Source organism: Paenibacillus kribbensis, assembly GCF_002240415.1.
In the GTDB taxonomy this organism is placed as follows: domain Bacteria; phylum Bacillota; class Bacilli; order Paenibacillales; family Paenibacillaceae; genus Paenibacillus; species Paenibacillus kribbensis.
In genome coordinates this window covers 5,133,031-5,190,000 of sequence record NZ_CP020028.1, presented here as the reverse complement: position 1 = coordinate 5,190,000, position 56,970 = coordinate 5,133,031, and the positions used below count along the sequence as shown (strand labels likewise).

At 47.6% G+C, this 56,970-nt stretch carries 43 protein-coding genes, 2 rRNA genes, 3 pseudogenes and 4 riboswitches (2 of these 52 cut by a window edge); of the genes and pseudogenes, 23 read left to right on the top strand and 25 right to left on the bottom strand.

Features of this window, described 5'->3' with window-relative positions; genetic code table 11:
- Positions 1 to 820: ribosomal RNA gene (locus B4V02_RS23110) — 23S ribosomal RNA — on the top strand; it begins 2,106 nt to the left of the window's first position.
- Positions 821 to 972: 152 nt separating this feature from the next.
- Positions 973 to 1,089 (top strand): 5S ribosomal RNA (gene rrf / locus B4V02_RS23105).
- Between the two features lie 181 nt (positions 1,090 to 1,270).
- Here the strand turns inward: rrf and B4V02_RS26215 are convergent.
- Complete coding sequence (locus tag B4V02_RS26215; protein WP_167383779.1) at positions 1,271 to 1,429, bottom strand: hypothetical protein; 159 nt, start codon at positions 1,427 to 1,429, stop codon at positions 1,271 to 1,273.
- 496 nt (positions 1,430 to 1,925) lie between these two features.
- On the opposite strand from B4V02_RS26215, the pseudogene B4V02_RS26870 reads away from it, so the two are divergent.
- The 4 genes and pseudogenes from B4V02_RS26870 to B4V02_RS23085 all read left to right on the top strand — a co-directional run.
- Positions 1,926 to 2,151: pseudogene (locus tag B4V02_RS26870) on the top strand (carbohydrate ABC transporter permease); the annotation flags it as partial.
- 75 nt (positions 2,152 to 2,226) lie between these two features.
- Positions 2,227 to 2,968: pseudogene (locus B4V02_RS23095) on the top strand (carbohydrate ABC transporter permease).
- A 29-nt stretch (positions 2,969 to 2,997) separates the two neighbouring features.
- Positions 2,998 to 4,489 (top strand): annotated as a pseudogene (locus tag B4V02_RS27260) (sensor histidine kinase).
- Positions 4,470 to 5,654, top strand: a complete 1,185-nt coding sequence (locus tag B4V02_RS23085; RefSeq protein ID WP_094156583.1) for a response regulator — start codon at positions 4,470 to 4,472, stop codon at positions 5,652 to 5,654. The pseudogene B4V02_RS27260 and the gene B4V02_RS23085 overlap by 20 nt, the downstream one beginning before the upstream one ends.
- A 35-nt stretch (positions 5,655 to 5,689) precedes the next feature.
- On the opposite strand, the gene B4V02_RS23080 is transcribed toward B4V02_RS23085, so the two are convergent.
- Positions 5,690 to 6,637, bottom strand: coding sequence for a LysR family transcriptional regulator (locus B4V02_RS23080; RefSeq protein ID WP_094156582.1), 948 nt, complete (start codon positions 6,635 to 6,637; stop codon positions 5,690 to 5,692).
- A 186-nt stretch (positions 6,638 to 6,823) separates the two neighbouring features.
- Between B4V02_RS23080 and B4V02_RS23075 the strand changes: the two genes are divergently transcribed.
- The 6 genes from B4V02_RS23075 (at position 6,824) to B4V02_RS23050 (ending at position 13,403) form a co-directional block, all read left to right on the top strand.
- On the top strand, positions 6,824 to 7,414 hold the full coding sequence (locus B4V02_RS23075) for a UbiX family flavin prenyltransferase (RefSeq protein WP_094156581.1): 591 nt from the start codon (positions 6,824 to 6,826) through the stop codon (positions 7,412 to 7,414).
- 20 nt (positions 7,415 to 7,434) lie between these two features.
- Positions 7,435 to 8,853, top strand: coding sequence for a non-oxidative hydroxyarylic acid decarboxylases subunit C (locus B4V02_RS23070; protein ID WP_094156580.1), 1,419 nt, complete (start codon positions 7,435 to 7,437; stop codon positions 8,851 to 8,853).
- A gap of 41 nt (positions 8,854 to 8,894) precedes the next feature.
- Positions 8,895 to 9,131 carry a non-oxidative hydroxyarylic acid decarboxylases subunit D gene (locus tag B4V02_RS23065; RefSeq protein WP_007428428.1) on the top strand — a complete coding sequence of 79 codons (237 nt, stop codon included), beginning with the start codon at positions 8,895 to 8,897 and terminating at the stop codon, positions 9,129 to 9,131.
- Between the two features lie 59 nt (positions 9,132 to 9,190).
- Positions 9,191 to 9,652: a hypothetical protein gene (locus B4V02_RS23060; RefSeq protein ID WP_094156579.1), complete on the top strand. Its 462-nt coding sequence runs from the start codon at positions 9,191 to 9,193 to the stop codon at positions 9,650 to 9,652.
- Positions 9,653 to 9,740: 88 nt separating this feature from the next.
- Complete coding sequence (locus B4V02_RS23055; protein WP_094156578.1) at positions 9,741 to 10,901, top strand: serine hydrolase domain-containing protein; 1,161 nt, start codon at positions 9,741 to 9,743, stop codon at positions 10,899 to 10,901.
- Between the two features lie 165 nt (positions 10,902 to 11,066).
- The gene (locus B4V02_RS23050; RefSeq protein ID WP_094156577.1) at positions 11,067 to 13,403 is read left to right on the top strand and encodes an Ig-like domain-containing protein; all 2,337 of its coding nucleotides are present in this window, start codon (positions 11,067 to 11,069) and stop codon (positions 13,401 to 13,403) included.
- A gap of 96 nt (positions 13,404 to 13,499) precedes the next feature.
- Here the strand turns inward: B4V02_RS23050 and sdaAA are convergent, their stop codons facing one another.
- Together sdaAA and sdaAB are read right to left on the bottom strand one after the other, a co-directional pair.
- The gene (gene sdaAA, locus B4V02_RS23045) at positions 13,500 to 14,399 is read right to left on the bottom strand and encodes an L-serine ammonia-lyase, iron-sulfur-dependent, subunit alpha (RefSeq protein WP_007428432.1); all 900 of its coding nucleotides are present in this window, start codon (positions 14,397 to 14,399) and stop codon (positions 13,500 to 13,502) included.
- Positions 14,377 to 15,078, bottom strand: coding sequence for an L-serine ammonia-lyase, iron-sulfur-dependent subunit beta (sdaAB, locus tag B4V02_RS23040; protein ID WP_094156576.1), 702 nt, complete (start codon positions 15,076 to 15,078; stop codon positions 14,377 to 14,379). The genes sdaAA and sdaAB overlap by 23 nt, the downstream gene beginning before the upstream one ends.
- Positions 15,079 to 15,289: 211 nt before the next feature.
- Positions 15,290 to 15,405: riboswitch (glycine riboswitch) on the bottom strand.
- A 213-nt stretch (positions 15,406 to 15,618) separates the two neighbouring features.
- Here sdaAB and B4V02_RS26855 point away from each other — a divergent pair.
- Positions 15,619 to 17,223, top strand: a complete 1,605-nt coding sequence (locus tag B4V02_RS26855) for a DUF6359 domain-containing protein (protein ID WP_094156575.1) — start codon at positions 15,619 to 15,621, stop codon at positions 17,221 to 17,223.
- A gap of 421 nt (positions 17,224 to 17,644) precedes the next feature.
- Here the strand turns inward: B4V02_RS26855 and B4V02_RS23030 are convergent, their stop codons facing one another.
- The 4 genes from B4V02_RS23030 to B4V02_RS23015 form a co-directional block, all read right to left on the bottom strand.
- Positions 17,645 to 18,295 carry an amino acid ABC transporter permease gene (locus B4V02_RS23030; RefSeq protein ID WP_094156574.1) on the bottom strand — a complete coding sequence of 217 codons (651 nt, stop codon included), beginning with the start codon at positions 18,293 to 18,295 and terminating at the stop codon, positions 17,645 to 17,647.
- Between the two features lie 14 nt (positions 18,296 to 18,309).
- The gene (locus tag B4V02_RS23025; protein ID WP_094156573.1) at positions 18,310 to 18,969 is read right to left on the bottom strand and encodes an amino acid ABC transporter permease; all 660 of its coding nucleotides are present in this window, start codon (positions 18,967 to 18,969) and stop codon (positions 18,310 to 18,312) included.
- 124 nt (positions 18,970 to 19,093) lie between these two features.
- Positions 19,094 to 19,924, bottom strand: a complete 831-nt coding sequence (locus B4V02_RS23020) for a transporter substrate-binding domain-containing protein (RefSeq protein ID WP_094156572.1) — start codon at positions 19,922 to 19,924, stop codon at positions 19,094 to 19,096.
- Positions 19,925 to 19,966: 42 nt separating this feature from the next.
- Positions 19,967 to 20,704 (bottom strand): amino acid ABC transporter ATP-binding protein, encoded by a 738-nt coding sequence (locus B4V02_RS23015; protein WP_043890702.1) that lies wholly within the window; start codon positions 20,702 to 20,704, stop codon positions 19,967 to 19,969.
- Positions 20,705 to 21,023: 319 nt separating this feature from the next.
- Between B4V02_RS23015 and B4V02_RS23010 the strand changes: the two genes are divergently transcribed.
- Positions 21,024 to 21,488 (top strand): cupin domain-containing protein, encoded by a 465-nt coding sequence (locus B4V02_RS23010; protein ID WP_094156571.1) that lies wholly within the window; start codon positions 21,024 to 21,026, stop codon positions 21,486 to 21,488.
- Between the two features lie 80 nt (positions 21,489 to 21,568).
- Here B4V02_RS23010 and B4V02_RS23005 read toward each other — a convergent pair whose 3' ends face one another.
- The 5 genes from B4V02_RS23005 to B4V02_RS22985 form a co-directional block, all read right to left on the bottom strand.
- Positions 21,569 to 22,279: a GGDEF domain-containing protein gene (locus tag B4V02_RS23005; RefSeq protein ID WP_244188569.1), complete on the bottom strand. Its 711-nt coding sequence runs from the start codon at positions 22,277 to 22,279 to the stop codon at positions 21,569 to 21,571.
- Positions 22,280 to 22,322: 43 nt separating this feature from the next.
- Positions 22,323 to 22,973 (bottom strand): class D sortase, encoded by a 651-nt coding sequence (locus B4V02_RS23000; RefSeq protein ID WP_244188393.1) that lies wholly within the window; start codon positions 22,971 to 22,973, stop codon positions 22,323 to 22,325.
- A 104-nt stretch (positions 22,974 to 23,077) separates the two neighbouring features.
- Positions 23,078 to 26,680 carry an LPXTG cell wall anchor domain-containing protein gene (locus tag B4V02_RS22995; protein ID WP_094156569.1) on the bottom strand — a complete coding sequence of 1,201 codons (3,603 nt, stop codon included), beginning with the start codon at positions 26,678 to 26,680 and terminating at the stop codon, positions 23,078 to 23,080.
- A 365-nt stretch (positions 26,681 to 27,045) separates the two neighbouring features.
- Positions 27,046 to 27,861, bottom strand: coding sequence for a transglutaminase-like domain-containing protein (locus B4V02_RS22990; protein WP_094156568.1), 816 nt, complete (start codon positions 27,859 to 27,861; stop codon positions 27,046 to 27,048).
- Positions 27,862 to 27,873: 12 nt separating this feature from the next.
- Positions 27,874 to 27,954: riboswitch (cyclic di-GMP riboswitch) on the bottom strand.
- A 39-nt stretch (positions 27,955 to 27,993) separates the two neighbouring features.
- Positions 27,994 to 28,072: riboswitch (cyclic di-GMP riboswitch) on the bottom strand.
- Positions 28,073 to 28,178: 106 nt separating this feature from the next.
- A complete protein-coding gene (locus B4V02_RS22985; protein ID WP_094156567.1) occupies positions 28,179 to 29,054 on the bottom strand; it encodes an AraC family transcriptional regulator in 876 nt (291 codons plus the stop codon).
- Between the two features lie 531 nt (positions 29,055 to 29,585).
- Between B4V02_RS22985 and B4V02_RS22980 the strand changes: the two genes are divergently transcribed.
- Positions 29,586 to 30,851 (top strand): DUF445 domain-containing protein, encoded by a 1,266-nt coding sequence (locus tag B4V02_RS22980; protein WP_094156566.1) that lies wholly within the window; start codon positions 29,586 to 29,588, stop codon positions 30,849 to 30,851.
- The gene (locus tag B4V02_RS22975; RefSeq protein WP_094156565.1) at positions 30,848 to 33,919 is read left to right on the top strand and encodes a hybrid sensor histidine kinase/response regulator; all 3,072 of its coding nucleotides are present in this window, start codon (positions 30,848 to 30,850) and stop codon (positions 33,917 to 33,919) included. The genes B4V02_RS22980 and B4V02_RS22975 overlap by 4 nt, the downstream gene beginning before the upstream one ends.
- A gap of 97 nt (positions 33,920 to 34,016) precedes the next feature.
- Here B4V02_RS22975 and B4V02_RS27040 read toward each other — a convergent pair whose 3' ends face one another.
- Both B4V02_RS27040 and B4V02_RS22965 read right to left on the bottom strand, forming a co-directional pair.
- The gene (locus B4V02_RS27040; protein WP_094156564.1) at positions 34,017 to 35,168 is read right to left on the bottom strand and encodes a response regulator; all 1,152 of its coding nucleotides are present in this window, start codon (positions 35,166 to 35,168) and stop codon (positions 34,017 to 34,019) included.
- Between the two features lie 203 nt (positions 35,169 to 35,371).
- Entirely contained in the window at positions 35,372 to 36,046 is a 675-nt protein-coding gene (locus B4V02_RS22965; protein ID WP_094156563.1) for an NAD(P)H-dependent oxidoreductase, read from the bottom strand.
- A gap of 184 nt (positions 36,047 to 36,230) precedes the next feature.
- Here B4V02_RS22965 and B4V02_RS22960 point away from each other — a divergent pair, with 184 nt between their 5' ends.
- Positions 36,231 to 36,614 carry a winged helix-turn-helix transcriptional regulator gene (locus B4V02_RS22960; protein WP_094156562.1) on the top strand — a complete coding sequence of 128 codons (384 nt, stop codon included), beginning with the start codon at positions 36,231 to 36,233 and terminating at the stop codon, positions 36,612 to 36,614.
- 98 nt (positions 36,615 to 36,712) lie between these two features.
- On the opposite strand, the gene B4V02_RS22955 is transcribed toward B4V02_RS22960, so the two are convergent.
- The 5 genes from B4V02_RS22955 to B4V02_RS22930 form a co-directional block, all read right to left on the bottom strand.
- Positions 36,713 to 37,960 carry a stalk domain-containing protein gene (locus B4V02_RS22955; RefSeq protein WP_094156561.1) on the bottom strand — a complete coding sequence of 416 codons (1,248 nt, stop codon included), beginning with the start codon at positions 37,958 to 37,960 and terminating at the stop codon, positions 36,713 to 36,715.
- Positions 37,961 to 38,496: 536 nt separating this feature from the next.
- Positions 38,497 to 39,252, bottom strand: coding sequence for a YcnI family copper-binding membrane protein (locus B4V02_RS22945; RefSeq protein WP_094156559.1), 756 nt, complete (start codon positions 39,250 to 39,252; stop codon positions 38,497 to 38,499).
- A 58-nt stretch (positions 39,253 to 39,310) separates the two neighbouring features.
- A complete protein-coding gene (locus B4V02_RS22940) occupies positions 39,311 to 41,032 on the bottom strand; it encodes a copper resistance CopC/CopD family protein (protein ID WP_094156558.1) in 1,722 nt (573 codons plus the stop codon).
- A 260-nt stretch (positions 41,033 to 41,292) separates the two neighbouring features.
- Positions 41,293 to 43,143, bottom strand: coding sequence for a bifunctional diguanylate cyclase/phosphohydrolase (locus tag B4V02_RS22935; RefSeq protein ID WP_094156557.1), 1,851 nt, complete (start codon positions 43,141 to 43,143; stop codon positions 41,293 to 41,295).
- 282 nt (positions 43,144 to 43,425) lie between these two features.
- Positions 43,426 to 44,019 carry a DUF5317 domain-containing protein gene (locus B4V02_RS22930; RefSeq protein ID WP_007428458.1) on the bottom strand — a complete coding sequence of 198 codons (594 nt, stop codon included), beginning with the start codon at positions 44,017 to 44,019 and terminating at the stop codon, positions 43,426 to 43,428.
- A gap of 214 nt (positions 44,020 to 44,233) precedes the next feature.
- Between B4V02_RS22930 and B4V02_RS22925 the strand changes: the two genes are divergently transcribed.
- From B4V02_RS22925 to nfsA, 5 genes are all read left to right on the top strand, one after another.
- Positions 44,234 to 45,463 (top strand): multidrug effflux MFS transporter, encoded by a 1,230-nt coding sequence (locus tag B4V02_RS22925; RefSeq protein WP_094156556.1) that lies wholly within the window; start codon positions 44,234 to 44,236, stop codon positions 45,461 to 45,463.
- Between the two features lie 127 nt (positions 45,464 to 45,590).
- The gene (locus B4V02_RS22920; RefSeq protein WP_007428460.1) at positions 45,591 to 45,941 is read left to right on the top strand and encodes a metal-sensitive transcriptional regulator; all 351 of its coding nucleotides are present in this window, start codon (positions 45,591 to 45,593) and stop codon (positions 45,939 to 45,941) included.
- 57 nt (positions 45,942 to 45,998) lie between these two features.
- Complete coding sequence (locus tag B4V02_RS22915) at positions 45,999 to 46,199, top strand: copper ion binding protein (RefSeq protein WP_007428461.1); 201 nt, start codon at positions 45,999 to 46,001, stop codon at positions 46,197 to 46,199.
- A 134-nt stretch (positions 46,200 to 46,333) separates the two neighbouring features.
- Positions 46,334 to 48,799 carry a heavy metal translocating P-type ATPase gene (locus tag B4V02_RS22910; RefSeq protein ID WP_094156555.1) on the top strand — a complete coding sequence of 822 codons (2,466 nt, stop codon included), beginning with the start codon at positions 46,334 to 46,336 and terminating at the stop codon, positions 48,797 to 48,799.
- 285 nt (positions 48,800 to 49,084) lie between these two features.
- Positions 49,085 to 49,828 carry an oxygen-insensitive NADPH nitroreductase gene (nfsA, locus tag B4V02_RS22905; protein ID WP_094156554.1) on the top strand — a complete coding sequence of 248 codons (744 nt, stop codon included), beginning with the start codon at positions 49,085 to 49,087 and terminating at the stop codon, positions 49,826 to 49,828.
- 183 nt (positions 49,829 to 50,011) lie between these two features.
- On the opposite strand, the gene B4V02_RS22900 is transcribed toward nfsA, so the two are convergent.
- From B4V02_RS22900 to B4V02_RS22880, 5 genes are all read right to left on the bottom strand, one after another.
- Positions 50,012 to 50,833 (bottom strand): TatD family hydrolase, encoded by an 822-nt coding sequence (locus B4V02_RS22900; protein ID WP_094156553.1) that lies wholly within the window; start codon positions 50,831 to 50,833, stop codon positions 50,012 to 50,014.
- The gene (locus B4V02_RS22895) at positions 50,826 to 51,779 is read right to left on the bottom strand and encodes an ABC transporter ATP-binding protein (protein ID WP_094156552.1); all 954 of its coding nucleotides are present in this window, start codon (positions 51,777 to 51,779) and stop codon (positions 50,826 to 50,828) included. Before B4V02_RS22895 ends, B4V02_RS22900 begins: the two co-directional genes overlap by 8 nt.
- A gap of 44 nt (positions 51,780 to 51,823) precedes the next feature.
- Positions 51,824 to 52,600, bottom strand: a complete 777-nt coding sequence (locus B4V02_RS22890; protein WP_094156551.1) for an ABC transporter permease — start codon at positions 52,598 to 52,600, stop codon at positions 51,824 to 51,826.
- Positions 52,597 to 52,890 carry a thiamine-binding protein gene (locus B4V02_RS22885; protein WP_007428471.1) on the bottom strand — a complete coding sequence of 98 codons (294 nt, stop codon included), beginning with the start codon at positions 52,888 to 52,890 and terminating at the stop codon, positions 52,597 to 52,599. Before B4V02_RS22885 ends, B4V02_RS22890 begins: the two co-directional genes overlap by 4 nt.
- 396 nt (positions 52,891 to 53,286) lie before the next feature.
- Positions 53,287 to 54,333, bottom strand: coding sequence for an ABC transporter substrate-binding protein (locus B4V02_RS22880; RefSeq protein WP_094156550.1), 1,047 nt, complete (start codon positions 54,331 to 54,333; stop codon positions 53,287 to 53,289).
- A 191-nt stretch (positions 54,334 to 54,524) separates the two neighbouring features.
- Positions 54,525 to 54,634, bottom strand: a riboswitch (TPP riboswitch).
- A 249-nt stretch (positions 54,635 to 54,883) separates the two neighbouring features.
- Between B4V02_RS22880 and B4V02_RS22875 the strand changes: the two genes are divergently transcribed.
- Positions 54,884 to 56,970 carry the 5' portion of a bifunctional 2',3'-cyclic-nucleotide 2'-phosphodiesterase/3'-nucleotidase gene (locus tag B4V02_RS22875; protein WP_094156549.1) on the top strand. The gene runs 16 nt beyond the window's last position, so 2,087 of the gene's 2,103 nt are visible here — the first part of the coding sequence; the start codon lies at positions 54,884 to 54,886; the stop codon falls past the right edge of the window.

The following is a 56,970-nucleotide window of genomic DNA, read 5'->3' as shown; positions in this document are numbered from 1 at the left end:
GCTTTACTGCAGCTTGATATTGAATTTGGGTACGATCTGTACAGGATAGGTGGGAGCCGTTGAGCCTTGAGCGCCAGCTTGAGGGGAGGCATCCTTGGGATACCACCCTGATCGTATCTAGGTTCTAACTTGGTACCGTAAGCCGGTACGAGGACAGTGTCAGGTGGGCAGTTTGACTGGGGCGGTCGCCTCCTAAAGAGTAACGGAGGCGCCCCAAGGTTCCCTCAGAATGGTTGGAAATCATTCGAAGAGTGCAAAGGCAGAAGGGAGCTTGACTGCGAGACCTACAAGTCGAGCAGGGACGAAAGTCGGGCTTAGTGATCCGGTGGTACCGCATGGAAGGGCCATCGCTCAACGGATAAAAGCTACCCTGGGGATAACAGGCTTATCTCCCCCAAGAGTCCACATCGACGGGGAGGTTTGGCACCTCGATGTCGGCTCATCGCATCCTGGGGCTGAAGTAGGTCCCAAGGGTTGGGCTGTTCGCCCATTAAAGCGGTACGCGAGCTGGGTTCAGAACGTCGTGAGACAGTTCGGTCCCTATCTGTCGTGGGCGTAGGAAATTTGAGAGGAGCTGTCCTTAGTACGAGAGGACCGGGATGGACGTACCGCTGGTGTACCAGTTGTTTCGCCAGAAGCACAGCTGGGTAGCTATGTACGGAAGGGATAAGCGCTGAAAGCATCTAAGCGTGAAGCCCCCCTCAAGATGAGATTTCCCAATTAGTAAGACCCCTTGAAGACGACGAGGTAGATAGGTTGGGGGTGGAAGTGCAGTAATGCATGGAGCTGACCAATACTAATCGGTCGAGGGCTTATCCTAAAGATAGGACGCAATGGAGTTTCGGATCCAGTTTTCAGGGTGTAATACCTTGAAGGTATGTACAAGTGCATACGAAAAACGCATTGAAATTCATTCACACGACTGTGATGAACCGAGTTTCAATACAGAAGAATTTGCGAAGCAAATTCATGTTTGGTGGCGATAGCGGAGGGGTTCCACACGTACCCATCCCGAACACGACCGTTAAGCCCTCCAGCGCCGATGGTACTTGGACCGCAGGGTCCTGGGAGAGTAGGACGTTGCCAAGCACAATAAAAAAGCACACCCTTAACGGGTTGTGCTTTTTTTATTTTGACCGATTTATTTATCGTTCATACACAAGTTTATCGTGTTCCCGATTAAGAGCTTTACAGCATCCTGGTTGTCCTTTGTAAAGTGGTGTCTTGCAGGTTTCCCTAGAACGACAATACGGCACTATCCGAGAGACACTTAATCTATTTCAACTTGTTCTGTCTGGAGAACACTTAAGGCTTGAAGTTTACGTGTAATTTCTTTTTGCCATTTTTTATCTCCGACTTGTACGGCAAGATTAAGAAGATCCAAATAATCGTCAATATGCAGGGAGGTTTTGCTGAAAATTTCTTTCACTACGGTCCTGCCTCCTTTGAAGTCTATGTGTATTTATCATTTAATAATGATAATCATTATCAAGATAATGAGCTTAAACATATTATGCCTGTGTTCAAGATAAATTGCAAGTTATGTATAAATAAATTTTAAAGCACGTAAATAAGGACTTAGGAAACAGCCTCTTCGCCTTAGGTTCACACATTGTTCACGCCTTTTATATGGGTCACATCATGATAAAAAAAGTGTGTATTGAGTGCCCGCGAATGAGGAGACAATTAAGTAATGCTTCAACAAGAGGATGAGACAGATTATGGGCGAACAAAAAAAGTAAGCGCTTGCTATTGTGATGGGAGCGCCTTGCCATTGACACTGACAGTCTGTATTCATGGACGGAGCGCAAGTCCGGAGAGTTCAGGTAACCAGGGAGGAGACACCTCAACAAAGGGTGTACCGATGCCTTCCAGAACATTAATCCTGACTCGAGCCTTCCTTCATATAAAATAATTAATTAGGCCGATATATCACATTTTTACTCATTTTGCCGATAATTAGAATATCATGGTATTAGCTTTTATCGGTTCTCTGCAATCCTTCAATTTGATCTGGGTGATGACGGGTGGAAGTCCGGCTCATGCGACGGATACGGCAGTGCGTTGGCTTCGATTCTCGAAATCATTTGCTTTTCATTTACAATTGTGATAAATTTTGTTTCCAAACGGATCGAAAATAAGGTAAGCTAAAGGAGAAGGGGCTGTTGAACGTCATGAAAGAAAACGGTGGTTTTTTCCCTATTGGCCATATTAATGATTACGCAGCTGTATCCGCTCTTCTGGCTACTAGTCTACTCGTTGAAGACGAATGAAGAAATATGGAGCGCAAGCTTCTTTGCACTCCCTGAAGTGCCCAGTAGGACAACTATCAGGAAGCCTATCAATTAGGGAACTACCTGCGTTATTTAGGAAACAGTATGCTGGTGACCGGGGCTACGATGAGGTTCGTCATTGTATTAAGCTCAATGACTGCTTATGCGATTATACGTTTTCGCTAGCGCTTCGGAGCTGCTGTACTGACCATGTTTTTGACCAGGATGATGATTCCGTTGCAGGCTACACTGCTGCCGTTGATGGTGATGTTTAAAAATGCCCATGTTCTGAATACGTATTTCTCGCTGATTTTACCCATATCGCTTTCCAGACACCGATTGCGGTCTTCATCCTATCTGGCTTTACGCGGTCTGTTCCCCACGAAATTGAAGAATCCGCTCACATTGACGGAGAAAGCATTTATCGCATTTTCCGCAGTGTAATCTTACCTATCTCGATTCCACTCATCATGACGGTGTGTATATTAACTTTCATTAATATCTGGAATGAATGCATTATGGCTTCTACCTTTATCTCATTCGAAAAGCTCTATACATTGGTTAGCCCGTGTTCTGTGAATTACGATAATGTTGGCGCTTTCTTGGTCATGGGAGCTTTACCAGTCATTATTATTTGTTTTGTCTTGTCCAAAAAGTTTACCAAGAGCATGGTAGCGGGAGCAGTTAAAGGATAGTCGGCCAAGGCGAGAGAGCGCACAGAGGAATGCTGCGCCGTTTTCAATCCATTCAATACCGTTTGTTTGTTCTTTTCCTGTTGAGCATGTCCGGCATTGTACTGGCGGTGAGCCTGTTGTTTTACAGCTGTACTACGGTGCAGTTCCATGGTGAGGCCAGTGAACTGGCACGTAAAAATATTTCCCAGATAGCGGGGCTGTTCGAGTAGCTTGCCTGCTGTTAACTACATCAACGAACGCATGATTACGAATATGTTGGGAGCTATCTATTATTCGCGGGAGGACCTGATCGGCATTCATGTTATCACGGACTCAGGCAAGGTATACAACTACGGCAACCATATGAATGTCATTGATTACTTATTACACACACGGAATGGTATAAGAAGATTCGAAAGTCAGTGGGCAAAATCGCATGGCTGGGTGTGAATCTTCATTCTGTCATTGATCAGGTGGAAACCCAGACCTGTATTGCGTATGAACGACAGCTCTATAATCTGGATGAACACAGGCCGATCGGTAGTAGCAGCAGGTACCGGAGGATGATGTCATTTGCAGATTGGGGTAAGAAGAGAGTTGTAATCGCTTCCAAATTATTGTTTGCAGATTGGTCGGTCTTATTGTGGCCTTCAGCGAGGATTTGAACGTGGAGATGGTGCGAAATCAAAGGTATTTGCTTATTTAGCACCTATATTCATTATTGTGTCCGCGTTAATTCCATCTATCGTCTTCAGAGGAATTTCACCTACGTTCAAACGCGTCATTCGGGAAATGAAGCGGGGAGACGGGAAATTTCCGTCATACAGTAAACAGCGAGTCATATGAAGTAATCACACAGTTAGCCACTTCCTTTAACCATATTGTAAGACAAATTGCAGAACTGATCGAATTGTTTCGTATCACATCAGTCAGTGAGAAAAATGCAGAGCTGCCATGGGCTACAGATGCAGGTTAATCCACATTTTCTGTAGGATACGTCGGATATGATTTATTGGATGTTGGCTGGAAAGAGGGGGCCGATGTAAGCCCTCGTGAGAACTGGAGCAGATTGGTCATTGTCTTACCATTATTCAGGCCCGGCTGCAGGGCAGGGTATCTGTAGGTATCAGTATGGATGAGCGGTGGCTGGATATCCGTTTGTCAAAGATAACCTTGCAGCCGTTGATTGAAAATGCAGCGAAGCAAGGGCTGGGGCCGCAGATTGCGGATACAGGTGGCAAGCAGCTCGTTTGAGGGGAGGGGCTTGACAGAGCATTAAGCCTGCACATCATCGACAACGTTGCAGGGATGGAATACGAGCGATGGAAGGTGGTCCAGATAGCATTGGCAGAACCCGGCAATCAGACGGGCAACGAGCAGGCGGGAGGCATCGCTTGCAAAACTTATATTTAAAACTACGGCACATGTTTGGAGAGGAATACGGTCTGCGGATCTCCAATACACCTGAGGCTGGAACGACAGTCACTGTAAGTGTGCCTTTGACACAGAAGGAGGAAAAATAATGAATATTCTGATAGCTGATGATGAAAGTATGATTCGGCAGGGGGTTCGGCGTACGATTAGCCAGGCTCTGCCAACCTGTGTCATTCATCTCGCAGCTTCCACTGAGGAAGCTGCAGGCATCCTGGCGGAGCATCCCGTCGATATTGTATTGACCGATATCCTGATGCCAGGCATGGATGGTCTGGAATTCATGCGCATTTCCAAGCGAAAGCATCCTCATCTACAGTGGGTTGTCATCTCGGCCCATTCCGACTTCCAATACGCGCAAAGAGCAGTGAAGCTGGGTGCCAAGGATTATCTGTTAAAGCCAATTGGCAAAAGGAAGCTGCTGGAATGTATTAATGTGCTGGCTGCCGAAGCGCTTGTCGCTTCGCAGCAGGCCAATGAGGGCAGGCTTCTCAAATGCAATATGGTCTATTTGCGTGAGGCTGTTTTTCAACGCTATGCACTTGGACTGGACACGGGAAAACTGGATATACAGCCCTTTATCGAAAATTATCCGGAGTTTCATCTCTTTATGGTTCGCATGGAACCTGATCATAAGCAGACGCATTTGGAACATTTTATGATTGAAAATGTACTGTCCGAGCTCATTGAGGCGGGAGGCAACGGCTTTGTCGTCAGTCTCGAACGTCACAGCCTGCTGGGCATTGCACGCCTACAGGATGAAGCAGAGGCCGCACGGCTGGAGACGCTGCTCGAATCTCATTTGAAACGTTATGTGAAGGTGCCCCTGCAAATTACGCGCTCAGGCGTTCATCATAATTTTGCAGCCATACCTGAAGAGGTAGCAAGGCTAAGACGGACGACAGAGGAGATTGCAGCCGCAGCGACGGACACTGGTGAATGTCTTCGTAAAGGTATGCATACGGTGGATGTGGCATTGCAATACATTCAGGCTCATTTTACGGAGGAGCTGTCGTTAGAAAAGGTAGCTTCGGTCGTCTTTTTGAACCCGGTCTATTTCAGCCAGTTGTTCAAACAAAAAACGGGACAAGGCTATAAGGATTATGTCATTTGTTTACGGATGGAGGAGGCGAAACGGCTGCTCGGTGATCCCCATCTGCGGCTGGCTGATATTTCAGAGCGGATCGGCTACCAGGATATGCGGCATTTTACACAAGTATTCCGGCGCAAATGTGGAATGACTCCGACAGAGTATCGACACCAGGGAGTCAAGTAGGACAGGATATACAATCTGATCTGAATAGTGAGTGTCTATGTAATATATGACTGTTCTGTGAGTGGAGTTTCTACTCTGGAGCAGTCTTTTTTTGTGTCCCCAGCTCCAGCTTGTAGGTACTCAACTAATTTGCGAGCTGCATTGGACAAATAACGATCTTTGCGCCAGACGACGGCTGGTCGGGTAAAAGGGAAGGGCTCCTTAATAGCTAGTGTACGAAATCTGTCGCCGTACTCTCGTCCCAAGCCAGTGTCCGGAATGATTGTAATGCCCATGCCTGTTGATACAAGTGAGAGAATGGTCGATATTTCAGGACAATCCAGTACTACACGGGGGATAAGATGCTGCTCCTGAAATTTGCGAATCACAGTCTCGTATACCCCAAGCCCTTCCGTTCGGCGTGCCAACAGGAGGTCATAGTTGGCGGCTTCCTGTAACGTGATTTCACCACTCGGATGACGATCAGCCCATTCACACGGAAGTACCACGACAAAAGGAGCCTCCTCTAATTCTAGTGTATGGTACGACTTGTCATCTACCGGAAGTAGGAGCAGGGCCAAATCAACTTTATTTTGATGCAGCAGTTCTTCCAGGTGATGCGTGTCCCCATGCCCTATTTTGATGTACACCCCCGGGTAATCCTGATGAAAGCGACTGAGAGGCCCGGTAATCAGAGACATACAGACCGATGAAGTACCTATGGACAGAGTACCGGTGACATTGCATTCAAATTCACCAATTTCTCTACAGGTGTCTTCCATCTCGGTCAATAATCGCTTGGCGCGGGTGTATAGTGCGTATCCGGCCTCAGTTACCTCCCATTTCTTTCCTTCACGGTAAATCAGCTTTACACCGAGCTCATCCTCCATATTTTTGAGTTGCTGACTTAATGGAGGCTGAGCCATGTTAAGCCTTCGGGCAGCCTTTGTGATTTGTCCTTCTTCGACAATGACGCAAAAGTAGTGCAGATGCTTTATATCCATTTAGGCTACCTCCCATTTCTGAACAACTTCAGCATGAATACTTTTAAAGTATGCATTACATATATTATATATATTTTTCGTGTGTACATAAGAGGCGTATAATTTTTTACAGAGATGAATTGGATATAATTTCTAAAAGCAGAGCGTTGCCAGAGAACAGAGATCATGGAGTGTAGGAGGGGACACATGAAGAAAATCATTGTAGGAATATCAGGAGCGACGGGGTCGATCTTCGGTATCCGTATGCTGAAGCATTTACGAGAGGCTGGAGCCCAGAGCCACCTTGTGTTATCTCCATGGGCTAGTGCGAATATTCCCTATGAGACAGGCTACACGGTAAAGGAAGTGGAGGCGATGGCAGATGTGGTTTACTCGTACAAGGATCAGGCTGCACGTATTTCTAGCGGCTCCTTCCGAATAGACGGTATGATTGTTGCTCCTTGCAGCATGAAGACGCTCGCCTCCATTCGCATTGGAATGGCAGACAACCTGCTCACCCGAGCAGCAGATGTGATGTTGAAGGAACGAAGGAAGCTGCTGCTTATGACAAGAGAAACACCATTAAGCAGTATCCACCTGGAAAATATGCTGGAACTGTCACGCATGGGCGTGACGATCCTGCCGCCGATGCCTGCCTTTTATAACCATCCTGCAACGATTGAAGAAATGGTGGATCATATTGTATTTCGCGCATTGGATCAGTTCGACATCGTTACAACCGCAGCCAAACGCTGGGATGGAATGAAGCAGACTGAATCCGCACTACACCAAAATTGAAAAACAAAGGAGAATGAATGATGGCCTATAAAGATTTTCGTGATTTTTTGCATACTCTGGAGAAAGAGGGACAATTGCTCACGATTAGCGATGAAGTAAAGCCGGAGCCGGATATTGCAGCAGCAAACAGAGCATTAAACAACCTTGGAGATAAGACACCGGCTTTATTCTTCAACAATATTTATGGCTATACGGATGCTCGTATTGCAATGAATGTGATGGGCTCTTGGCCCAATCATGCTCTTATGATGGGAATGCCAAAGAACACTCCGCTCAAAGAGCAGTTTTTTGAATTTGCCAGACGCTATGAACAATTTCCGGTACCTGTGCAGCGGGAAGAAACGGCTCCTTTTCATGAAGTGGAGATTACAGAAGATATTAATTTATTTGATATTTTGCCGCTGTTTCGTTTGAACCAGGGAGACGGGGGATTTTATCTGGATAAAGCTATTCTGATCTCGCGCGATCTGGATGACCCGGATACGTATGGCAAGCAAAATGTCGGTTTATACCGGATGCAGGTGAAAGGTAAAAACCGCTTGGGCATTCAGCCTGTACCTCAGCATGATATAGCGATCCATATCCGTCAAGCTGAGGAACGCGGGGAAAATTTGAAGGTAGCGATTGCCCTGGGATGTGAGCCTGTTATTACGACGGCTGCTTCTACACCGCTGCTATACGATCAATCCGAATATGAGATGGCAGGTGCCATTCAGGGTGAGCCTTACCGTGTGGTTAAAGCCAAGGATGCGGACTTGGATCTGCCTTGGGGAGCCGAGGTCATTCTGGAAGGTGAAGTGTTAGCGGGCGTACGGGAGTATGAAGGTCCATTCGGTGAATTCACAGGCCACTATTCCGGTGGTCGCGCGATGCCAGTCATTCAGATTAATCGTGTATATCATCGTAAGCAGCCCATCTTTGAGCATTTGTACATCGGAATGCCTTGGACGGAAACGGACTATATGATTGGTGTAAATACAAGTGTACCGTTGTTCCAACAGCTCAAGGACGCATTTCCTAATGAAATCGTAGCCGTTAATGCCATGTATACGCATGGGCTGGTCGCTATTATTTCTACGAAGACCCGGTATGGAGGCTTTGCGAAGGCTGTGGGGATGCGTGCGTTAACGACTCCGCATGGATTGGGATATTGCAAGCTGGTCATTGTGGTGGATGAGGATGTCGATCCGTTCAATCTGCCACAGGTCATGTGGGCTTTATCTACCAAGCTGCATCCGAAGCATGATGCTGTCATAGTCCCAGGCTTGTCTGTTTTGCCGCTTGACCCCGGTTCCGATCCGGCAGGTATGACGCACAAAATGATACTGGATGCGACGACACCTGTAGCACCGGATATTAGAGGTCATTACTCGCAGCCGCTTGATTCTCCGCTGGGTGTAGCAGATTGGGAGAAAAAGCTGAGCCAAATGCTTCGTTGAATATGTTTGAAAATAAAGAAAAATTAAAGGAGTGCTGACAGATGCATATTTGTCCCCGTTGTGAGTCCAATCGTTCAGAAGTTGTTTCCAAATCACCGGTTGAAGGTGCCTGGGAGGTTTTGTTGTGTCCTGTATGTATGTTCACATGGCGAACCTCGGAACCAGATAGCATTACCGATCCGGCAAAGTATAAATCAGCGTTCAAAGTCGATCCCCGGGATATTCCGAATGCGATCCACGTACCCCTGATTGCAGAACGGAGACAGGATCGTTCGTAACTGGATGTAAATTGTGGTATTTTGAGTATATGGGCCGAATGTAAAGGGGGTTATACTTAATGCAGATACCAAGGATCGGCAAGGAGCTGTTCATGCTGCTGGACGGCAAGACACTGGAGAACAAGCAGCATGAAGCGATGATGCTGCTGACGATCACGGAGGATCAGTGGCCGCACATTGCAATGATTAGTGTAGGTGAGATTGTTGCGCTGGACGAAGGGAATTTGCGGCTGGCACTATGGCCGGGGACGACCACGACGGGCAACATGATCCGTACCGGGAAGGCAACGCTTGCGGTATTCATCGGCGGAAAGGCGCATTATGTACGACTGTCATTGCAGCATCTGCCGATGCTGCCCGGAGCCAAGCATGTACGTGAGCGATTTGCGGCACAGGTATTCAAAGCCCGAGAAGATTCGGCCCAATATGCAGATATTGTGACAGGTGTTACGGTCCGGCTCAAGGAGCCGGAAGCGGTGCTAAATCGCTGGAGAGAAACGGTGGCAGAGCTGTTAATGTAAAAAGGAAACAGGTTGAGCTTGTTGGTACAGGAGATTGGAGCGCGAGGGAAAGCTTGTTTCTTTTGAAGGAAGAACAGGAGGAATGAATATGTCTCGTTTTGACAAGGTAGACCAGCTATTACAACAATTTGTAGCGAATGGGCCGGCAGGGTGTGGCTGTGCCATTGCACAAAATGGTCAAGTGTTGTATGAAGGGTATCACGGATATGCTGATCTGAAGGCTCGAAAACCAATCACTGAGGATACAGTGTATCGCTTGTTTTCCATGACAAAGGTTGTTGTATGTGCGGCTGCACTTATGCTGTACGAACGTGGGCAATTTTTGTTGAATGAGCCTTTATATGAATATTTACCCGAATATCGTGATGCGGATGTATTCAAAACCGCACCCAACGGATACACCTATGTGGATAAGGCGGAAAACCCCATTTTAATTAAGCATATATTTAATATGAGTGCGGGCCTTCCTTACGCTTCCGAGTCTTCAGATACAGGAAAAGCGATGCAGAAGGTCATTACAGCATTAAAGGAAAAGCAGGGGAAATATGACTTGCGCACAGAAATTAAAGCGCTTTCTGAGGTTCCACTTGCCTTTGAACCGGGAACACGATGGCTATACGGATATGGACATGATCTTGTTGCAGGTCTTATTGAAGTGATTTCAGGTAAATCATTAGGGCAATTTCTAAAGGATGAAATATTTGATCCGCTTGGCATGAACAATACAGGCTACCGTTATCGTGGAGATATTGCATCACGCATGGCCTCCGTTTATCAACGGACAGACACCGGGAAACTTGAAAAAATAGAGGGTTTTTTGGATGAATATCATCAGCCAGACGCTATATATGAAAGTGGAGGCGCAGGTCTGTATTCGACAGTCAAAGAGTACCTCACATTTTCACAAATGCTGTCGAATGGCGGCATGGTAGACGGTGTGAGGCTATTGGGGAGAAAAACGATTGATTTAATGCGCACAAATCATCTGAATACAGACCAATTATCCGATTTTACGAATTCATATCATACAGGTTATGGTTACGGACTGGGCGTACGCACACTAATGGATAAAGCGGCCGGGCATGCAAACAGCTCTATTGGAGAATTTGGCTGGTCGGGAGCAGCGGGCACTTGGGTTTCTATAGATCCGAGCGAGCAGTTCTCGGTCGTTTATATGCATCAGCTTCATCCCAATATGGAGGAATACCACCATTTGAGAGTTCGTGCAGCAGCCTACAGCTGTTTGTAAAAGATACTTAACGGTTTGACCTTTGTCAGTGCCAATTCTAGTTAATAAGGACCAAATTTTCTTTAAAGCCTAAACTATTCTTTTCCATATGTCGACATTAAACGTAGGTATAAGGATTTTGCGGAATCCTTCATTTTAAGTTTTGAAATGGGAGGGAATTAGATTTTGAAGAATAGGTGGTCTGGTTTTCTGGCGTTGGTCATCCTGATCTCAAGTTTTACATCATATGCAGGGTTTGCACACGCGGCTGATCTGGTGCTTTCCAAGATTGTCCTTTCCTCTAACGAGGTAACTGTGCAACAGGGAGATACGGCCGCATTGACGGCTACGGCTATTTATACGGATGGGACGACTTCCAATGTAACCGTAAGCACGGATTGGAAAAGTGATAATACAGCTATTGCTACAGTATATAACGGCACAGTTTCAGGCAAGGGCGAAGGGGAAGCGACTGTGGTTGCGACCTATAAAGATAAGATACAGTCGGTGCAGGTACATGTAACGAAAAAGGTTAAGGCACTGACATCCAGTGCACAAAGCCTGAGCCTGCGTTCAAATGGCACAGGGCAGATTGATCTGACAGCGACTTACAGTGATAATACAACAGCTCAGGTTTCGGGTGATGCTACCTGGACCTCGGATAATCAGAAGGTAGCAACCGTAGTTAACGGATTGGTTACTGCTCAGGGAGCAGGCACAGCCAACATTAAGGCCGTATATGGTCAACAGACCGTAACGATTGCCGTGCAGGTGGAACAGGTTAAGCGTTTGGATGTCAGTCCATCAGAGGTTTCCCTTTTGTTGAAGGATACGGAGAAGGTTAAGCTGACAGCGACGTTTCCGGATGGAACGGTTCAGGACGTTACAGAGTCTGCCGAGTGGAGCTCCAGTAATGCAGCCGTGGCAGATGTGCTGAAAGGGGCTATTACCGGCTACAGCGCGGGCAAGGCGACGATTACAGGTAAATATGGTACCATGACCGCTACCATTTCGGTGGATGTGGACCAAACGAATAAGCTGAAAGCCAGCGAATCCGATATTTTCCTCCGTTTGGATGAATCCAAGAAAATTCAGGTTTCTGCTGTTTACCCGGACGGGACGGTAACAGATATCACAGATAAAGCTACCTGGACATCAAGCGACGAGAAAATCGCGACGGTGAATAAAGGAACGATTATGGCCATTGGAGCCGGTTCAGCTACAGTGAGCGCCAAATATGGTGATAAGACCGTTTCCATCAAGACAGACGTCGAAACTTCCAGATATCTGGATTTGAGTGAGGACAAGCTGAGTCTGAATGCCAAGGAATCCAAAAAGCTCAAGCTGACCGCTACGTACGTAACAGGCGCGGAAGAGGATGTTACAAGCAAAGCAGAGTGGAAGTCCAGCAATGAGGATATTGCATTTGTCAGCAAGGGTGAAGTAACGGGCTATAAAACGGGTGAGGCCACGATCACGGCGTCTTATGGCGGTAAAACAGTCACAGCGACAGTATCCGTGAATGTGCCTGGTGATTTGGCTTTGTCCTCCAAAACAGCAACAATTGATATTAATGAGGACTATACGGCAACGTTGACCGCTACTTATGCCGATGGGCGTAAGGAAGATGTGACACAAGATGCGGAATGGACTTCAAGTGCGGAAGACATTGCTTCCGTATCCAAAGGAACGATTACAGGGAAATCATCCGGTAAAGCGGTTATTACAGCAACCTACAATGGCAAAAAACTGACGATCAACGTACAAGTGGGCTTGGTAGACCGGTTGGAAACCGACTCACGTGTAATTGCGCTCGGTGCCCAGGAAACGAAGCAGCTGAAGGTAACAGGCGTCAAAAGTGGCGGTACAAAAACAGATGTAACCAAGGATGCCACTTGGACTACCAGCAATGTGAAGGTGGTCGAGGTTAGCGAGGGCTTGATCAAAGCGAATGGCAGCGGCAAGGCAACCGTTACAGCTTCCTATGGTAAGCAAACCATTACGTTTACAGTGGAAGTGGACGTAGCACAAAGGATTGAAGCAGATGCGGTCTCGTTATCACTCAAATCCGGTGATCAAAAAACCATCGCGATTGTTGTTAAATCCAGTGATGGCAAAGAAAAGGATGTTACAACTCAAGCTGAATGGAAAACATCCAATTACAAAGTAGCTACAGTTAAAAAAGGCCAGGTTACCGCGGTCAGCTATGGTAAAGCTAACATTCAGGCGAAGTTCGGCGGAAAGGTGATCAGCGTACCTGTGGATGTAGATACACTTAAATATTTGCAAACGGACGAAGTCGCCTTGAATTTGAAGGCTGGGCAGCTAGCTAAAGTGACAGCTACAGCCACGTACAAGGATGAGTCGGAAAAGGATGTCTCCAAACCGGCTGTCTGGTCCTCGTCCAGAATTATTGTCGCCACCGTCAAAGACGGCAATATTAAGGCACAGGGCAAGGGGAAGGCCGTGATCACGGTCAAATATGCAGGCAAAATGACGAAGGTACAGGTGACCGTTCAGTAAGAACAAAGGGGTGTCCCAAAAGCCATGAAAATGGCTGTGGGACGCCCCTTTGCTTTGGTAAAATGGAAGTGTCGAGCAATCATTTTACCTTGAAAACTACGACTTGTTCTTCTTGGTCGATGCGTTGCGTGTAAGCGACTCGGTCAAACGCTTGCCGGTTGGCGTCTGGGCCAAGCCGCCTTTGGCGGTCTCACGGTGCTTTGAAGGCATGGCGCTGCCGACCTCAAGCATCACGTCAATGACTTCGTCAGACGGGATGGCGCTGCGCACCCCTGCCAAGGCCATGTCCGCTGCGGCAAGCGCGGTGACAGCTCCCAGCCCGTTGCGCACGATGCACGGAATCTCCACGAGTCCGGCGACGGGGTCGCAAATCAGGCCGAGCGTGTTCTTAAGTGCGAGACCTACGGCGTGAAGGGCCTGTTCAGGCGTGCCGCCGCGCAGCTCGACCATAGCGCCGGCGGCCATTCCGATGGCTGAGCCAATCTCAGCCTGGCAGCCTCCCTCCGCGCCGGAAATGAAGGAGTTGTTGGCGATCACGTAGCCGATGGCTCCAGCGGCGAACAGGCCGTGCACCATATGCTTATCATCCCAGCCGAATCGCTCCTGTGCACTGATAAACACACCGGGGATGACTCCGCATGAGCCAGCAGTGGGCGTGGCGACAATGCGACCCATAGACGCATTAACCTCCGATACGGACAGGGCATACGCCATGGCGAGCGCTGAGGCATCGCCGGAGCAGGTTTCGCCTGCCCGCAAATATTCGGCCAGACGCTTGCCGTCGCCGCCCGTCAATCCGCTGCGGGATACAGTGTCTTGCGTCTGACCGCGATGAACGGCTTCCTTCATCACTTGATAATAATCAGACATTTGGCGGAAGATTTCTTCCTCAGGAGTGTTCGTCTCCTGTGCCTGCTCTTGAATCATCAGACGGCCAATCGTGGTGGATTCCTCAGCACATAAAGCACTGATTTCATGCAAATGGGTAAATCGCATCAGATTCAGCTCCTTTTTTCAAATGAATCATTTTAATCTCGTACATATGTGGTAAGGACCGCAGCTTCGCGATTAATTCAGGCGTAGCAGGACTGTCCATTTCGATGGCAGTAAGTGCTTCACCATCCCGGCCTTTGCGATCCACGTGCATATAGGCAATGTTAATATCAGCCGCGCCGAGCGCCGAAGTCACCGCGCCTAATGTACCGGGCTTATCCGAGTGAAGAAGCACCAGCGTAGGCAGCTCTCCGGTCAGATTGACCCGGAATTCGTTGAGCTGTTGGACATGGATGCTTCCACCGCCGATGGAAGAGCCCAGCAGCGTGCGCTGATCCCCGCCCTTCCACAGCTCGAAGCGGACTGTGTTAGGGTGGGGAGCGGGTAGTCCGCTAAAGGCGAATTCCACCGCCATTCCGGCTTGCTCTGCCCATTGCTCGGCATCGGGAATGCGGCTGTCGTCCGTATCATAATTGAGCAGCCCTGCGATGAGCGCCAGATCTGTGCCATGTCCTTTGTACGTATCGGCAAAAGAGCCGTACAGTGTCATGCGGGCACGGTCAGGCTGTGCGCCGAGCCAGTGCCGGGCAACGCGTGCGAGCCGCACCGCGCCTGCGGTATGTGAGCTGGAAGGTCCGGTCATGGCCGGGCCGATAATGGAAAATACATCTTTGAAACGCATGGTGTGGCCCCCTGTATGTTTTTGTACCATAATATATGGTATTGCCGCGTCTTTGCGCGTATATGACGGTTCCCAATGGTGACGCGCGATGTGAGCACAAAAAAGGACAGGATAAGGAAGTTTCCCTTATCTCTGTCCTCGTTACCTGAGAGTTTCGTGCGGTGTCATTACCGCCTTACCCCTTGGGTGGCTTGCGCTCTCTCCAGAGTTGCGTCAGATGACGATACATGGACCTGAGAGATTATCCGTCAGCCGGGTGCTGGCGTCTTGCTCCTTCGGTGCCTCCAGGCTATAGGCTTCCTGGACGGACTCTCCCGTCATCTTCATTCGCGTATACCGTTCTACAACTATTTCTTAGAGTAATATATGCCGTGTCCGCTGTCAATCACGGAGGATAATTTTCACATAAACTAACGCATTCCCCGTAGAAAAAATTAAATTTTACATAATTATGGATGAAAACAGGAAGGAATTAGAAGGTTGATAGCTAATCTGATAGAGGACAATACCATTTATGGATAATAGGAGGGATATTAACGTATGGCAAAAGGCTTGCGCTTCACAGGTTCACGCTTGAAAGGAATGCTGCATCTAGCAGCGATTGTATCACTGCTGATCGGAATTTTCGTTTCATTCGGTCAAGTTAGTGCCGAGGGAGCATTAACGGTGGGAGAAGCACTCCAGCGTCAAAGCAGCGGGGGTACGGTGACGGTAGAGGGCTACGTCGTTGGACACGCGACCGGATCAAAAACGGCTAACTTTTCCAGCCCGTTTGCGAATGATTTTAACGTATTGATTGCTGATCAAGCCAATGAACGCAATACGTCTAATCTATTGGATGTACAGCTTACATCAGCGTACAGAGGGCAATTTGGACTTTCAGGCCACCCTGAGCTGATCGGCAGCAAAATCCGCGTGACGGGTACGCTTGGCGCCTACAACAATTTTGGCGGAGTGAAAAGCCCAAGCGCTGTGGAACTGGTGAGCGGAAGCGAGCCGGGAAACCCTGGTGAACCGGGCGAGCCTGATCCTGGCACTCCGGGTCAACCGGGTACTACATTGCCGGATGGAAAAGGCAAAAAGGTGCTGTTCGATAATACGCACGCACAGACAGCTGGAGCTGCGGATTGGGTCATTGATGGCGCCTTCTCCGATTTTGCAGGCGGGCTGCGCAAGGCAGGCTTTACGGTGGACCAATTGAATCGCAGCATTCCTTTTACCTATGGAGAGCAGGCCATAACGTATGACAAGCTTCGCCCATATGATGTGTTCATCATCGGTGAAGCCAATGTTGCCTTTAAGGCATCCGAGCAGGCTGCTTTGCTGCAATATGTGAAGAACGGAGGCAGCGTATTCTTCATCTCTGATCACTATAACGCAGACCGCAACAAAAACCGTTGGGATTCTTCCGAGGTTATGAACGGCTACCGTCGCGGGGCCTATTCCAACCCGGCTAAAGGCATGACGGCAGAAGAAGCTGCATCACCAGCAATGCAGGGATTAACCAGCTCCGACTGGCTGGCGACGAACTTTGGCGTTCGTTTCCGTTACAATGCGCTTGGTGACGTGAACGCTTCCGACATTGTAGCCGCAGATCAGTCTTTTGGTATAACCAAGGGTGTACGCTCAATTGCGATGCATGCCGGATCTACGCTGGCTATTATTGACCCCACCAAGGCTAAAGGGATTGCTTATATCCCCACAGGCACGAAAAAATGGGGCAATGCTGTAGACCAGGGTGTCTATAACGGCGGAGGCCGTGCTGAAGGACCTTTTGCCGCTATCTCCAAGGTAGGGCAGGGCAAGGCGGCATTCATCGGGGATTCTTCGCCTGTCGAGGACGCCACGCCGAAATATGTGCGTGAGGAAAACGGACAGTCGAAGAAGACGTATGATGGTTTCAAGGAAGTGGACGATGCGACCTTCCTGGTGCAAACCGTCCAATGGCTTGCATGGAAGCAGGACTACACGAAGCTGTCCGATGTGGCAGGTCTGACACTGGACCAGCCGACGAAGCTTCTGCCGTTCGAGGAGCCTGCGGCTTCTACAGAACCGCAGCCTGAGCCTTGGTCTGCTCCGGCAGCAGGCTACAAATGGTATGATCCAAGAACGTACAAGCCCGGCTCCTATGGAGCGGCTTCATAACCAGCGAAGAGCACGCGAGGCTCTAGCTAATCCAAGCCAACCGCTTGATCCCTTGGGGATTAAGCGGTTTTTTTCTTAACAAAAATTTAACCTGCGGTTGGTTATAATATTACATTCTGTGCCAGAAAGGTCGCGCTGCTGCTGAATCATTGGTTTTTTCAATGATGTTCATAGCATAACCATAATTGGTATATCCATATACTTGCCATAACCCCACAGCCCGAGTCCCTTGCAGCAGTTCTGGACCATTCACACTTTTGTATTATACCTATTGTACGGGGAGCTCCTCAGGGTCAGGTTGAGCTGATTTATCGCTCTGATCGTTACCTGGGAGAAGCAGTGAAGTGATTAATTGAAAAGATAAAGGCCGGGCTGATACAGCTTTCCAACTGGCGGCAGCCCTGATGAATGCCAATAGGCTTTAATGTGTCCGAACCTCCAGCCTGCGTGCAATCAGCGACATACTGTAATTGACAGCAAAGTATAGGAAGGCGGCGAACAGCAGAGCCGGAATGACGAAGGATTGATTTTGACCGCCGACAATCTGGATGTTATGCGTCAGCTCCGGCAAACTGATTATGACAGCCAGTGAGGTATCCTTGATAAGGGAAATAAACTGGCTGACAATGGGTGGAACCATGCGGCGAAGCGCTTGGGGCAGGATGATATGCCATAAGGTGCTGGAATAGCTCAGCCCGGAGGAACGTGCGGCTTCCACCTGTCCTTTATGAACCGAATTGAGGCCGCTGCGTACAATCTCGGCGATCATGGCCCCCTCAAAGATCGACAGTCCCGTAATGGCTGCCCACTTGAGAGAAATGGAAAAACCGATGGATGGCAATACCATGCCGATGAAGAAAATAATGAGCAATAATGGAAGATTGCGAATGAGATCAATGATAAAGGCTGCAACCTGTGAAATGACAGGTAAGCGCGTATAGCGCAGGATGCCGAATACAATACCGAGAGCAAAGCTGAACACGATAGAGTAAATGGCGACCTCCAGTGTTAGCAGGAAGCCCTCCAGTATAAAGCGCACATTAGGCCATACAAACAATCCGCTGAAATCCATGCAGGCTTCCCTCCTTAGGATGTTTTGGACAGACGTCGCTCCATGTACAGTACAAGAAAGCTGAGCGGAACCGTCAATGTAAGGTACAATAACGCCGTGATGGCGTAGACTGTGATGGGTAAGAAGGTGTCCGAGTTAATCAGATCAGAGTAATACATCAGGTCCAGTCCGGCTACAATGGCCAGCACGGAAGAGTTTTTGACCAGATTAATGAATTGGTTGCCAATCGCAGGCAGTACGACTTTGATGGCTTGCGGTAAAATAATGCTGATCATCGTCTGGTTATAGCTCAGCCCGGAGGACCTTGCCGCTTCAAATTGCCCCTTGGGAACAGCTTGAATGCCGGCACGTATGGCTTCCGCAATAAAGGAGGCTGTGTATACGGTCAATCCAAGTGTTCCAGATACAAATCCGTCCAAAGGGATGCCCAAAGTGGGAAGCCCGAGATAAAAAAACAGCACCACGATGAGCAGCGGGATATTACGAATAACCTCTACATAGACGGTGCCAATCCAGTTAAGCCATTTAAAAGGCGCAATTCGAAGGATGGCGATGACAGCTCCCAGAACAAAGCTGCCAATCAAGGCAATCACGCTGGCCTGGACGGTATGAAGCAAGCCTTCTCTGAAACGGTCGCCATGATCGAAAAGTACGTTGATATCAAAAGTAAGCATCTGCGCATTTACCTCCTTATCCAAAAGCTATGGGGTATCCGGGGATGGATGGAATTCCTTCTGGTGTGGTGTCCAGTAGAAAGAAAGGAAGGAGCACGCAACCTGCGGCTCCTTCACAAGAGTATTATTCGGGTTTAACCCCAAGCCATTGCTCGTGGAGCTTATCGTATTCACCGCTGCTTTTTAATTCCTTGAGCGTATCATTAATGGCTTGCAGCAGTTCAGGCTGTCCCTTCTTCACTGCAATGCCGTAAGGTTCCTCTGTGAAGTTCCCGCCTACAAGCGTATAATTCGGGTCTTGCTGCTGCATACCGAGCAGAATGGAATTGTCGGTAGTCAACGCATCCCCTTTGCCTGCCTTGAGGGCGTTGAAAGCATCCTGATAGTTTTCGAACTCCAATATCGTTGCATTAGGTGCTTTTTCGCGGATATTTTTGGCGGAGGTAGAGCCTTTAACGGCGAGTACCTTGGTATCAGGGGTCAGAGACTCCAGCCCGGTGATGGGACTTCCTTTTTTCACGAGCAGAGATTGCCCAGCGTTAAAATAGACGTCGCTGAAATCGACCTGCTTTTTACGTTCATCCGAAATGGTCATGGTTGCGATAATAGCGTCGATGTCCCCGTTTTGCAGCAAGGTGATGCGTGTTTTGGACGTGACTTCCTTTAATTCAAGCTTGGTTTCATCGCCCAGAATATGTTTGGCTACAGCCTTGGCGATGTCGATATCAAAGCCTTCTACTTTCCCGCTGGCCGGGTCTTTCAGACCGAACAGCTTGGTATCGTATTTTACACCCACGACCAGCTTGCCACGCTGCTTGATCGCTTCCAGCCCGTTGGCTGCTGCCGGCTCAGTCCCTGACGTTGCCGCTTCTTGCTTGCCTCCACATCCCGCCAAGACGAGCAGACAGGATACGGCTACCAGTACCAAAGCACTCCATTGAAATCCTTTTCTCATTAGAACGATCCCCTTTCGATTTACGCCACATTGGTAGTCTGTTTAATGATGAATCAAACGGCTCAGGAACAGGCGAGCCCGTTCTTCACCCGGATTCTGAAAAAATTCGGCAGGCTGACTGTCTTCCAAAATCTGTCCTTTGTCCATAAAAATCACGCGATCCGCCACTTCGCGGGCAAAGCCCATTTCATGCGTGACGATGACCATTGTGATACCCTGATGGGCGAGCGAGCGCATGACATCCAGTACCTCCCCGATGGTTTCGGGATCAAGAGCTGAAGTAGGCTCGTCGAACAGCATAATTTTTGGATTCATTGCGAGCCCGCGGGCGATTGCAACCCGCTGCTGCTGCCCACCGGACAATTGAGCGGGATAGCTCTGTGCCTTTTCCTCGATGCCGACACGTTTCAGATAGGTGATAGCTGTTTGGGTAGCTTCTTCCCTGGAGATTCCCAGCACCTTCATGGGTGCAAGTACAATATTCTCAATCACCTTTTTGTGGGGATACAGATTGAAATGCTGGAACACCATCCCGATATTGCGGCGAAAGGCGTTGATATCAATCTTTTTGTCATGTACAGGTATTTCGTTGACGATCAGCTCCCCATCCGATATCGTCTCCAGACGATTGATGCAGCGAAGCAGGGTGCTTTTCCCTGAGCCGGAGGGGCCGATGATCACGACCACCTCGCCCTCCTTAATCTGAAGATTGATGTTTTTGAGTACATGGAAGTGACCGTAATGTTTGTTTACATTGCGAAACTGGATCAGAGAGCTCACCCCTTTTAGGCTTGGATACTTAGCTTGGTAGACGTACTGACATGATCAAGCTCTATTAAATGTTCAAAATTTCTTCTCATGATACTATAAGTTTACAATAAAAAACAAGATTTTATGTCATAAAAGTTTACGTAAATTATCTATTTGTATACTTCGTCACTAGTTTATATGATGAAATCGAGCAAATATTCACAATTTAATGTTATTAAATTTGACATAAAATAATGATGTTCGACATGCGAAGGGAGAAACGTGACAAAAGCAACGCTATGTTTTACAGTAGGGAGGAAGGAATTTAGGGTAAAGGAAGGTTAGTACAATGACGAAAGCTATTTCACCGCTTGTAACGGCATTGGGCATGGAGCCCCATCCGGAAGGCGGTTGGTACAAAGAGATGTGGAAGGCTCATTTTCAAATTCCAAAACCCGTGCTGCCGGATATATACTCCGGTCCGCGGTTTGCAGCTTCGTCGACTTATTTCTTGCTGCATCCGGGCGAGTTCTCTGAGTGGCATGTTGTGCATTCAGATGAGCTGTGGCTTTATCATAGCGGGAGTCCTGTGGAGTTGAAGCTGGGTGGAAGCGGAGAAGAGCCCGGTGAAGAAACTGTCATTATCGTCGGTGCCGACGTGGAAGCCGGACAGCATCCGCAAGCGCTGGTACCAGGTACGGTATGGCAAACGGCGCGGCCGCTTGGAGATGAGCCTGTACTGGTAACCTGTGTTGTTGCACCGGGATTCCACTTCGATGATTTCAAGCTGATTGCAAAGGGTAAGGTAGAATAGGAGTATTTTTATCGGCGGGTATAATCTTGGATGAACAGGACTTACCCGCCTGATTTGATGTTGCGGGTATTTTTTTAGTGTTAGAAAGTTGCCATTTGTTGTATACTTTGAACCTTTGTTTTTTTTCGAATACCTGCCGCAAGTTTTTTAACCCGTGCATTACTGTATGATCTGACGTTTGATCCCTGTTTGATCTTCTGGTATACAGCATAGCAGTTTCTCCCCATTTGTTTGGCTTGGTACATGGCGATATCAGCTTCTTTGAGTAATGAAGACAGAGGCTCCTTCGAAGAAGGATGCATGCTGATACCAATACTTCCTGTAACCTGAAGCTTGATTCCCTGGATGTTGTAAGGTGCGCTGATTTTTTGTAAAAGTAATTCTGCCAGAACTTTGACCTGATCGGCGTCATAATCCTTCATAATGAGCAGAAATTCATCTCCCCCGATCCGAAAAGCCTTCTGATTGGAGTTCGTCACCTGGAGTAAATGATCGCTTACCCGTCTGAGCAGCTTATCACCTATTTGATGTCCATATGTGTCATTAATGGTTTTGAATCCATCCAGATCAAGATACATAATAGCAATGCTCTCCTTGCTGTTGCTTCGTTTCCAAAATAGTTCAAGTGCATTCCGGTTGAACAGACCCGTTACAGGGTCCTGATAAGCAAGCTTCCGCAGCAAATTTCTTCCCATCATCACGGAACGTAAAAAAATAAGTGTATATATCCACAGCGCCAGAGTTAGACCTATTAAAAATAAGGCTGTTAAAAATATACTCAATGGGGTCACCACCAATATAGTTTATAGGTTATTCCGCTATCCATTAGCGGGGTTAGGTCAGTTGTTTGGCATGAACGATGAGTCGATGTGTCGGGTTTACAAGAGGATCGCATGTAATTAATGTGAGGAGCTTTTGTTCCTTGCTGCTTTTTAAAACGGAGACGTTAGAAGGAGCGACAATTGAGATGTTGTAGACCTTGTACAAGTATTTTTCACTCCGAGTGTGAATCAGAATCTGATCTCCGATTTTCACTTCATTTAGTCGGTTAAATAGGCGTCCAGTCGTTCGTGAGCGATGAGCGGCTATGGCAGCATTCCCCACCTGGCCAAGTGCCGCAGTTTCCGACATATGTACGGCCGCATATCTCATATGCTCTCGGGTCGCACCTTCCAGTACAGGAAGCTTCAGATTGATTCGATCAATGCGGATTGTAGCGATTGGAGCTGGCTCTTGAGCCGATGAAGAGGGCTTGGTTTCAGACAATTGTGATCCATCCGCTGCTGCCGTATTTGTCAGCCAACTGGACAAATGTGTATAGCCTTTAATCATTTCAGGAGTCAGTGTCGATTGATCTGTATTTGATAATGATTCAGCTTCTTGTAATAGCTCTTTTTGCTTCTGATTTTCCATCCATTCATTAGCGGTAGGAAATAACATGATGATGATTCCTAAAACGATGCTCACGTATGCCAGCTTACGCAATTGAAAAGCCTCCCTATAACAGTAATCCATAGATGGATCATGTAAAATAATTCCCCTTCTCGCTAGTGATGAGCTGAGAAGGGGGGATTTTTGATTATAAAATGCTATTTATTTTTATGAGTTCGTCTATAGCCCAGATAGGCTCCCAGAAGAATTAAGAACATACCGCTCAAATAGAAGGGAGCAGGACTGTTTTCTCCTGTCTGTGGCAATGTATTCACCTTAGGTGTATGTTTCGGATCGCTTGGATCTTTAGGCTTTTCTACCGGTAGGCGGATGACGCCCTTAGGTACTGGATCTTCTTCGATCTTCACAGGTGGAGAAGGCTCCTGGTGAGGATCGGTTTCTGGTGACTCTGGTTGCATTCCTGGTTCTGCAGGTGGTTCCTCAATAGTTGGAACGCCCAACGGAACATCCTCATCTTCGATGATTTGCGGCTCCTCGGTTGTTACGGGCGTAGCAGGTGTCACCGGAGGTTCAGTTATTTCAGGGTCATTATCATGTTTTTTGCCTGAGCCCGGATTTGTAGGTGTACCTGGGTTTGTAGGTGTACCTGGGTTTGTAGGTGTACCTGGATTTGTAGGCGTACCTGGATTCGTAGGTGTACCCGGATCAACAGGAGTCTCCTTTTTGTTGGTGATCACTATTTGTTTAATACCTGAGCTTTGTTTGATTGTTGCATCTATTTTGATTTCTGTTTTTGGCGCTGTTATTTTGTAGTCTTCGGGAGGTGCAAGTTCTTCCAGAATGTAATCATCATAACTCAATGAAGAGAATACGATCTTCCCATCCGAATTGGTAGTTTGGACAAGAGGGGCTCTTTTCTGATCTTTGTCATAGAGTGCAAAACGTGCCCCAGGCAGTACCTTATTATGATCGTCCTCGTCAACCTTGGTAATCTCCAGACTTCCCGTAACTCCACCTCCTGATCCTGAACCAGAGGATGTACGCACAATAATTTCTTTACTTGTTTCCCTGATTTCAGTAGTTAAACGGTCGCCCTCGAAATTAACCTTATTGCTCACTTTTGCCTTGTCTTCGGCTTGAATAAAGGATTGATATTCCAAAATATAGCCCGATGATATAGGCTTCGTAAAGGCAAGCTCAAAGGATTGCTGACCTTGAACATTCGTTGTTATTTTTAGCTTGTAATCCTGATCCTTGACTAATTCAGTGTCCTTGACAGCTTCTCCGTTGGCAGATGCCTTGGTGAAATATAGATGAAAGGAATCCTCAATCAGAATTTGATTATTGCTGGGCGTATCCACGATTCTCGCGTTGGAGACATAGGATTGCCCTTCATTGATATGGATGTTCCAATCGATTTTATTTCCATTCTGAGCCCCGGATTTCGTGACGTATTCTCCGCCGTGGGGCACAGTCACTTTGGCTGTCCATTCCGAATCTACATTTTTTCCATCCATAAGCTGTGCGTTATTGTTAATCTCTTTATCAATAAGCTCTCCTTCCAATGTCGTCTGGAAAGTGACCCAGTAAGGAGAATTGATGGATTGGTTAAACCGGATGCTCAGTTCGTTGTTGTTATCGGCGGAAGGTAAAACAATAGTATATTGGCTCGAAGGCACTTTGGCTCCCTTTTGTACCCCATTCCACCACCCGAGGAGGGCCATATCGTACACTTTAACAGAACCTGGCACCAGTTTTTGGCCCTGTAATAATGTATCCCTTATTTCAGCATGATTCAGAGTTTTGCGGTTATAGTTGGCCTTAATGTCCCATGTAATTTGCTTGGAGCTGGCATTGTAACTACCTGATTTAGCCCCATTTTGCTGGGTCATATTGTCCGGCCATAATCGAGCTTCGGCCTCCGCGGTTTGTGTTGTTCCGTTGTATAGCCAAGTGATAGAGGCTTTGTTCCAAAAGTCCGGTTTGGTTTTGTCGATTTTCCATTCGTTGTTAAATGTAGTTGTATAGCTGATTGTATACGTATCTTGAATCGTTTTATGAAAACGTATCGTGAACCCTTTTTTATAATCCAGCGTAAGAGGGATCAATTCGTAGTCTGTTGGCGATGTTAGTGTTGTTTTTCCGTCCGCGCTTTGGATTTTCAATGTGTTTGGCAATAATGCCAGACCGCCGTTCGGAAAGGCATCGTCGATAACGACCTGGTCCATTGTATACTTATCCGCATTAATGGAAATGACCCAAGGAATCGTTTTGGTGTTATAGTTTGGTTCTTTATATCCCTTGGTGATAATTACACTTTTCAGTTCTGTGGTCGCTTCTTTTGTTACTCCATCGGATGTTACCCTGTTCGTTATTTTGCCATTTTCAAGTACACGATCTATGGCCTTAGTCTGGTAACGGATGGTATATGGCGCATCAATATCCGCTTTGAAAAGCAGATTGAAACCATTAGTACCGTGGTCGTCCGTTACAGGAGTGACCATGTATTCCGATGCAGGGAGTTCATCCTGTGTATCCCCTTTATATACTTTAAGTGAATTTATGATAAATTGTTGGCTGTTATTAAAACGGTCACTTAATACTGCTTTAGCTGCGGGAATTTTTTTGCTGGCAAAATTATATTTGATTGCCCATGAAACCGTTTGTGTGACCGGATCGTATTGCTCTACTTTTTTGCTTAGAAAATCCCCGCGTTTAACGGTAACTGTAGCTGATGCGGAGGTATCCTTTACATTGTCTCCTGAAAAAGTAGCCGTATTGGAGAAACGAGTGTCCTCGCTTGTGATGTTCGTGGAGTATTGAATTCGGTATGCGCTGTTAATACGCTCTTCGTTGAAGCGGATTCTAAAGCCCGTACCAGCCGGATCAGCTTCAACTGTATACTTATCTGCACTAACAGTGTCCCGCAGCACGGTGGTTCCGTCCACATTGATTTGCAAATGATATACCCGGATGGAGTCTCTGATTAGTTCCAATCCTTGGTGAGTTGGGTCGGTTATTACAGCGTGTTTTATAGGATCCAATTGTTTATTTACGTCAATTGTCCAATCAATCCCATTTTTGCTATCGTACTTTCCTTGTTTCTCCAAAGTAGGACCAGCTACAGGCTTAATATTTACGATCGCCGTTTGCTCGCCACCTTGGATTGGAATCGCAATAATGACTTCTGTGCTGCCTTTTTCTATTTGTTTGCTAAACTCAGTTTTGATCTCCAGCTTACCGCTGACATTAGAGTGGCTTTCCACGTAATCATTAAAGGTCATGATCACTTTACCTTGGCGATCTACGGTAAAATGACCTACTTCCCCTTCCGTGTTCGTCAGAGGAGATGTGATGTCTGTGTAAATTTGAAATTGCTCAGGTAATTGAAAGGTAAAGGTATCTCCAGCTTTATACGTATGGTTCGGCAGCTCCCATTCATAGCTTAAATGGATAGCGGAGCCAATATCAATACGACTATCGGGATTATACACCGCATCAATAACATTTCCAGTGGAATCTGTGAGAGTTAGCTTGGTTAAAATACTTTCCTGAGTTGTCCTTACTACAGAAGTTGAGCCGGCAGTTGCTTCGATAGCTGGAGCCGGGATAGCAGGAGGGACGTTAATCGGCTCTGAAGGCTCTGGATATACATCGTTAGTCACACTCTCAACCGGATCGGTTCCTGTGGGCACTGGCAGAGCAGAGTCGGGATTTTGTGCATACGCTTGTGTTGTACTGAATAAGCATTGCAAAAAAAGCAATAACGCAACAATTGCTGCATTCCATTTTTTTCTCATACGGTAAACAAATCTCCTATTCTTAAATTATTTTTATTTAGCGGCTAATGGTTTATACCTTCGAGGTCGAGAGGGTTGTATTTATATATTCATCATTCATTCATATGATGCTAAGTTAGCCGCATTGAGCTTGATCATAATTTATGAAAATTCACATTCGGGGATGAATATCTCCTCCTTTAGTCCCGAAATTAGGATAAAGTTAGACTCAATGTCTTTCTGGACTAGAATACATGCCACATCTCAACAATTTCTCAACAAGGATAGAAAAAGAGCCTTGATCATAGGATCAAGGCTCTACAAGAAACGTGGTTTTATTTCTTCATCTTTTATTTTTTAAAATAATATTAATAAAAATATTGATATTAATACTGCTTTGTTTTAATGTATTTGGAGGGATCTTTGATCATTTCGAATTTTTGTTTACCCTTATACAGGGCTGCATCTACTGTAGTGTCTACGACCACCCACTGATTGTCGATGTAGACCTCATTCCAGGCATGGTAAGTGTCCACGTAGGAAGATTTGCCCATAACCAGCTTGGTTGGTACATCTACACTTCGTAACATAGCAGCCATCAGTGAAGCATAACCATAGCAAATATCCTTTTGTGAGCTTAACGTACGATCAATTTCCGGCAGATAGTCAGTCGTTAAGGCGAAGGCCTGATTGGAGTCATACTTGATATGACTAATTACGTAGTCATAGATTTTTTGAAGCTTTTCGCGATCCGTTGTTGCGCCTTGGGTTAATTCACGGGCTTTTTGAATCGCCTGATTGGTATCGCTCCAGTCAATATTTTGCACGGAATTGAGATATACCGCTTTGCTATCGTTTAGCTTTAACTCGATAGTATCTTGTCCTATCACTTTATATTGGTTACCACTAAGCTGTTCCAAAATACTAATGCTATAGTTCCCATTACCCATTTGGAGAGGAAATACTTCCTCGGATTTTCCGGGCGTCAGATTATAAGAGTATTTTTGCGCATCTTTGGTAACTAAAATCTTGGTTTTAACGTTAGGTTTAACAGGGTAACGCACACTGACCGTACCGTGATTTACATTGTTTTGATCCAGCCATGCAACACTATCACTATTAGCAGCGTAAGTTGTCGAATTTAAGAGTGTTATGGACAACATAAAAAATAGGAGAAGTACGGAAAATATCATTTTCCCCATAAAAAACTTCCTTTCGGTGGCCAGGCTGCCATCATAGTAGAAGGCCCTATAGCTTTGCGTCCCTGCCTTTCGACAGGTTTGCCATTTCGTATAAAGTTTTCGGGTAAAAAAGCACGACAAAAAGCCACTTCAACCGGTAGCTGGCTGCCATCATACAGAAGGCCCTGTAGCTTTGCGTCCTTGTCTTTCGACAAGTTTGCCATTTATCCTGAATAGCTTATATTTTTATTCTATCAGTTAGGTACTCTATTAGGCAAGTTTAAATCTCAAATTTCCCTATTTATCGACAAGGCAAGCTTGCAGATTATACAAAAGGCCTATTTTATACGATTTCTCCATTTTTTACGGTAGGAATGAGGTGTTTCTCCAATGTGCTCTTTGAACAGATTGATAAAGTGACTTGTGTTGGGAATGCCCACATATTGTGCGATGTCAACAATAGATACATCACTGGTTTTAAGCCAGCCCTGAGCAGCCGTGACACGAACATTAATAAGATATTCAATAGGAGAAAAGCCAGTCTGTTTTTTAAAGTTTTTAGCCAGATTAAACTTGTTCAGTCTGAACATGTCTGCCAGTGAATCCAGCGTGATCCGTTCACAATAGGATTGATCCAGATATTGCTTTGCCTTGCGTACCTCTTCGATCCCATCTGAATTCCCGTTGGGATTGGTGTAGGGGTGCTGTAAAATAACCGTTAACAATTCAACGATTAGCCTGGATGAGAGCAGTTCAGAGGATATGCTTCTTTCAGACTGTACATGTAATAACGTACGCAGCTTGTCCAATACCATACTTGGATCCTTTAATGAGATTACAGGTTTATTGTGCTTATCAAATTGTTCGTAGAAATTGTCAATCAGATTGCCGTGCAGATTAATGCTAATAAACTCCCATGTCTCCTGACAGGAAGTTTTGTACTGTACATATTCTTTGCAATTAATAAAAAGTAGATCATAAGGTCTCAATATATATTCCTTGTCCCTATATTGCAATTCCCCTCTCCCGGACAGGGTAAAAAGGAGCAAAAATGAGGTGAGCTCTTCCCGTTCCATTGTATAAGCATCTGTTTTGAAATAGCCTATTTCCTGTATATAAAAGAGGGATTTTTTTGCGAAAGCAGAGGGTGTACATACAATTGCAACTGGATCTTCGCTCCAGAGAGCCTGGGCCTTTTCTTGTTTTGTTGTCATATCCAATTCCTTTACAAAAGAACAATTTTAGTAAGCTAATTGTAGTTTGTTTCACGAATATCCTTTTAAAACCGAAGTTCCCATTTACAAAGGTTATTTTATCACATTAAAGTATGTTCATGAAACGATTAGAGCCTACACAATATTTAACCAGATATATCCAGGAGATATTGATATAAACGGGACAGGGTAAAAGTTTATGATAAATGTATTAATCTTGCAATTCCACTTTTTGAGTCGTATATCCTTTCGATTATAGGAAAAATGGGACTATATTCCGACAAAATGATTCGTAGGGCTCACTTTGCCGGAAAATAGATTTGGCTCTAAGTGTTATTTTGTTCACGAACATGTATGGATAGGTGTGGCTATGTGAACTTAATTTGTGTTATAGCGTAAATTCTTTCTCAATTTCACACAATTTGTCGAAAACAGAGTGTAGTAAGCTTTTGGAATTTGTACAGGCAATGATATGATGGGTACTATAGATGTAATGATATATATTCGAAAGTTAGTTTGGAGGATCTCAGGATGGGAAAAACAAAAAAAACGAAAACCGCAGCAGCCTGGTCACTTGTTATGATGGGAGCGGGCTTTGCTGCTACGCTACCTTTTCAACAATTTGGCTGGGCCCGTCTTTTGGCTGGATCTTTTGAGGCCGGACTTGTTGGAGGATTGGCAGACTGGTTTGCCGTAACCGCATTATTTCGTCATCCGCTGGGCATTCCGATTCCACATACAGCGCTTCTCCCCAAAAATCGGGGAAAGCTGACCGATGCCTTGGTTAACACGGTCGAAAACAATTTACTCCACAAAGAAAGTATTGCATCTAAAATTGCCGATATTCGGCTGGCCGAGCTAGTGCTGAAAAGCGTGGAAAAAGGAATACGCACGCCCGAAGCGGTCACTTTTATAGATGTCCTTGCCAAGCGACTTGTCCGCTCGCTTCCGCTGGCGGAGCTGGCCCCGGTGATCGCGGCCGGGATTAAGCGACAGGCGACTGAATTCGATATGGGGCCGTTGCTAGAGGCACTCGCCCGGCAAGCTGGAGCGCGGAAGTATGACCAACTCGCATTGGATTATGCGCTGGAGCAGACGGAGTCCTGGCTGCTGCGGGCAGACACCGGGGTTACCCTTGGCACCCTGGGGATGCAGGCCGTTAGCGGCTTGCAGGTCAGCGGGCTCATGCAGTTTGCCCTGAACGCCTTCCTTGGCTATTTGAATGAGGAGCGTATGGGCGAGATGATCCGTCACTTCTTGCTGGACCGCGTAGCGGAGCTCCAAAATGAAGGACATCCGCGCCGTCAGGCCGTCCTGGATGGCATCAACACACAGTTGATCCGTCTGGCAACCAAAGATACGGTCAAAGAGGGGCTGAATCACTGGAAAAACACCTTTATTGATTCTTGGGAAGGTGATGCAGCTGTATCAGGGAAACTCGAAGAGTTGCGCCGTCATCTGCTGGATTATATGGAAGATGCCAGTTATGTAACGGTATACATTGTACCTTTACTGGATCAAATGCTGTCTGATTTATGGAGAAATACGGAGCTGCTGGACAAGATCAATTCGTGGATCGTGACAGGTGTTACCGGAGTAGTGGAAGCAAACCACAGCCAAATTGGCAATCTGGTCCGTGAAAATGTAAATAGAATGGATGATGCTTCACTGATTGCTTTAATGGAGGACAAGCTGGGGCAGGATTTGCAATGGATACGGATTAACGGTGCGCTTACAGGTTTTCTGATTGGAATTGTGCTTACCGGGGTTCGTATGCTGCTGGATTACAGTAAATGAATAAGCGGAGATTTTTTTTAATTACGCTGTCATTCCTGATCGTAATTATCGGTCTGCGTTTGCTGTGGTTTGATTATTACCACAATCAGGATTATCCCCGGGCCAAGGCGGGAATTCTGGATCTGAGGGGGTTGAATTTGCAGGAGATAAAGACCCTGCCATTAAATGGTGAGTGGGAGTTTTATCCGGGAACATTATCTTCCCCTGCTGAACTGAAGTCCTTATCTATGAAGAAGCAGCGTCAGACCATTCAGGTGCCGGGATTATGGAGTGAGTCGGTATCTCCTGTGGATCATAAGGCATATGGGGTTGGAACCTATCGGCTGCTTATTTTGAGTGACAGGTCGGAGGACACTTTATACGGACTTCGGATCGGGAGGATTAGTACGGCATCCAACATATTTGTGAACGGCCGTTTAGTCAGTCATAGTGGTCAGGTCTCTAACAAGGTCGAACAGCATACAGGATCAACCGTTCCGTTCTCTGCTATGTTTGATACGAACAGGCAGGCTATTGAGATTGTCATCCAAGTATCCAATTTTGATTTTCCTTCCAATGGAGGGATTGTGAAGCCTATCATTTTCGGAAGCGCGGAGGCTGTGAATAGCCGAACCAACTTCGCGATCTCGATGCAAATTATGGTATGTATTATTTTACTGCTTCACGGGTTATATGTAGTCGTTATATTTTTTATGAATCCACAAAAGAAGGCGCTTCTGTATTTCGCGGGAATTGTAGTCTGCACGGTAATATCCATCCTGACAGACGATGACAAGCTTTTAATAGACTGGTTCCCTATCAGTTTGAGTCTTTCGGTAAAGATAACCATACTTTCCTATATTGGGATAGGCATGTGTGTACTGAAGCTGGCGCAGTCTCTGTTGGCTCGATCCCGAATCATTCAGATTGTTTTTATAGCCCACTGTTGTTTTGCGGTCACGGTTTTATTTGCATCTACATCCAACCTTTATGCATTTTTGTTGGCTCTTATCGCATTCTCAGGCATTACCCTATGTGCTACGGTTCCCGCGGTTGCTTTTCTTAGAACATTCAGAGGGCAAAAAGAGGCTGTTTTTCTGTTGCTGGCATCCCTTAGCATCGCATCCAGCATACTGTGGGGTATGTTCAAAACGAATGACCTCCCTTATTACCCTTGGGATATTGTGCTGGCCTTTGTGGCGTTTGCGTCCTATTGGTTCAAACGGTTTTTTAATACGAACGCCGAGCTGAGAAGGCTGACGGAGAGATTGCAGCGCGCTGATCAGGTGAAAAATGAATTTTTGGCCAACACCTCTCATGAGCTGCGGAATCCTCTGCATGGGATGATCAATATAGCACAGACCGTGCTGGAGAATCAGAATAGCGCCCTGGACGAACCCAACAAGAGAAACATACAATTGCTCGTTACGGTCGGTCGCCGTATGTCCTTATTATTGAATGATTTGCTGGATGTTACACGTCTGCGTGAAAAGGATATTCTTCTGGAAAAAAGAAGCTTGAAGCCTCAGGCTGTAGTCTCGGGTGTGTTGGATATGCTTCAATTCATGACAGATGGTAAACCGTTAAACATGGTAGTAAACATCCCTGCTGATTTTCCGAATGTATTAGCAGATGAAAACCGGGTAATCCAAATCCTGTTCAATCTCCTTCACAATGCGGTCAAATATACTGCCGAGGGATCAATTTCCGTTCACGCACACATCCAGGGCGAAATGGCCGGTATTGAGGTTCGTGACACTGGCGTTGGGATGGATGAGGAGACGCAAAAGCGAATATTTCATCCATATGAACAAGGAAATTCTCATTTGACGGTTATTGGGGATGGGCTTGGACTAGGGTTGAGCATCAGCAAGCAATTGGTGGAGCTTCATGGGGGATCTCTGAGTGTAAGCTCTGAACTTGGTCAAGGCTCAACCTTTTCTTTCACGCTACCGCTCGATCCCTCACCTATCCCGGTCCAATCACGAGATAACGAGCAGGTGTGTATGGATGAAGAAGCAGGTACTGATTTTATAGCTTTGCAGAATGAAGCAGTGATGCAGGTTGCTGCAGGCTCTGCACGGTCTGCCATACTCGCGGTAGATGATGATCCGGTTAATTTAAGGGTGTTGGAGGGCATTCTTGCCTCGGAATCGGAGTCTTATGATCTTGTCACTGTAACCAGTGCCCAGGAGGCCTTGCATAGGTTGGATTATCGGGATTGGGATTTAATTATAGCCGATGTCATGATGCCCCAAATGTCGGGTTATGAGTTAACTCGGCGTGTGAGGGAATACTTTAGTATTTCCGAGCTGCCTGTGTTGCTGTTGACGGCACGTAGTCAGCAGGAGGACTTATATACGGGATTTCTTGCCGGGGCCAACGATTATATTATGAAGCCTGTGGATTCCATGGAATTGAAATCCAGGGTCCGTGCCTTGACTGATGTTAAAAAGTCCGCAAGGGAACAGCTTTGGATGGAGGCTGCATGGTTACAGGCGCAAATCAAACCTCATTTTTTGTTTAACACCTTGAATACCATTGCATCCTTGAGTCATGTGGATCACGCCAGAATGGTGAAGCTTATTGAAGAGTTCGGCAAATATTTAAGATCAAGCTTCAATCCTCAAAATCTTGATAGAGTCGTATCACTGGAATACGAGCTTGTACTCCTGAAATCTTATCTTTATATAGAGAAGGAGCGTTTTGGGAATAGACTAGATATTGTATGGGAAGTAGATGAACAGGTGTCCTTGCTTCTGCCGCCGTTGTCCATTCAGCCACTTGCGGAAAATGCGATCAGGCATGGTATCATGAATCGGATAGATGGAGGAACATTGTGCATTCGAATTCAGCATCAGGAGGATGGCACAGAAATAGCCATTATGGATGACGGTGTGGGCATGAGTCAGGAGGAACTGGATCGTCTGCTGGATCCTCAGCAAGAACAGCATAGCGGGATTGGATTACGTAATACGGACCGACGTCTGAAGCAAGTATTCGGTAAGGGGCTGTATATTAGTAGTCATCCCAATCAGGGTACAACGGTGAGCTTCCATGTTCCCCGGGCACAAAGGCAAGAAACTTAATATCTCTGTCCCGTAGGACCTCATACAGAACGAGGCGAAGCAAGTGCCGGTTCTGATGGGGCTCTACGGGTTCCGGAGAATGACTTCAGCCGTGAGACTAGGCATGAGCCATTTGCCACTCTATAAACCAATTCGTAATTTGTTCACTGGGCTTCTCATGAAGTTCTTCCCATAAGACGGATGATAATAAACCATACCACTTGTTAACTAAGTTTTTTTTGTTCATATCAGCATAGATTTTCATTAATCCCCAGTAGGCTTCCTCTGCTTGGGGGTGACGACTACAGATGCCCTCATAAATAGAAACCGCCTCTTCAGCCTGAGAGTTCCCTCTATACCACTCTGCCATTTTTAATGATGTGGATAACCACATTTTATGCAGCCTTTGGCGTTCACTTTCAACCCACCAAAAATCATATTCCTGTAAATAGTCCCCTTTGTATAATTCCATCATTTTAACATAATAGTGAATGGATTCCTTATTCATCTGTGGAGCGGATGCCAGGAGGGACTCCCATCTTTCTGTATCTAGCAGCACGTTTTGCGTATGCAAAATATAACCGCCATTCGTGTTGGAAATATCTAAAAAGGAATGATACGGCGCTATACTTTTTCTAATGTAATAAGCGGCAGTATATAAAAGAGAGTAGGCCTTATCTTCTTCATATTCCGGCCATAGTAATTCAATCAAGGCTGATTTGCGAACCCATTGGTCATGGTTTTGGAGCAGGTACAAAAACAACTCCTGAGTCTTTTTGGTCCTCCACTGAAGAACAGTGGGCTGTTGATCCGCCAATGTGAAGACGACATGTTGAAAAACCTGTAAATGAAGAAGGGAAGGCTGATCCTCAGGTATGGAGGCAGCTTGATCCTCACGCTTCAGAATACGATTCATGGTTTTGATGAGACGTTCTGTTGTGACCGGTTTGAGCAGATAATCCAGCGCATTAAGCTCGAAGGCCTGGATAGCGTACTTATCGTAAGCCGTAACAAATACAATCTGAATATGGGGTTTGTGCTCCAAAATTTGATTTGCTAATTCAATACCACTGATCTCTGGAAGTCTTACATCCAAAAAGGCCAAGTCTATATCATCAAGTAGAATATAGTCCTTAGCCACGAACGGATTCGTAAAAGCTCCTGCAATATGTATGCCTTGTAGCTTGCCAAGCAGACGCTTCATATAATCCAAAGCTAACTCTTCATCATCGACAATAACAATCCTTGTCAATTTCTCTGATCTTTCCACGTGTGCTTTACTCCTTTTTAGGCAGATACATCTTATTATATAGGATAACTTGGCTGCGGCTATAAACAAAAGTTGTAGAAGAAAAAAATTTTAAATAAATAGGCGGGCTGCGATGGGCCACCGTTAAGATGAATGATCGCAAGCCCGCCTTGTTTATGATGTTTACTAAACCTAAAGCTTGACTAACAGTATTGGACGTATATTTACAGGACCCAACGTGTGATCTTTTCCAGCGGTTGTCTGGATTTTTCCCGCTTGGGTTCATGAGCGCGATAACCGAAGGCGGCAATGACCGAAATATCCAGTCGTCCGTCCTCCAGCAGTCCTTCTTCCTCCAGGATGGCATGCACCTGATCGTAGTTAAAGCCCTCAATCGGGCACGAATCAATGCCGATCTGAGCCGCCGCCGTCATCATATTGCCCAAGGCGATATAGGTCTGCTTGGAAGCCCAGTCGAACAGTGTACGTTCGTTTTCCAGCAGGCGTTGATTTACACCCTGAAAAATTTTGTAGCGGCCCGGTAGCGAAACGAAGTCTTCCTCGGACATGCCTTTTACCTCTTTATACATATACTCCACGTAAGGAGAATCATATCGTACATCCTTGCGCGCCAAAATGAGAACGACATGGCTGGCCTGAGGAATCTGCTTTTGTCCCCCACTGGACACCGCGGCCAGTTTTTGTCTTAAAGCCTGATTTTGTACGACCACAAACTGCCACGGTTCAAAGCCTACGGAGCTTGGGGAAAGCCGTCCGGTTTCGAGTATGAATTGAAAATCCTCCTCCGGTATGATGCGATCAGGATTGAATTCCTTGGTGGCATGTCTGAACAGAAAGGCATCCAGAATTTCCTGTTTTTTAGCGGATGTATTGGACATAAAATGTATTCCCTCCAGTTGGATTTAGTTGGTGCTTTATATATTCTCTGCTAATATAATGAGAGCTGATATCGAATATATAGTCATCATATAGAAAGTTTTTGGAGGGAACAAGTACGCACATATTTGTTCCTTGTACAGAGCTGGGCTATGGATCTACATCCTGCAGAAAGAAGGGGAATACATGACGCAAAAAATGGAAAATGTAGTTGGTGTGAATTTTGGATGTCCGGTAGCGAAAACCGTCGGAGTCATAGGCGGCAAATGGAAGGGAGTCATCTTGTATCATTTGACCACAGGACCACGGCGTTACAACGAAATTCGGCGGACCTTGCCCAATATTACGCAGCGGATGTTGACCTTGCAGTTGCGTGAGTTGGAGCGGGATGGCATTGTACATCGCCAAATTTATAATGAGAATCCGCCGCGTGTGGAATACTCGCTTACCCCGTTAGGGGATACATTAAGGCCGTTGCTGGACTTTATGAGAGACTGGGGTATCTTTTATGGGGAGCAGAATGGCGACCCTGTGGCGACAACATCCAATTCGGGAAAGCATTTTTGTTAAGGTGGGCATAAGGAAAGCCCGCTGATGATTTCATACCAGATGCATGAGAACATTAGCGGGCAGAATAAGGGCAGGATTATTTTTATAAAATGTACAATCTATTTAAACTCGATGGCCTCGTTCATTTTCGCCCAAGCCGTTTCTCCGATGATGCCCAGCCGCCAGATGGCGATGCCTTTGAGATCATAACGTTTGGCCAGACCGACCTTGGCGTTAACGGTGCTGTCTTTTTCGCTACCCATCGAAATCCCCAAAATCAGCTTGTCCCGCGAGGTTTCCTTCAAGGCCAGTTTTATGGCTTCGTCCACTTTGTCCAAAGGCTCAGGCGTCGACTTTTGGCCATAATCATAAGCCATAATGATCAAATCGTCCGCCAGATTGCCCAGCGTCTTGTAATCATAGCCAGAGTATGAGCTGTTCAGCGGATGCAGGACGACGGTGAGCTTGAGACCAGCCTGATGCGCTTTGGTCGACAGCTTTTGGATAAAGGCGTTGTAGCCTGAACGTGCTTTGGCTTTATCGCCGCTCCAGCCCAGTCCTTCCAGATCAAGCGTGATGCCCTTGAATTGTTTGTCAGTGGCAGTGCTGACGATTTGGGAAATGGTCTGCTCTTGAAGCTGCGTATTGTCCAAAACCTTGGTTAGCTCATGATTGCCGTCGACCGAATAAACCATCAGGTAAGGGGAAGTTCCCTGGCTATCTGCGTCTTGTATGATAGACTCCGGCGTTACGGCTCCAGCGGCTTGAGGCCATTTGTATTCTTTGCCAGTTGTCGTAAACTGTCCGTTCGTATCAATTCGGCTCCAGCCGAAGGCTACGGCGTTAAAATTGGGTATCTTGGATCGCTGGTCAAAGGAAGATAGCGCATAGAAGCCTACCGTATACATGGCCTCACGTGGCGATGTAATGGAGACCGTCCGTGTTGCCTGATTCCAGTTGACCGTGGCCCCGAATTGTTGTCCGAAAAAGCCTAACGGGATCATCGTGCTGCCGTGTACGGTTTGGGGTGCGGCTGTTAGCTGTACCGTTTGCCCATCTACTGTGGCATTGCGGCTGCCCATTTTCAGAACCACCTGCTTGGTTGCAGAATCTTGTGTTTTGGTGGCGGTGATGCTTTGGCTGGTCTGATCCCATTTCACTGTAATGCCAAGAGCCTCAGAAATAGCACGAAAGGGAACCATGGTGGTGCCGTTCATCATGGCGGGCTGCACGGGGAACGGCAACGGGTATCCATCCAGCATAATGCTGACCTTGCCTGCCTCCGCTTGTGCCAAGGGGCTGAAACTGCCCACTGCGGTACTTAGAAAAATAGCGCTAGATAACAAAGCCTTATTTACGATTTTCATCCTATGATCTCCTATGCTCAATAGATTGCAAAGCTATTATGCTAGAATCGTGAGGTGTCTACCATTTTACCAAAAAAATGATAGATAGGTGAATGTAAGGATGGTAGCTTTAAAAGAAATTTTGCGCTAGATGAAGCCCAAGCTAGTATAAGAGCAGCAAGGTTTGCTCCCGATTTAGCATCAATAGAACGAATGACGCTACTAAGAGATGCCATAACCCGATTAAAAAGTGCTGATTTGCGTATACGTGATGTAAAGGGAGTGCTTTATATTGAAGAAGTTAGTATCTCCTGATCTCGTTCAAGCAGGGGAAAGTGTTTACAGATTGGAAGGTTAATGAGTTATGGCGGAAAGAGACGAAGGATAGGTATCTAATGCCAAGCTTGCTCCTTTAACAATAAAAATGGGGGGGAGCTTTTTTGCATAGTAATCCTATGAACAGCGCACATCGATATTCAATCGGTGTGCGCTGGTTGAGTTTAGTCTGAAATTGCTGGTACGTAACGGTGACTGATTTTTGCTTGTTAAGCTAAAACTTACTTGCGGCGTTTGAGCGCAATGCCGACAGCTGCTGCACCAAGCACGATTGCAATAATCGAGAGGATGAGTGCAGTCGTTTGTGTGGCAGAGCTGGCTGAAGCAGTAGCGGCAGGCGCGGCTTCGGTAGCAGGGCTCGGAGTGGGCGCGGGGCTAGTGCTATCTTGAGCCGTACCTGTGGTCGCATGGCCTGCTGCGGTGCCCGCCGAATCGTGCCCGCTGTCTGCGGCAGGAGCAGGAGCAGGAGCTTCGGATGCGGCCTCTGTCGTTATTTTGGTAATGGAATGAGGATTGTTGCTTCCTTCGTCGCCTGTCCATTCCACAATGCTTCCGTCACTGTAATACTGGAAGGCATCCCAGGCTGCTTCGGTATTCTGGTTCGCATTTTGCGCTACAAAGCTGAAGCGCTGGTATTGCCCTGCTTGAATACCGTCTTTTTCCGCCGACCAGGTAACGGTAGTCACTTTACCGGAGCTGTCCTTTTCAGTCGCTACCTTCCAATCCGGTACAGGCTCGTATTGTTTAAAAACAACCTCTTTCGGGATTTTTAAAGCTACTTTGGTGGTGGGAATGTTTTTCTCCACGGGCACCTTCAGTGTATAGGTTTCCCACGCATTAGGCTGTGAAACAGAAGGCTTAACCGTCACGTGTGCACTGGCCATACCTGCAAAAAGCAAGGCACCTGCTGCAATCAGGCCCGCGGACGCCGCAAACCTGGAAAATCTGGATTTCACCGATTGAATCGCTGTATTCATATTTATTTCGCTCCTTTTTCATGTGAGGATCTTGCAAAATCCTAAAGTCATAAAATGATTATTTTTTCCCGCCCACGTGCAGGGTAAAGTCGGCATCTACCGCATCGAGAGATGCCGTCAGGGCGTGTACTTTGACCACCCATGTTCCTTCGGCGGTCATCAATTCCTGACTGCGGAAGGGTTGCTGCTTCACGGGGAGAACAAATTCCTGCCGAGCTTTGTCAGGGTCTGCCGGAACGAGCGTCAATGTAACCTGCTGAATTCCTGAAACCGCAGCCCCTTTGCGATCCTGAATGGCTACCTTAAATTCATTGCTGCCCACAGCATTGGGGCTGACCGCCAGCGTCACCTTATACTCGCCTGTCGTGCGAGTCTCCTCGAACGGTACAGCAGGTGCCTGACCGGGTGAGAGGTGGGTGAGCAGCGCAGCGAGCAGCATTACGAGCAGGCCGGCGCCCAGCTCGGCACGCAACCCTCCGGCGGCGCGTTTGGTCGCCGCCGCTTGCCGTGCGCTGCGAAATTGGCTGGCCGCGAAGGCCAGCATGACCAGCAGCAGCGCTGCTTTCCCGAGCAGAACGAGTCCGTAGGACGTGTTCAGCAGCATGGAGGGAGCCGGTACATACAGCACGGCTCCATAGATACCGGTGGCGAGCAGCGCAGCCACCATGGCAATGCCCCAGCCGGCGAAGCGGCGCAGGGCTGCTTGTCGCAGAGCCGTCCGCTCCGACGCGGGCAGCTCTGATCCGGCAGCAGGCAGGCACACAGCCATGACGGCAAGTGAGCCGATCCAAAAGGCTGCGGCCGCCAGGTGGACAAAGTCCGCGGCAATGGCCGGAGCCGGATGGGTCGCCGCTGCCGGATGGCCGACAAAGGCCTTGGACAGCATGACGCTCAGCGTCAGGATAACAGAGCTGTAGCTCCACAGACGGCGCTGGCGGATGGAAATGCTGTGATCCAACGTGTAAATCAGCGTTACACTCAGCAGTAGTACGAGAATCATCTGGATGAACCAGACCTGTCCTGCCCCTGTAAACTGGAGAGCTTCTCCCAAGATCGGGAGTGTAAAGCCCTGCCCGATGGAAACCCCCGCATCCCATGAGGCCTGAAGCGGCAAGCTGACCAGAATGGCAGCAGACGTTATGCCGTAGCCGCTCCATAGCAGCACGGGCCAGCGAGGTAATGCGGCAGAGGAGTGTTGATCAAGCTCCTGCGACGCCCCTGCTTTCTTGCCCTTGTCTTGGCCTAAGCTTGGCAAGATGAACAAACGGAAGCAAAGCGCTCCGAAAAGCAGCGATATTCCGATGTAAAGGAACCACCGGACAGCGATTAAGTCGGGTCGTGATGCAACTGAGCCTTCAGATGTGGCAGTCTCGTTGGTATACGAATTGGAACCGCTACCGACTTGAAAGGGAATAACTCCATTAATTGGGTGTCCGTCTGCAGACAAGGCTCTCCAATTGACGGTATAAATTCCAGCTTTCATCCCCGGAATCAGTTTGATTTCCATGGTGGCTTTGTGTTCCGGGTTGAGCTGTGCTTTTCCGGTATCGGCTCGCTTGCCTGTCTCATCGGTCACCTTGATTGACATAAAGGCAGACTGCAAATCCTCATTAAAGGTGATGCTCACCTGTGAAGGCGGCTTGTCCAAAATCTGATTTTCGGTCGGACTGGATTCGATGACAAATGCATGAGCCCATAATGAGCGAGGAAACAGGATAAGAAGCGGTAGGCACAGCAATAGAAGACAAGCCACGCGAGCTGGCCTGGACGGATACGACATGCCTGTGAAGTCACCTTCTCTCGATTACTTGAAGCGAGGATATCCTCATTTGTAATATTTTATACAGACAAATCCAATCTCTATCTATCATAGTCCATACAGCGTAAATAGATGGAGCGAATTATGACATTTATATGAAATTTGAAATAAATCAGTATGTTTCAAGTACCACTCACATAAAAACCTCTACCGGTATAGAAATCAGGACGATTTCTGGCGGTAGAGGCAATGAGGCCAAGTATTAAGCATATAGAGAATATTTAGTGGCCAGTTTCCATAGAATCCATAAAAGCAGGTTGCTTATGCTGAATATAATGGATAAAAATAGCCGTTAGTTCGGGATCGAATTGGCTGCCCGAGCAGGCGCGCAGTTCTTCAATGGCCTCCTCGAACGTTTTGGTGGGTTGGTAAGGGCGTTCAGTCGTCATCGCATCAAAAGAGTCGATAATTGTCAGCATCCGACACAGCCGGGGAATTTGCTCACCCTTAAAGCCAAACGGATAGCCTCCCCCGTCAAAGCGTTCATGATGTAATTCCACAAAAGGAACCAGATCTATGAATCGCTCGTTTGCCTCGATGATTCGTTTGCCCCAAGTGACATGCGCTTTCACCATCTGCCATTCCTCACAGGACAACTTCTCTTTTTTATTCAGGATATTCCATGGGATCTCCAGCTTGCCAATGTCATGAATGAGAGCACCCAGCGCAAAACGTCGTTTGTCCTCCGGGCTGAGCTGAAGCATTTCGCTCATATCTGCTGCATATCTGAATACCCGTTTGGAATGTTTGAAGGTATTGATATCCTTGTACAAAAACAGATTAAGCTGCTGTTCGATATCACGAATATCCTGTCCCAGATCGACTTCACGTTCCACTTCATTTAAACTGCCATGGGTATGAACGATATTTTTCCCCTGCTTCTTGGCGTAGTACAGTGCTTTATCTGCCAGATCGACCAGCTGTGACTTGTCGTAAATGTCGATGCGGCTTTGTGCAATGCCTGCGGAGAAGGACAAGCAGCCGTGCGGGAAAATTTCCACGCCTTCATAGCGGGAGTCATTTAGCCTTTTTCGGATGGCATTAACGATTTCGTAGGCTTGTTCAGCGGTATGGTCAGGCATAAGCAGTGTGAACTCTTCTCCGCCATAACGGGACACAGTGATGCGGGTACCAGAGGTTTCCTTTTTTAGAAAATCACCTAGAAATCCCAGCAGTTGATCGCCTTTGAGGTGGCCAAAGTGATCATTGTATTTTTTGAAATCATCAATATCGATCAGGGCCAAACTGAGAGGAATGTTCTGGGATCTGGATATATCCAGTTCGGCTTCAAGTATATTTTCAAAGTAGCTGTGATTGTATAGTCCTGTTCTGCGATCCATGTTGGCCTTTTCCTCGATTTCCCGATACATCGTGAACATCTGCTTGAAGGCGTGAGACAGGAGCATGCTTAGTCCAAGGACCAGCAGAAGTCCCAAAATGCCGTTGTAATACATCAACGTAGTCAACACAAGAGACAGGATAAGCGTACATAAATATACGAGCAGGGATTCAGCCACAAAAGCCTGTTTCAGCTCATTGAAGGACCCTTTGTATGCGATATAAAAGAAGAGCCCCAGTGTGATTGTATTCACCGCAAAGTAGCAGATTAGCGCAAGCAGATAGGAAGTAAAATGTTCGGCATTCAAAGTCCCCTGCGTTCCGCCGCTTAGATCAAATACGATGGAGGACAGGAAAATGGAAAGTGCATAAATGGAAAAATTGACGGTATGCTTCCACCAGGACAGCTCTTTATGCCGGAACGCGGCAATGACTGCATTGAACAGCAAAACCAGAATGGCAATTTCAATGCCATGCACAAAAATACTAGCAAGGTACACGGAGGAGTCCATGGACTGCTTGTTGCTGGCCGGTGGTAGCTGGAAGGTAAAATGCTCCAGAATCAGAACTGCTCCCAATAGGGAATAGATCGTAACCCACTCTGTTGTCGAATAGTGCAAAAAGGACCAGTGGTTCGTATACAACAAGACGATCACGCCTGCTGTACATATGAGAAACACGTATATTCCCGTCGCGGTAACCCGTTCTTGCAGCTTTTTTAATATACTCATCATTTCTTCTCCTGCCTTGTCGTATCTAGATGTCAAAGCTACCAGGGGTGAATGGAATAATTTACAATTTTGTAATCGGAAATTTCACATGAAAAAACAGGCCGGAATCCAGCCTGTTTTGTTGAGCCTGTGCTTCCTGTTATTTTTATCGGTGACTAGCCCCCGATTTTGTAACCGGAAGTCAAAGCGATTACGACAGAAGCGACGATAATGGCATTGATAATCACACGGGAATATTTCAAGTTTTTCATAGGATTCCCTCCCTTCCTTGGAATAAGGTGTGCATTAGGCGTGGCGGGGATTAGTTTCTTGCTGATTATCCTTCTTCTTGTTCACGATCATAACGCTTTGGATAAACAGGAACATCCCGAAGTTCATGACGACATCTCCAATACTGATCACCTGCGTGCGGGGATAGGGTTTGGAGAGGGGGATGATATCACCGAGCAATGATAAATGCGTGCCTGCATCCATCATATAATGCTTCGAGATGACGCTTCCGGATTTAAGCATATCTGTATAATAGGGACCCAGCACCTCCGAAGCGCTCAACGAGACCGGCATCCTGCCGCCATTCACCGCCATGACGATAAAATTCAACAGTACGCCGATGAAAATAAGCCCGAATCCCTTATGATGTCTGTTCAACCAGAGAAATATCAATCCAATCACATAAATGCCCATAAATAAATATCCGTTAATGGACGCCAGCCAAGCCCACTTTTCCTGGGCATAAAAAATAATAAACTGCACCAGCAGCAGCAAAGGAAACATCCAGCCGGCTATAAGGCGAATTTGACTGAAACGGATCAGACCTTGCCGCCAGCCTCCTCGGAGCAGACCTACAATGAGACCCAGCAGCACTCCATCATAGACCATTATCATTCTCCAGATTCCATAAATTTTTTGTTTTGAGTACATGTTTTGGATATAGTATAATTCGACCTGAAATTGGTAAATTCCTGCCTGATATATAGCAGTTTTGAAAAAAAATCGCGGATTAGCGTGTAATTATTCGAAGCAGGACGAAATGATGATATCATAATATATTGAAGTCATATTTTATATCTTTTTGAAAAGGATGATTCTTATTATGAACCGGTTTTCCAATACGGTAATGGTTGCCGCAGATATGACCAAATCTCGAATTTTATGGATTGCCTTTGTCCTGGGTGCATTGAGTGCTTTTGGACCCTTGTCCATAGATATGTACTTGCCATCATTACCTACATTAGCCGACAATCTGCATACGACCACTTCGCTGGCACAGCTTAGTTTGACCGCCTGTCTGCTGGGGTTGGCAGTGGGTCAGATCGTTGCTGGTCCGCTTAGTGACGTCAGAGGTCGAAGAGGGCCACTGGTCATCTCGCTTATTCTGTACGCTGCCGCTTCGCTGCTATGCGTATTTGCGCCGAATATTGGTATGCTCATTGTACTTCGTTTTGTTCAAGGACTCACCGGGTCAGCAGGAATCGTAATCTCCAGAGCGGTGGCGCGTGATCTATACTCAGGCAAAGAATTGACGCGCTTTTTCTCATTGCTCATGCTGGTAAATGGCGTGGCTCCCATTGCCGCACCTGTGCTGGGCGGAGTGATTCTGAACTTTGTTTCCTGGCGCGGTGTGTTCATGGTGCTGTGCCTGGTTGGTGTGGCTATGCTGATTGCCGTCGTGCTGGGCTTGCCGGAAACGCTGCCTGTTAATCGCCGCTCATCCGGTGGCTTGAAGCAGACGCTGGGTACGCTTGGTCATTTGTTTGCGGATCGACGCTTTATGGGCTATGCCTTCTCGCAGGCACTCATTACAGGGGCAATGTTCGCGTACATCGCTGGCTCGCCGTTCGTGCTTCAGGATATTTTCGGGGTTTCTCCTCAGACGTATAGCATCATTTTCGCGGTGAATGGCTTGGGAATTGTGCTGTTTTCCCAGCTGACCGGCAGACTCGTGGGCCGCTTCAACGAGCGGCAATTGCTCTTGTCGGGCTTAGTGATTGCGGCTGTAGCCGGGATCAGCTTGCTTACCGTGGCTTTTACCGGAGGTCAATTGTTTGCTGTATTAGTTCCCCTGTTTTTTGTCGTTTCCTGTGTGGGGATTGTGAGCACGACGACGACTTCACTGGCCATGCAGAGCCAGCAGCGCTCTGCTGGCAGCGCGTCTGCCATGCTTGGCTTGCTGCCTCTGTTGCTTGGCTCCATCGCTTCACCGTTAGTAGGCTTGGGTAGCGGCACAACACCTGTACCGATGGCGGTTGTTATCGCTATTGCAGAGATCGGTGCGCTGTTAAGCTTTCTGGTGCTTGCCAAGGAAGCGCGCGCGAAGGCTTGAAATAAGGCAAACGAGTGACATTTTTCTGGAAGCTTGACATACCCCATGGGGGTATATTATGATAGGGACATATTAACAAATGCACTATGTACTACACAGGCATATACACAACACAGGAGGCTGATGTATGGCTGAGGAACAACCTGTTTCCCACCATGAAGTTCACGAGAATCATTGCGGAACAGACGGGGAAAAGACAGTTAGAAAAAGTCATCACTCGGCAGAGTTCAAGAGCAGTCTTACATCCCGGTTGAACCGCATTGAAGGTCAGGTGCGCGGAATTAAAGGCTTGATCGAGAAGGATACCTACTGTGATGATGTGCTGAACCAGATTGCGGCAGTCCAGTCTGCTCTGAATGGTGTCGGCAAGCTGCTGCTGGAAGGGCATATGAAAAGCTGTGTCATTGAGCGCATGCAGGCAGGAGAGCCGGAAGTGATTGACGAGCTGCTGGTTACGGTCAAGAAGCTAATCCGTTAAAAGCAATACCCATACACATAATCGGGTACATGAAGTGCCCCGGAGGAGGAAAAGGAAATGGCACAAGTTACATTGAACGTAGAAGGCATGAGCTGCAATCACTGCGTGAAAGCAGTAGAAGGAGCTTTGGAGAAGGTCGGCGCTTCCGGCAAGGTCAATCTTGAAGCGAAGCAAGTGGCTGTAGAGTATGACGAGTCCAAGCTGAACGTGGAAGCCTTGAAAACTGCCATCGAAGACCAAGGCTATGATGTTGTCTAAATTTAGATGCTTCATGCCTGAAGAGACTTGTTTTTTAGAAGAGATTTGTTTTTTAAAGGAGAAGCTTCGATAGCAGGAGCTTTTTCTTTTTGAACATGATATACCCCTGTGGGGTATGTAGGAGGAGAACTACCATGGAGAACCGTATGACCGACGGCGATAAGCAGACGACGCTTCATGTTACAGGGATGTCCTGTGCCGCCTGCGCTTGCCGTATTGAAAAAGGCCTGAATCGAATAGATGGCGTGACCCAGGCCAATGTGAATTTGGCGCTGGAGCAGGCGTCGATATCGTATGATCCGAAGCAGGTGGATATCCCTGATTTTCGCAATAAAATTGCTTCTCTTGGGTTTGGAACTGTAAGCGAAGAAGCCAATCTGAATGTGACAGGTATGACATGTGCGGCTTGCGCAACCCGGATTGAGAAGGGTTTGAATCGAATGCCGGGTGTGACAGGCGCTACGGTGAATTTGGCGATGGAAACGGCTCATGTCGAATATACGGCGGGGAGTATTACAGTCGGGGATCTGGTAAGCAGGATTGAGCAGTTGGGCTACGGAGCAATCCCGCAGAGCGCTGATGATCATATAGCGGATGTGCGCAACAAGGATATCCAGCGTAAGAAATGGAAGTGGATCGTGTCTGCAATACTGTCGTTTCCATTATTGTGGGCGATGGTGGCTCATTTTTCCTTTACCTCATGGATTTATGTGCCGGGGCTGTTTTTAAACCCGTGGTTCCAGCTTGTGCTGACAACGCCAATCCAGTTCATTATTGGATGGCAATTCTATGTGGGTGCGTATAAAGCGCTTCGCAATGGAAGCTCGAATATGGATGTGTTGGTTGCACTGGGTACGTCTGCGGCTTATTTTTACAGCTTGTACCTTACCTTGCGTCCATCTGCTGTCATGGAGGACATGGGAGGAATGACAGGAACAGGGGTCATGACTATGCCCGAGCTGTACTACGAGACCAGCGCAGTGCTGATTACGCTTATTTTGGTCGGTAAATGGTTCGAGGCGGTAGCCAAAGGGCGTTCGTCTGAGGCGATCAAGAGTCTGATGAGTCTCCAGGCAACGACGGCACGTGTGGTGCGTGATGGACAAGAGCTCGATGTACCGATTGAGCAGGTACGTGTGAAGGATATCTTTATTGTACGCCCCGGTGAGAAAATTCCCGTCGATGGGATGGTCGTGGATGGGCGCTCGGCAGTGGATGAATCGATGCTAAGCGGTGAGAGCCTGCCAGTTGAAAAAGAGGCGGGTTCCCCGGTCACAGGAGCTACGCTCAATAAAAACGGGGTGCTTCGTATCCAGGCCGAGCGGGTGGGTAGCGATACGGCGTTGGCCCGTATTATTAAGGTCGTGGAAGATGCGCAAAACTCCAAGGCCCCGATTCAGCGGATCGCGGATCAGATTTCGGGTATCTTTGTACCCATCGTAGTTGCTGTTGCCGTGATGACGTTTCTCGTCTGGTTTTTCCTTGTGACACCGTCTGATTTTGCAGGTTCATTGGAAAAAATGATTGCAGTGCTCGTCATTGCTTGTCCTTGTGCGCTTGGATTGGCTACGCCAACGTCCATTATGGCAGGGTCGGGGCGTGCCGCAGAATATGGCATTCTGTTCAAGGGCGGCGAGCATCTGGAAATGACCCGTTCCATCAACGCGGTGGTACTGGATAAGACAGGTACGGTTACGAACGGCAAGCCAGTACTGACGGATGTTGTTGTCAAAGAGGGCAGCTTGGCTGAAACGGATCTGCTGCGATGGCTTGGTGCGGCGGAAAAAAGCTCGGAGCATCCACTGGCGGAAGCCATTGTAAAGGGGATTGTGGAACGCGGCATTGAGCTGGTGGAACCGACAGATTTTGAAAATATTCCGGGTTATGGCGTAAAGGCTCATGTGGAAGGCAAGCAGGTACTTGCAGGTACACGCCGATTGATGAGCAGGGAAGGCATCGCGATTGCTGACTCTGCCGAGCTGCATATGAATGAACTGGAGAACGCTGGGAAAACAGCGATGCTGGTCGCTGTGGATGGCGCCTATGTCGGATTGGTAGCCGTGGCGGATACGATCAAAGAAACATCACGGGAGGCCGTTGCCCGTCTGCGGGCGATGAACATTGAAGTCATCATGATTACGGGCGATAATGAACGGACCGCGCGGGCAGTAGCCGCCGAGGCCGGAATTGAGCGGGTACTGGCGGAGGTGCTGCCTGAAGGCAAGGCTGAAGAGGTGAAACGGCTTCAGGAACAAGGCTTGATCGTAGCCATGGTGGGTGATGGTATTAACGATGCGCCTGCACTGGCTACGGCTGATATTGGGATGGCGATGGGCACGGGTACGGATGTGGCGATGGAGGCCGCCGATATTACGCTGATGCGCGGCAACCTGAACAGCATTCCCGATGCGATCGAAATGAGCCGCCGGACGATGACTAACATACGCCAGAATCTGTTTTGGGCGCTCGGTTACAACGTAATCGGTATCCCGATTGCCGCCTTGGGCTTCCTCGCTCCGTGGCTGGCGGGAGCAGCCATGGCATTCAGTTCTGTTTCGGTCGTGCTGAATGCGCTGCGCCTCCAGCGGGTAAAGCTGTAATGGAAGTGGTAAATTAGGCAGGATACGAGAAGCAAAATCATTTGGAGTGTGACAAAATTGGTGTTGGAGCAAGTACGTCTGATTTGATTTTCAGCGTGCTTGCTTTTTTGTTATGCTTGGTTCTTTTCCCCCTGCGGTTGCCCTATATCGCGTTAGGTTGCTTATCAACCGCGAAAGTTTCATAATATTCGTAGGAGTGCCATGCAAGCATGCAAGAGCTTCTTCGAATACTCACAGCTTGACACAGATAAAAAGCTTATATTATGGATTAGGAGTGAAGCAGTCATGAATGATACGATTTCCTTGTTGATGAATCATCGGTCTGTACGAAAATTCAGGTCAGACGCCGTTACCGACGAGCAGCTCGCAGCTATTGTGGCGGCTGGCCAAATGGCTTCCTCGTCCAGCAATGTGCAGGCTTATACCGTCATTGCCGTTACAGAGCCTGCTTTGAAAACCAAGCTGGCTGAGCTGGCGGGGGGTCAGGCTTATGTTGAGCAATGCCCGGTGTTTCTGGTATGGTGTGCAGATTTGTATCGCTTGAAGCAGGTCACGGTTCACCATCAGCCAGGTCAGCCTTCCTACGAAGGTTCCGTCGAAAATTATACAGTTGCGACCATTGACGCTGCGCTAGCTGCACAGAATGCAGCAGTAGCCGCTGAATCACTTGGCTTGGGTATCGTCTACATCGGGGGTATCCGTACGAAAATAGCTGAGGTATCCGAGCTGTTAGGGTTGCCTGAACTGGTATATCCGGTGTTCGGTATGTGTATCGGCGTGCCGGATCAGGACACGGGCTTGCGTCCACGTCTTCCGCTGTCCGGTGTTTTGCACATGAACGGCTACGACCAAAATCAGACGATGAAGGCTGTAGAGCTATATGATCACACATCGGCTGAATATTTGAAGGAGCGTACGGGCGGTCAACGCTCTACGCCTTGGTCTGAACAAATGGCGGCAAGACTGACTGAGCCTGCACGGTTGCAGTTGAAGCCATTTTTGGAGCAAAAGGGATTTTTGAAGCAGTAAAGTAGAGCAGCCATAAAAAAGCAGAAGCCTATATGGGACTTATAAAGCCTCTATATAGGTTTAAAAATACAAAGAACCTTCGGTTACACAGCTTATGATGCGTATCTGGAGGTTCTTTGCTTATGCTGTAAAAGCAGATATCTTATTCTTTTGGGGAATGGCTGACTGCTAAATATGACTTTATCACTTGGATAGTGAGTAGAAGCGTATCGTATTTTCATAAAATGCCAGGCGGATGGCAGTCTCGTCTTGATCGGTCAGCTTGCTGTACGCGCGAATGACGTCGGCAGTCATCCGTGGATGCGTCTGTTGTCCGGTAAAAGCTCCCTCGAACGGCCAAGGTCCGTCTGTCTCTGCCATGATTTGATTGGACGGGTACTGTCTCGCCAAGTTGCGAATTTCTTCTTCATAGAGAAGATCGGGTGTGAAGGAGACATAGTAGCCGTTCCGGGCCATACGTTCGGTCGTGGCGGCAGAACCCTTGAACCAGTGAAAATGCGCCTGTGTGACTCCGTGCCGTTCCAGAAGATCGCATGCGATATCGGCGTCTTCATAAACGGCGTGCAGCACAATAGGCTTGTTATGCTTCCGTGCAAACCGGATAAAACGCTCCAGCAGCGCTATGTATGGAGTGAGGTCAAAGAAAGATCCGCTTCGCGCGGCCTCCAGCCGATTGTAGTAGGGCAAGCCGACTTCGCCAACGGCGACCATCTGCTCTATATGCTTGTCCATCCAGTCAAACAACAGATCAAGCTCGGCTTGTGATGGAAGAGGCTGCTCGGGATGAAACCCGAGGGCTGGGCGTACCAGCCCGGGCCAACGCTCAGCTAACCGCAGATTGGTTTGGCTTGAGGTGAGATGCATGGATACGGCTATGACGGCTTCGACACTGCTATCGGCAAGAGAAGCCAGCAACGGCTCCTGCTGCTCAGGCGGGTAGCTGTCAACATGAATGTGCGCGTCGATTAATGGTGCGGGTGCTGCCGTGGTCAAAATGTCACTCATACTGATCCGCTCCGTTATCCGTGGGATTTTTGCGGACACTCTCTGCATGCTCCTCCATGCCGCCGTCCAGCTTGTATTTTTCCTGACGCATCCAGTCCGTCATGGTCCGCTTCCATTCGCTAAAACGCGAATCAAGAGTGATTTCCTCCCGGCGAGGGCGTGGGAAGGGAACATCTACGACATGCATCACTGTAGCAGGTCGTGCCGACAGCACGTAAATCCGGTCGGAGAGCAGCAGCGCTTCCTCAATGCTGTGGGTGATAAACAGCACAGAGCGGCGGTTTTTCTCCCACATCCGCAATAACCATTGCTGCATGTCCGCACGTGTCAGCGCATCCAGGGCGCTGAACGGCTCATCCAGCAGCATCAGCTCCTGCGGACTGAGCAGTGCGCGCAGGAAGGCCACGCGTTGCTGCATACCCCCAGAGAGTGTATGCGGATACGCTTTGGCGAAGGGACCCAGCCCGACCTGCTCCAGCCATTGCAGAGCTTCTTCGCGGCGTTCACGTTCGCTGGCGTACTGGGAGTGTGCCGCTGTATGATTGCGCGGCGCATTTTCCTGCCCGAGCAGTACGTTATCCAGCGTGGTACGCCACGGGAAAAGGGCAGGCTGCTGCGGCATATAGCTAATATGCCCGCGTTCACCCGTCACATCCTGTCCGTGCATGCGGATGCGACCCCGCTGGGGTTTGAGCAGCCCGCCGATGATGTGAAACAGCGTGCTTTTGCCACTGCCGGACGGGCCGATGAGGGAGACGAATTCTCCCCGCTTAACGGTCAGGGCCACATCCTGCAATACGGGCAGGGAGCTTCGTCTTTCACGGAAGGCGAGGCTGATGCCATCCACTTCCAACGCTGGAGGAGCCATCGAAAGCTCCTGCTCCTCTCTGGCTCGTTGTCCATCAGCCATGTTTTGTGGTGATAAGTCAGGCGGATGCAGACTCATACGCGCCACACCCTTTCTTCGAGTTTATTGAATCCATTTGGAAGCTATTCCTGATCCGGTTTCCAGCGAACCAGCCATTTTTCCAGCAGTACGATCATGACAAACATCAGTAAGCTGAGTGCAACAATGATGCCAATGGCGGCAAAAATCAAATCCGTGCGATAGGCCGATTTTTGCAGCATCATATAATATCCGATTCCTTCGCTGGCACCGATCCATTCGGCAATAATTGCGCCCATCACGCTGTAGGTGGCAGCAATCTTGATGCCGGAAAATACTTGTGGCAAGGAGTGCGGCAGCTCCAGCTTCATAAAAATGGCCATCCTGCCCGCGCCTGACATGCGCATGTAGTTCATCATCGTTCTGTCCGTCCGTGTCAGCCCGTCCATGGCCGCTACAGCCACGGGGAAGAAGCACACTAACGTAATGACCATCAGCTTGGGCAGCACGCCAAAACCAAACCACACCATCAGCAATGGGCCAAGGGCTATGATCGGAATGTTTTGACTAAGGATGAGCAGTGGATACAGGGCGGACTTGAGAAAAGGAATCGTATGAAGAACGACGGCGATCAACAGTCCCGTTGCTGTCCCTATTGCAAATCCCCCAAGCGTCAGGCGAATCGTAGCCCACGTATGGGCACCAAGCAGCTCCGACTGAGCCATGCCCTCCTGTACGATCAGAGACGGAGCTGGCAGTAGCCAGGACTCAATCTGCAAATAGGAAACTGCCCCCTGCCAGGTTGCCAAAAAGAAGAGGACCGCCACAAGGGGCGGCCATACGCTTTTCCACCAGGATGCGTTCTTGCCTTTTGGGTTCATGGGCGATATTTTTCGGTCAGCTTGTTCATGCTGATGCCCTGTGGGTTATGTGCGATTTTGATCTGTGAAATGATGCTGGGGCTGCCGGCCTCCGTCAATGCCACGTGCATTTCTTTAACTACGTTCAGCAACTCGTCCAGCTCACCCTCCATGGTCGTCTCCAATGGATTCACCTGATGCTTGACACCGGAACGTTGAATGACCTCAATCGCCTTATCTACATAAGGATAAGAGTCCTCGTTATTGGGAGTTTTAGGAATCACTTGAATACTGAGCAAAGTGTTAGCCATGCGAATTCACCTGTCCTTTATGTGGAGTGTTTTAGAGAAAATAGGGTGGTTTAAGACCGCTTCGCGTTTCATTTGATCTTACGATCGCTGTTGCTGTGGGATTCTTCGATTATTTAAGTTATTCAAAGGTAAGAATCCCCCTGAGCGTATGCTTCCGAAGCCAGCTTTCCTAAAGAAAGCTTTCAGGCGAACGCTCCGCTTCTCCAGATTCAAATGAACCGCTCCGCTGCTGCCCGCCTTAAAAGCTTTCCGTAGGAAAGCTCGCTTCGGAAGCATCACCTCCCCGGATTTCTACCCTGCTGAGGCTTTATTCGAGAAATCCGGGGGCGGTGGCGATGGGAAGCATCATCCGACCGCGTAGTGGCACAAAGGCTACTTCAAGTTCGATTTACAAGATCAACGCTTGGGCAAAAAGTCGTTTGTGAAGGCTTTGTCGACTTCCAAAGGCTTGCTGAGCAGCTTGCGTTCGTACATCCAGTCTGAATAGTTTTGCCATACCTCCGCTTTTTGCACACCCCATTGCGCAGCATCATCCTGATAACGCGGGCTTAGCCATTTTTGGCTGGCCAGTACCAGCTTTTTGTCCAGCTCCGGTACGGCTTTGCTTAGGATATCCGCGGATTCTTCAGGATGAGCAATGGTGTATTCATAGCCTTGGGCGGTGGCGTCCATGAACGATTTGACCAGCTCAGGATCATTTTTAATCGTCTGTTCATTGCTCACAATCACAGGCGTATAGTAATCAAGGCTTTTGGAATAATCTTTTACATACAGCATATCCAGGGGTTCACCTCGAAGTTGAGCCTCGATCCCGGTCCATGCGTAGAAAATCCAGGCAAAGTCGATATCCCGCTTCACGGCTGTAAAATAGTCGGCATTGCCCATATTCATAATCTTCACTTTGCTCACATCGGCCTTGTCTGAATCCATGATGGATTTCATGACCGCTTCTTCTACGGGTGAACCCCAGCCGCCGTATTTCTTCCCTTCAAAATCTTTGGGGCTTTTAATGCCGCGGTCTACCGGGGCTGCGAAGCCTGAGGTATTATGCTGAATAACCGCAGCGATAGATACGAGTGGTACGCCTTGCGTACGAGCCTGAGTGACGCCCTCTTGATAGCTGATCCCAAAAGGTGCCGCATTCGAAGCAACCATTTGATCGGCTCCGCCTGAACCAGGTTGGACAATTTGGACATTCAAGCCTGCTTTTTCGTAAAATCCTTTATCCTTGGCGACATAGAGTCCTGTATGATTCGTATTTGGTGTCCAGTCAAGTACAACTTTAACATCCTTAAGCCCCTTTGCCGGGGTGGAAGCTGGAGCGTTGGTAGCAGGTGCCGCCTCCTGGGTTGTAGAGGGGGAGCCTCCGCCGCAGGCGGTCAGTGTCAGGGCCATGAGCCACAGACTAATCAGTCCCAGGCTTAACATTTTCATGCGCTTCATCGTTGTGTTCTCTCCTTTTAATTACCCGTCATCCGTCGAATCAGACAGCCTATGTTCCCATTTCATAAAAATAACATCTGCCGGACTCTCTCTTTCCAACAACTTAATCTTCAACAAAAAAAGCGCCCCGTGTTCCGGGACGCTTGCGCTTGTATATACCAAAGTAGGGGATGGACCTATGTAAAAAAGGCACATCTTAGCTTAAGCATTCCTACGCTGGCATTACCCAGATCAGGTTGTAAGGGTCAGTGTCTTGGGACACACTCTCAGCCGGCCGATTCCAGCACCCCTGGCATTGTATGGTTTGATGGGTTTGTTTATTCGGGTTTACTACGACGATTATATGCCTTGAAGGCGGAGCTGTCCAGCATGGAGGAAGAGATGACGGTTCATTTGCGAGAAAATTAATTATTTTTTTATAAATAACTTTGGTCAAATGACTACTCTTTTGTCTGGCGTTGGATTAAAATAGGAATGGTGGGTTCGAAACTTACATATATGTGCAAAAGTATGTATATGAGCCATACACCTTAATAAGGAGGGGTATATTTTGTTATTTCGTAAAAATTGGTTTAAAGGGTTTACAGCAGCGGTTGTAGCTTGCAGCATGCTGGTGTTTACAGCTGCTCCGTCCTGGGCTGCCACCGATTCTCGGGACAGCGCCATAGTGAATTTGCGGATCATGGAAACAACGGATATTCACACGACGTTGATGAACTACGATTATTATGCAGATAAGGAAACCAACGAATATGGCTTGATTAACACTGCCGGACTGATCCAGCAGGCGCGTAGTGAAACAAGAAACAGCATGCTGTTCGATAACGGTGATTTGTTGCAGGGCAATCCATTAGGCGATTATATGGCCAGAAACAAAACCTTTTTGCAAGAAGGCGGTGTCCATCCGGTCTACAAGATGATGAACTTGATGGGCTATGATGCGGCTACTGTGGGCAACCACGAATTTAACTATGGTCTCGACTTTTTGGAGAAATCGCTTAAGGGAGCCGAATTCCCTTACGTAAATGCGAACGTTTACTATGACAACGGGGGCCAAGGTACTAAAAATTATTTTACCCCTTATCAGATTCTCAATAAAACGGTAACGGACGAGAAGGGCCAAGAGCACACGCTCAGAGTGGGTGTAATCGGTCTGGTAACTCCTCAAATTATGCAGTGGGATAAAGCCAATTTGCAGGGTAAGGTCGTTACGAAGGATATTGTGGAAACGGCGAAAAAGTTCATTCCTCAAATGAAATTGGAAGGTGCCGACATTATTGTCGTACTTGCACACACGGGTTATGAGGATGTGCCGCAAACACCAATGATGGAGAATGCCGTTAAATATTTGAGCCAGGTGGACGGAATCAACGCTATTCTGTTTGGGCATGCTCATAAATCTTTCCCCGGCCCTGATTTTAAAGGAATGAGCGGTGTAGATCTGGATAAAGGAACCATTAATGGCGTACCGGCTGTAGAAGCTTCCTCTTGGGGCAAGGAACTGGGTATTATTGACCTGAGTCTGGAAAAGAAAAAAGATGTGTGGAGCGTGACTAATTCTCAGTCAGAAGTGCGTCCAGTTGTGAATACCCAAACTCAGGCTGTGAAGACGAACCCTGAGTTTAAACTGGTAGATGCGGTCAAGGAAGAGCATAAAGGAACGCTGGATTATGTTCGTCAACCGGTTGGAACCACAACCGCACCGATTACCAGTTATTTTGCATTGGTTCAGGATGACCCATCTATTCAGATTGTGACGAATGCACAAAAATGGTACGTACAAAACCATCTGAAAGGGACCGAATACGAAAATCTTCCCGTATTGTCGGCTGGCGCTCCATTCAAGGCCGGTGGTCGCAACGGTGCCGAGTATTACACGAACATTCCGCAAGGTACGATTGCGATTAAAAACGTATCCGATCTGTATGTATACCCGAACACGGTTCATGCTGTAGAAGTAACCGGTGCTGAAATCCAGGAGTGGCTGGAGTGGTCTGCGGGTCAGTTCAACCGCATCGATCCAAGCAAAACAGAGGAACAAGCACTGATCAACAAAGATTTCCCAACCTACAATTTTGATGTCATTGACGGTGTGACTTACCAAATCGATGTAACTCAGCCTGCACGCTATGATGCCAAGGGAAACATGATTGATTCTTCGGCTCATCGTATCAAGGACTTGCAATACAATGGGAAGGCAATTGATCCTGCACAGAAATTTATCGTAGCGACCAATAACTACCGTGCGTCCTCGTCCAAACTGGCGAATCCAGATGGCAAGCGCATTGTGATGGCAGCGCCGGATGAAAACCGTCAAGTCATTATTGATTATATCCGTACGAACGGAACGATTAATCCGTCAGCGGATGGCAACTGGTCTATTGCTCCTTTTGGTCAGGCTAAGGTTACCTTCGAGTCCTCTCCTGATGCCAAGGATGTGCTGGCTGGAAATCAGCAAATTGCTTACTTGGACAGCGCGGCAGACGGTTTTGCCAAATACAGCTTAAAAGCTGGCGCGAAGCCTAATACAGCCAATACTCCTGCAAAGGAAGCTGCAGTCCCTGCGAAAGCAACGGCGAAGCCGGCTGTTAAAACAACCAAGCCTGCAGCTGCTAAACCAGCTAAAACAACCAAGCC

What these genes read in the sequence shown, in the direction of transcription:
- B4V02_RS23085 (WP_094156583.1), top strand. Translation starts at nt 4,470, where the DNA reads ATGAATATTCTGATAGCTGATGATGAAAGTATGATTCGGCAGGGGGTT.
- B4V02_RS23080 (WP_094156582.1), bottom strand. Translation starts at nt 6,637, where the DNA reads ATGGATATAAAGCATCTGCACTACTTTTGCGTCATTGTCGAAGAAGGA.
- B4V02_RS23075 (WP_094156581.1), top strand. Translation starts at nt 6,824, where the DNA reads ATGAAGAAAATCATTGTAGGAATATCAGGAGCGACGGGGTCGATCTTC.
- B4V02_RS23070 (WP_094156580.1), top strand. Translation starts at nt 7,435, where the DNA reads ATGGCCTATAAAGATTTTCGTGATTTTTTGCATACTCTGGAGAAAGAG.
- B4V02_RS23065 (WP_007428428.1), top strand. Translation starts at nt 8,895, where the DNA reads ATGCATATTTGTCCCCGTTGTGAGTCCAATCGTTCAGAAGTTGTTTCC.
- B4V02_RS23060 (WP_094156579.1), top strand. Translation starts at nt 9,191, where the DNA reads ATGCAGATACCAAGGATCGGCAAGGAGCTGTTCATGCTGCTGGACGGC.
- B4V02_RS23055 (WP_094156578.1), top strand. Translation starts at nt 9,741, where the DNA reads ATGTCTCGTTTTGACAAGGTAGACCAGCTATTACAACAATTTGTAGCG.
- sdaAA (WP_007428432.1), bottom strand. Translation starts at nt 14,399, where the DNA reads ATGCGATTTACCCATTTGCATGAAATCAGTGCTTTATGTGCTGAGGAA.
- sdaAB (WP_094156576.1), bottom strand. Translation starts at nt 15,078, where the DNA reads ATGCGTTTCAAAGATGTATTTTCCATTATCGGCCCGGCCATGACCGGA.
- B4V02_RS26855 (WP_094156575.1), top strand. Translation starts at nt 15,619, where the DNA reads ATGGCAAAAGGCTTGCGCTTCACAGGTTCACGCTTGAAAGGAATGCTG.
- B4V02_RS23030 (WP_094156574.1), bottom strand. Translation starts at nt 18,295, where the DNA reads ATGGATTTCAGCGGATTGTTTGTATGGCCTAATGTGCGCTTTATACTG.
- B4V02_RS23025 (WP_094156573.1), bottom strand. Translation starts at nt 18,969, where the DNA reads ATGCTTACTTTTGATATCAACGTACTTTTCGATCATGGCGACCGTTTC.
- B4V02_RS23020 (WP_094156572.1), bottom strand. Translation starts at nt 19,924, where the DNA reads ATGAGAAAAGGATTTCAATGGAGTGCTTTGGTACTGGTAGCCGTATCC.
- B4V02_RS23010 (WP_094156571.1), top strand. Translation starts at nt 21,024, where the DNA reads ATGACGAAAGCTATTTCACCGCTTGTAACGGCATTGGGCATGGAGCCC.
- B4V02_RS22995 (WP_094156569.1), bottom strand. Translation starts at nt 26,680, where the DNA reads ATGAGAAAAAAATGGAATGCAGCAATTGTTGCGTTATTGCTTTTTTTG.
- B4V02_RS22990 (WP_094156568.1), bottom strand. Translation starts at nt 27,861, where the DNA reads ATGGGGAAAATGATATTTTCCGTACTTCTCCTATTTTTTATGTTGTCC.
- B4V02_RS22985 (WP_094156567.1), bottom strand. Translation starts at nt 29,054, where the DNA reads ATGACAACAAAACAAGAAAAGGCCCAGGCTCTCTGGAGCGAAGATCCA.
- B4V02_RS22980 (WP_094156566.1), top strand. Translation starts at nt 29,586, where the DNA reads ATGGGAAAAACAAAAAAAACGAAAACCGCAGCAGCCTGGTCACTTGTT.
- B4V02_RS22975 (WP_094156565.1), top strand. Translation starts at nt 30,848, where the DNA reads ATGAATAAGCGGAGATTTTTTTTAATTACGCTGTCATTCCTGATCGTA.
- B4V02_RS22965 (WP_094156563.1), bottom strand. Translation starts at nt 36,046, where the DNA reads ATGTCCAATACATCCGCTAAAAAACAGGAAATTCTGGATGCCTTTCTG.
- B4V02_RS22960 (WP_094156562.1), top strand. Translation starts at nt 36,231, where the DNA reads ATGACGCAAAAAATGGAAAATGTAGTTGGTGTGAATTTTGGATGTCCG.
- B4V02_RS22955 (WP_094156561.1), bottom strand. Translation starts at nt 37,960, where the DNA reads ATGAAAATCGTAAATAAGGCTTTGTTATCTAGCGCTATTTTTCTAAGT.
- B4V02_RS22945 (WP_094156559.1), bottom strand. Translation starts at nt 39,252, where the DNA reads ATGAATACAGCGATTCAATCGGTGAAATCCAGATTTTCCAGGTTTGCG.
- B4V02_RS22940 (WP_094156558.1), bottom strand. Translation starts at nt 41,032, where the DNA reads ATGTCGTATCCGTCCAGGCCAGCTCGCGTGGCTTGTCTTCTATTGCTG.
- B4V02_RS22935 (WP_094156557.1), bottom strand. Translation starts at nt 43,143, where the DNA reads ATGATGAGTATATTAAAAAAGCTGCAAGAACGGGTTACCGCGACGGGA.
- B4V02_RS22930 (WP_007428458.1), bottom strand. Translation starts at nt 44,019, where the DNA reads ATGGTCTATGATGGAGTGCTGCTGGGTCTCATTGTAGGTCTGCTCCGA.
- B4V02_RS22925 (WP_094156556.1), top strand. Translation starts at nt 44,234, where the DNA reads ATGAACCGGTTTTCCAATACGGTAATGGTTGCCGCAGATATGACCAAA.
- B4V02_RS22920 (WP_007428460.1), top strand. Translation starts at nt 45,591, where the DNA reads ATGGCTGAGGAACAACCTGTTTCCCACCATGAAGTTCACGAGAATCAT.
- B4V02_RS22915 (WP_007428461.1), top strand. Translation starts at nt 45,999, where the DNA reads ATGGCACAAGTTACATTGAACGTAGAAGGCATGAGCTGCAATCACTGC.
- B4V02_RS22910 (WP_094156555.1), top strand. Translation starts at nt 46,334, where the DNA reads ATGGAGAACCGTATGACCGACGGCGATAAGCAGACGACGCTTCATGTT.
- nfsA (WP_094156554.1), top strand. Translation starts at nt 49,085, where the DNA reads ATGAATGATACGATTTCCTTGTTGATGAATCATCGGTCTGTACGAAAA.
- B4V02_RS22900 (WP_094156553.1), bottom strand. Translation starts at nt 50,833, where the DNA reads ATGAGTGACATTTTGACCACGGCAGCACCCGCACCATTAATCGACGCG.
- B4V02_RS22895 (WP_094156552.1), bottom strand. Translation starts at nt 51,779, where the DNA reads ATGAGTCTGCATCCGCCTGACTTATCACCACAAAACATGGCTGATGGA.
- B4V02_RS22890 (WP_094156551.1), bottom strand. Translation starts at nt 52,600, where the DNA reads ATGAACCCAAAAGGCAAGAACGCATCCTGGTGGAAAAGCGTATGGCCG.
- B4V02_RS22885 (WP_007428471.1), bottom strand. Translation starts at nt 52,890, where the DNA reads ATGGCTAACACTTTGCTCAGTATTCAAGTGATTCCTAAAACTCCCAAT.
- B4V02_RS22880 (WP_094156550.1), bottom strand. Translation starts at nt 54,333, where the DNA reads ATGAAGCGCATGAAAATGTTAAGCCTGGGACTGATTAGTCTGTGGCTC.